42 protein-coding genes and 5 pseudogenes (2 of these 47 cut by a window edge) are annotated in these 57,671 nt (G+C 60.7%); 31 read left to right on the top strand and 16 right to left on the bottom strand.

Annotated elements, in window-relative coordinates:
• Positions 1 to 44: the start of a glycosyltransferase family 4 protein gene (locus AUC69_RS09675; protein WP_069441977.1), read on the bottom strand. It extends 1,216 nt beyond the left edge of the window; the window shows 44 of its 1,260 coding nt (coding positions 1-44); it begins with the start codon at positions 42 to 44; its stop codon lies off the left edge, out of view.
• Positions 45 to 309: 265 nt separating this feature from the next.
• On the opposite strand from AUC69_RS09675, the gene AUC69_RS09670 reads away from it, so the two are divergent.
• The 3 genes from AUC69_RS09670 (at position 310) to AUC69_RS09660 (ending at position 3,936) form a co-directional block, all read left to right on the top strand.
• Positions 310 to 1,362 (top strand): right-handed parallel beta-helix repeat-containing protein, encoded by a 1,053-nt coding sequence (locus AUC69_RS09670; RefSeq protein ID WP_083239286.1) that lies wholly within the window; start codon positions 310 to 312, stop codon positions 1,360 to 1,362.
• Between the two features lie 187 nt (positions 1,363 to 1,549).
• Positions 1,550 to 2,833 carry a nucleotide sugar dehydrogenase gene (locus AUC69_RS09665; protein WP_083239285.1) on the top strand — a complete coding sequence of 428 codons (1,284 nt, stop codon included), beginning with the start codon at positions 1,550 to 1,552 and terminating at the stop codon, positions 2,831 to 2,833.
• A gap of 5 nt (positions 2,834 to 2,838) precedes the next feature.
• Entirely contained in the window at positions 2,839 to 3,936 is a 1,098-nt protein-coding gene (locus AUC69_RS09660; protein WP_069441975.1) for an NAD(P)/FAD-dependent oxidoreductase, read from the top strand.
• A gap of 24 nt (positions 3,937 to 3,960) precedes the next feature.
• On the opposite strand, the gene AUC69_RS16275 is transcribed toward AUC69_RS09660, so the two are convergent.
• The gene (locus tag AUC69_RS16275; RefSeq protein WP_083239284.1) at positions 3,961 to 6,354 is read right to left on the bottom strand and encodes a glycosyltransferase family 2 protein; all 2,394 of its coding nucleotides are present in this window, start codon (positions 6,352 to 6,354) and stop codon (positions 3,961 to 3,963) included.
• A 73-nt stretch (positions 6,355 to 6,427) separates the two neighbouring features.
• Positions 6,428 to 7,756, bottom strand: coding sequence for a UDP-glucose dehydrogenase family protein (locus AUC69_RS09650; RefSeq protein WP_069441973.1), 1,329 nt, complete (start codon positions 7,754 to 7,756; stop codon positions 6,428 to 6,430).
• A 500-nt stretch (positions 7,757 to 8,256) separates the two neighbouring features.
• Here AUC69_RS09650 and AUC69_RS09645 point away from each other — a divergent pair, with 500 nt between their 5' ends.
• Positions 8,257 to 9,264, top strand: a complete 1,008-nt coding sequence (locus tag AUC69_RS09645) for an NAD-dependent epimerase (RefSeq protein WP_069441972.1) — start codon at positions 8,257 to 8,259, stop codon at positions 9,262 to 9,264.
• A gap of 141 nt (positions 9,265 to 9,405) precedes the next feature.
• Here the strand turns inward: AUC69_RS09645 and AUC69_RS16270 are convergent, their stop codons facing one another.
• Entirely contained in the window at positions 9,406 to 9,999 is a 594-nt protein-coding gene (locus AUC69_RS16270) for a class I SAM-dependent methyltransferase (protein ID WP_083239283.1), read from the bottom strand.
• 235 nt (positions 10,000 to 10,234) lie between these two features.
• Here AUC69_RS16270 and AUC69_RS09640 point away from each other — a divergent pair, with 235 nt between their 5' ends.
• From AUC69_RS09640 to AUC69_RS09625, 3 genes are all read left to right on the top strand, one after another.
• Positions 10,235 to 12,220 (top strand): acyltransferase family protein, encoded by a 1,986-nt coding sequence (locus AUC69_RS09640; protein ID WP_069441971.1) that lies wholly within the window; start codon positions 10,235 to 10,237, stop codon positions 12,218 to 12,220.
• A gap of 693 nt (positions 12,221 to 12,913) precedes the next feature.
• Entirely contained in the window at positions 12,914 to 14,716 is a 1,803-nt protein-coding gene (locus AUC69_RS09630) for a glycosyltransferase family 2 protein (protein ID WP_141700717.1), read from the top strand.
• A gap of 21 nt (positions 14,717 to 14,737) precedes the next feature.
• Entirely contained in the window at positions 14,738 to 16,447 is a 1,710-nt protein-coding gene (locus AUC69_RS09625; RefSeq protein WP_069441968.1) for a cytidylyltransferase domain-containing protein, read from the top strand.
• A gap of 6 nt (positions 16,448 to 16,453) precedes the next feature.
• On the opposite strand, the gene AUC69_RS09620 is transcribed toward AUC69_RS09625, so the two are convergent.
• The 5 genes and pseudogenes from AUC69_RS09620 to AUC69_RS09600 all read right to left on the bottom strand — a co-directional run bounded on the left by AUC69_RS09620 (position 16,454) and on the right by AUC69_RS09600 (position 21,628).
• Positions 16,454 to 17,467: a polysaccharide pyruvyl transferase family protein gene (locus AUC69_RS09620; RefSeq protein WP_069441967.1), complete on the bottom strand. Its 1,014-nt coding sequence runs from the start codon at positions 17,465 to 17,467 to the stop codon at positions 16,454 to 16,456.
• The gene (locus AUC69_RS19715; protein ID WP_425283523.1) at positions 17,464 to 17,727 is read right to left on the bottom strand and encodes an SAF domain-containing protein; all 264 of its coding nucleotides are present in this window, start codon (positions 17,725 to 17,727) and stop codon (positions 17,464 to 17,466) included. Before AUC69_RS19715 ends, AUC69_RS09620 begins: the two co-directional genes overlap by 4 nt.
• A gap of 21 nt (positions 17,728 to 17,748) precedes the next feature.
• Positions 17,749 to 18,413, bottom strand: a pseudogene (locus AUC69_RS17045) (N-acetylneuraminate synthase family protein); the annotation flags it as partial.
• A 24-nt stretch (positions 18,414 to 18,437) separates the two neighbouring features.
• Complete coding sequence (locus AUC69_RS09610) at positions 18,438 to 20,108, bottom strand: glycosyltransferase family protein (protein ID WP_141700714.1); 1,671 nt, start codon at positions 20,106 to 20,108, stop codon at positions 18,438 to 18,440.
• A gap of 479 nt (positions 20,109 to 20,587) precedes the next feature.
• Positions 20,588 to 21,628 carry an SDR family oxidoreductase gene (locus tag AUC69_RS09600; protein ID WP_069441964.1) on the bottom strand — a complete coding sequence of 347 codons (1,041 nt, stop codon included), beginning with the start codon at positions 21,626 to 21,628 and terminating at the stop codon, positions 20,588 to 20,590.
• A 495-nt stretch (positions 21,629 to 22,123) separates the two neighbouring features.
• Here AUC69_RS09600 and AUC69_RS09595 point away from each other — a divergent pair, with 495 nt between their 5' ends.
• The 6 genes from AUC69_RS09595 (at position 22,124) to AUC69_RS09570 (ending at position 27,930) form a co-directional block, all read left to right on the top strand.
• Positions 22,124 to 22,516 (top strand): hypothetical protein, encoded by a 393-nt coding sequence (locus AUC69_RS09595; RefSeq protein WP_141700713.1) that lies wholly within the window; start codon positions 22,124 to 22,126, stop codon positions 22,514 to 22,516.
• A complete protein-coding gene (locus AUC69_RS09590) occupies positions 22,513 to 23,727 on the top strand; it encodes a hypothetical protein (protein WP_069441962.1) in 1,215 nt (404 codons plus the stop codon). Before AUC69_RS09595 ends, AUC69_RS09590 begins: the two co-directional genes overlap by 4 nt.
• 129 nt (positions 23,728 to 23,856) lie before the next feature.
• Positions 23,857 to 24,705, top strand: coding sequence for a sulfotransferase family protein (locus tag AUC69_RS09585; protein ID WP_280136635.1), 849 nt, complete (start codon positions 23,857 to 23,859; stop codon positions 24,703 to 24,705).
• A gap of 13 nt (positions 24,706 to 24,718) precedes the next feature.
• Complete coding sequence (locus AUC69_RS09580) at positions 24,719 to 25,357, top strand: methyltransferase domain-containing protein (RefSeq protein ID WP_069441960.1); 639 nt, start codon at positions 24,719 to 24,721, stop codon at positions 25,355 to 25,357.
• A 26-nt stretch (positions 25,358 to 25,383) separates the two neighbouring features.
• Positions 25,384 to 26,385, top strand: a complete 1,002-nt coding sequence (locus AUC69_RS09575) for a hypothetical protein (RefSeq protein WP_069441959.1) — start codon at positions 25,384 to 25,386, stop codon at positions 26,383 to 26,385.
• Positions 26,386 to 26,433: 48 nt separating this feature from the next.
• On the top strand, positions 26,434 to 27,930 hold the full coding sequence (locus AUC69_RS09570) for a hypothetical protein (RefSeq protein ID WP_141700712.1): 1,497 nt from the start codon (positions 26,434 to 26,436) through the stop codon (positions 27,928 to 27,930).
• 12 nt (positions 27,931 to 27,942) lie between these two features.
• Here AUC69_RS09570 and AUC69_RS09565 read toward each other — a convergent pair whose 3' ends face one another.
• The 4 genes from AUC69_RS09565 to AUC69_RS09545 form a co-directional block, all read right to left on the bottom strand.
• Entirely contained in the window at positions 27,943 to 28,371 is a 429-nt protein-coding gene (locus tag AUC69_RS09565; protein ID WP_141700711.1) for a hypothetical protein, read from the bottom strand.
• A 58-nt stretch (positions 28,372 to 28,429) separates the two neighbouring features.
• Positions 28,430 to 28,768: a hypothetical protein gene (locus AUC69_RS09560; protein WP_069441956.1), complete on the bottom strand. Its 339-nt coding sequence runs from the start codon at positions 28,766 to 28,768 to the stop codon at positions 28,430 to 28,432.
• A gap of 10 nt (positions 28,769 to 28,778) precedes the next feature.
• Entirely contained in the window at positions 28,779 to 29,738 is a 960-nt protein-coding gene (locus AUC69_RS09555) for a glycosyltransferase family protein (protein ID WP_069441955.1), read from the bottom strand.
• Positions 29,739 to 30,275: 537 nt separating this feature from the next.
• On the bottom strand, positions 30,276 to 31,397 hold the full coding sequence (locus tag AUC69_RS09545; RefSeq protein WP_141700710.1) for a glycoside hydrolase family protein: 1,122 nt from the start codon (positions 31,395 to 31,397) through the stop codon (positions 30,276 to 30,278).
• 211 nt (positions 31,398 to 31,608) lie between these two features.
• Here AUC69_RS09545 and asnB (AUC69_RS18525) point away from each other — a divergent pair.
• From asnB (AUC69_RS18525) to AUC69_RS09515, 5 genes and pseudogenes are all read left to right on the top strand, one after another.
• A pseudogene (asnB, locus tag AUC69_RS18525) lies at positions 31,609 to 33,574 on the top strand (asparagine synthase (glutamine-hydrolyzing)).
• A 374-nt stretch (positions 33,575 to 33,948) separates the two neighbouring features.
• Positions 33,949 to 34,563: a methyltransferase domain-containing protein gene (locus AUC69_RS09530; RefSeq protein WP_083239280.1), complete on the top strand. Its 615-nt coding sequence runs from the start codon at positions 33,949 to 33,951 to the stop codon at positions 34,561 to 34,563.
• Between the two features lie 31 nt (positions 34,564 to 34,594).
• Entirely contained in the window at positions 34,595 to 37,228 is a 2,634-nt protein-coding gene (locus AUC69_RS09525; protein ID WP_141700709.1) for a glycosyltransferase family protein, read from the top strand.
• 8 nt (positions 37,229 to 37,236) lie between these two features.
• Positions 37,237 to 38,073 carry a class I SAM-dependent methyltransferase gene (locus AUC69_RS09520; protein WP_069441948.1) on the top strand — a complete coding sequence of 279 codons (837 nt, stop codon included), beginning with the start codon at positions 37,237 to 37,239 and terminating at the stop codon, positions 38,071 to 38,073.
• Positions 38,074 to 38,243: 170 nt separating this feature from the next.
• Positions 38,244 to 39,695, top strand: coding sequence for a glycosyltransferase family 4 protein (locus tag AUC69_RS09515; RefSeq protein ID WP_083239279.1), 1,452 nt, complete (start codon positions 38,244 to 38,246; stop codon positions 39,693 to 39,695).
• 40 nt (positions 39,696 to 39,735) lie between these two features.
• Here the strand turns inward: AUC69_RS09515 and AUC69_RS09510 are convergent, their stop codons facing one another.
• The gene (locus AUC69_RS09510; RefSeq protein WP_069441946.1) at positions 39,736 to 41,388 is read right to left on the bottom strand and encodes an ABC transporter ATP-binding protein; all 1,653 of its coding nucleotides are present in this window, start codon (positions 41,386 to 41,388) and stop codon (positions 39,736 to 39,738) included.
• Positions 41,389 to 41,756: 368 nt separating this feature from the next.
• Here AUC69_RS09510 and AUC69_RS09505 point away from each other — a divergent pair, with 368 nt between their 5' ends.
• The 13 genes and pseudogenes from AUC69_RS09505 to AUC69_RS18515 all read left to right on the top strand — a co-directional run bounded on the left by AUC69_RS09505 (position 41,757) and on the right by AUC69_RS18515 (position 52,197).
• On the top strand, positions 41,757 to 42,632 hold the full coding sequence (locus AUC69_RS09505; protein WP_069441945.1) for a sulfotransferase domain-containing protein: 876 nt from the start codon (positions 41,757 to 41,759) through the stop codon (positions 42,630 to 42,632).
• A gap of 101 nt (positions 42,633 to 42,733) precedes the next feature.
• A complete protein-coding gene (locus AUC69_RS09500) occupies positions 42,734 to 43,867 on the top strand; it encodes a glycosyltransferase (RefSeq protein WP_069441944.1) in 1,134 nt (377 codons plus the stop codon).
• A gap of 323 nt (positions 43,868 to 44,190) precedes the next feature.
• Positions 44,191 to 44,463 (top strand): NAD-dependent epimerase/dehydratase family protein, encoded by a 273-nt coding sequence (locus AUC69_RS19025; RefSeq protein ID WP_204377310.1) that lies wholly within the window; start codon positions 44,191 to 44,193, stop codon positions 44,461 to 44,463.
• Positions 44,457 to 45,110 (top strand): NAD-dependent epimerase/dehydratase family protein, encoded by a 654-nt coding sequence (locus AUC69_RS09495; protein ID WP_204377309.1) that lies wholly within the window; start codon positions 44,457 to 44,459, stop codon positions 45,108 to 45,110. The genes AUC69_RS19025 and AUC69_RS09495 overlap by 7 nt, the downstream gene beginning before the upstream one ends.
• A 27-nt stretch (positions 45,111 to 45,137) precedes the next feature.
• Positions 45,138 to 45,239, top strand: a pseudogene (locus AUC69_RS19020) (NAD-dependent epimerase/dehydratase family protein); the annotation flags it as partial.
• 32 nt (positions 45,240 to 45,271) lie between these two features.
• A pseudogene (locus AUC69_RS09490) lies at positions 45,272 to 46,084 on the top strand (NAD-dependent epimerase/dehydratase family protein); the annotation flags it as partial.
• A complete protein-coding gene (locus AUC69_RS09485; protein ID WP_069441943.1) occupies positions 46,081 to 47,145 on the top strand; it encodes an NAD-dependent epimerase/dehydratase family protein in 1,065 nt (354 codons plus the stop codon). The pseudogene AUC69_RS09490 and the gene AUC69_RS09485, both read left to right, overlap by 4 nt.
• Complete coding sequence (gene wecB, locus AUC69_RS09480; protein ID WP_069441942.1) at positions 47,136 to 48,203, top strand: non-hydrolyzing UDP-N-acetylglucosamine 2-epimerase; 1,068 nt, start codon at positions 47,136 to 47,138, stop codon at positions 48,201 to 48,203. The genes AUC69_RS09485 and wecB overlap by 10 nt, the downstream gene beginning before the upstream one ends.
• 88 nt (positions 48,204 to 48,291) lie before the next feature.
• Positions 48,292 to 49,284, top strand: coding sequence for a Gfo/Idh/MocA family protein (locus tag AUC69_RS09475; RefSeq protein ID WP_069441941.1), 993 nt, complete (start codon positions 48,292 to 48,294; stop codon positions 49,282 to 49,284).
• Positions 49,268 to 49,846 (top strand): acyltransferase, encoded by a 579-nt coding sequence (locus AUC69_RS09470; protein WP_069441940.1) that lies wholly within the window; start codon positions 49,268 to 49,270, stop codon positions 49,844 to 49,846. The genes AUC69_RS09475 and AUC69_RS09470 overlap by 17 nt, the downstream gene beginning before the upstream one ends.
• Positions 49,821 to 50,987 (top strand): DegT/DnrJ/EryC1/StrS family aminotransferase, encoded by a 1,167-nt coding sequence (locus AUC69_RS09465; protein WP_069441939.1) that lies wholly within the window; start codon positions 49,821 to 49,823, stop codon positions 50,985 to 50,987. Before AUC69_RS09470 ends, AUC69_RS09465 begins: the two co-directional genes overlap by 26 nt.
• Positions 50,984 to 51,988, top strand: a complete 1,005-nt coding sequence (locus AUC69_RS18520) for a CgeB family protein (protein ID WP_244500192.1) — start codon at positions 50,984 to 50,986, stop codon at positions 51,986 to 51,988. The genes AUC69_RS09465 and AUC69_RS18520 overlap by 4 nt, the downstream gene beginning before the upstream one ends.
• A complete protein-coding gene (locus tag AUC69_RS18515; RefSeq protein WP_244500191.1) occupies positions 51,985 to 52,197 on the top strand; it encodes a glycosyltransferase family protein in 213 nt (70 codons plus the stop codon). The genes AUC69_RS18520 and AUC69_RS18515 overlap by 4 nt, the downstream gene beginning before the upstream one ends.
• 19 nt (positions 52,198 to 52,216) lie before the next feature.
• Here AUC69_RS18515 and asnB (AUC69_RS19710) read toward each other — a convergent pair.
• Both asnB (AUC69_RS19710) and AUC69_RS09445 read right to left on the bottom strand, forming a co-directional pair.
• Positions 52,217 to 54,141 (bottom strand): annotated as a pseudogene (gene asnB, locus AUC69_RS19710) (asparagine synthase (glutamine-hydrolyzing)).
• Between the two features lie 85 nt (positions 54,142 to 54,226).
• A protein-coding gene (locus AUC69_RS09445; RefSeq protein ID WP_083239275.1) for an ATP-binding protein crosses the window boundary here: on the bottom strand, positions 54,227 to 57,671 show its 3' portion. 2,462 nt of this gene lie beyond the right edge of the window; the window shows 3,445 of its 5,907 coding nt (coding positions 2,463-5,907); its start codon lies off the right edge, out of view; the stop codon is at positions 54,227 to 54,229.

The raw sequence follows: 57,671 nt of genomic DNA, 5'->3' as shown, positions 1-57,671 counted from the left end.
GTATCCAGCCGCGGCACAACCTGCATTATAGTCACCTCTGCCATCACACTCGTCTTTGGCGAAAACAGCCCAGCGCGCCAGCGCTGATTTGAAGGAAGCAGCAAAGCAAGCGGCGCATGTATCTTCCGATTGAGCAGCAAACTGGGGCTAAGCTGAGGCATATCCGGGCATCCGGAAGCGCTCGCTCGCGATATGGGACCGGAGTTGCAACGGCCTCACGACGAGTGGGCGTGTTACGCGCGCTCCACTTTTTGGTCATGGTAAGACGTCATATCAGCCCGGCGCGGCGCTTAAGGAACTCTTTCAAACATGATCTTTCGCTCTTCAGTCCTCCTCTCATCGCTGATTTCAGCGCTTGCTCTATTTGTCGCGGTGCCGAGCTCGCACGCCTTTGAGGGTTGCAACGCCAAGCCGACCTCAGCCCAGGTGGTGAATGTCAAACACATGGGCGCCAAGGGCGACGGCAAGGAGAACGACACGGGGACCATTCAGAAGGCGATCAACGAGATCGCCGGCACCGGCGGCACCGTCTATGTGCCCAATGGGGTCTACATGGTACGCGCGACCGGCAAAGGTCGCCTTCGCCTGCGCAGTAAGATGACCCTCAAGCTAGCGGACGGCGCTGTTCTTAAGGTCATTCCCAACCGTGCCCGGTCGTACTCGGTGCTGAAGATTGGCAAAGCCACCGATGTGAACGTGATTGGCGGGACGTTGCTAGGCGATCGCGGCGAGCACGATGGCAAGGCGGGCGAATGGGGCATGGGCATCCGCATCGGCCCCGAGGTCAAGCGTGTGTCTATCGTGGGCGTCACCGCCGAGGAGATGTGGGGCGATGGCTTCTATGTCGAGGGCGCCACCGATGTCGCGTTCTGCTCGGTCGTCGCCACCCACAACCGCCGCCAAGGGCTTTCCATCGTCGAAGCCAATCGTTTGCTGGTGACAGACTCCGTATTCGAACAGACGCGCGGCACACGCCCGAGCGCCGGTATCGATATCGAGCCGGACCGTCCGGAGCAGAAGGTCGTCAACGTCCGCATCGAGCATTCGCGGTTCATCAACAATGCCGGCGGTGGTGTCATGATCGCCGGCAAGCGTGGTTACACCGCCGACGTCGAGATCGTCCGCAACGTGTTTGAGGAGGGTCGGCCAATTCTCATCGAGAATGCGCCGCACGTCAGATCGACGGAGATCTGCGACAACCGCCATATTGGACAGGTTGCCCCGCCCCAAGAAGGGCTCAATGCCTTCGCCGAGACCGTGGAGGTAGTTTCCTTGCAGGCCGACTGCCGGAGCGGGCGGGATATGCGCTTCGAGATGAACCGGGGGAACACGAAGAAGAAAAAGAAGAAGCCCGCCAATTGAGGGGCCGCCCCCACGGGGGTGCGGCAATAGGGCTGCCCGAAGCCTGACGCGCGAGCGCCGCCGAGAGCGGCCTAGACTCGGCTAAGCGCAAAGGCTAACAACGCGTGGCTCGCGCCCGAGGGCCGGCCCGGAAGCGGCCGCGTCACAGGTGGGAAGACCTCAGTTTGCAATCACTCGGGGACTAGGGATGAAACTGCCGGCCCTCGCCGACATTCGGATTGGTGTCATTGGCCTCGGATATGTAGGCCTGCCCCTCGCAGTCTATCTATCGCGCTATTTTCCCGTGGTTGGCTTCGATATCGACGCCGGCCGCGTGGATGAGCTATCCCGCGGCATAGATCGCACCCATGAGGTGACCGACGAGGAATTCGCCGCCGTGAAGGAGCTTAGCTACACAGCGGATATCGAAGACCTGCGCGACTGTAATTTCTATGTCGTCACCGTGCCGACCCCGGTAGATAATGCCAAGCGTCCCGACCTTTCCGCCCTGGTGAGCGCGAGCCGCGGCGTCGGACAAGTGCTCTCCTCTGGCGACATCGTCGTCTACGAGTCGACCGTGTTTCCCGGCGCCACCGAAGAAATCTGCGTGCCGGAGTTGGAGAAGGCCTCGGGCCTCAAGTTCAATCAGGATTTCTACGCCGGCTACTCGCCTGAGCGCATCAATCCTGGCGACATGGCCCATCGCGTTCCCGACATCATCAAAGTCACGTCGGGCTCCACGCCCGAGGTCGGCGATCTCGTCAACGCCGTCTATGCCAAGGTCATTACCGCGGGCACCCATCGCGCCAGCTCGATTCGTGTCGCCGAGGCCGCCAAGGTCATCGAGAATATTCAGCGTGACGTGAATATCGCGCTCATCAACGAGCTCGCCATGCTGTTCAAGCAGATGGGTCTGGAGACGCTCGAAGTGCTCGAGGCGGCCGGCACCAAGTGGAATTTCCAGCCCTTCCGTCCCGGCCTGGTCGGCGGTCACTGCATCGGTGTCGACCCCTACTACCTGACCTATAAGGCCGAGCAGATCGGCTTTCACCCGCAGATGATCCTCGCCGGACGCCGCATCAATGACGGCATGGCAGCCTTCGTCGCCAACGACATCATCAAGGCTATGCTCAAGCGTAAGCAGTCGATCGACGGCGCCCGCGTTCTGGTGATGGGCTTCACCTTCAAGGAAAACGTCCCCGACACGCGTAACACCAAGGTCGTCGATCTCGTCAAAACTTTGCGCGACTTCGTCGGCGAGCTGGTGATCTACGATCCCATGGCCGACATCGAGCTCGCCAAGCACGAATATGGCATCGACATCACCAATGAGTTGCCAGCAGGCCCGTTCAATGCGGTGATCCTGGCGGTCAAGCACGATCCTATCGCCCAGTTGGGCGAAACCGGCATCAAGGCGCTGCTCACGCCTGACGGCCTCATCTACGATCTCAAAGGCATCCTGCCGCGCGATGTGAGCCACGCGCGCATCTAGGTCCGATGTTCAAGAGCGAAGCCGTAGTCGTCGGCGCGGGGGTGATCGGGCTTTCGATCGCGCGGGCGCTGGCCGGGCGCGGCCTAGAGGTTCTCGTTCTTGAAGCCGAATCCCGCATCGGCCAAGGCGTGTCCTCGCGCAACAGCGAGGTCATACACGCCGGTCTCTATTACCCACCCGGAAGTCTGAAAGCGCGGTTCTGCGTCGAGGGACGCCGCTCGCTCTACCGGTACTGTTCCGAACATGGCGTACCCCATCGGCGCTGCGGGAAGCTTGTCGTCGCCACCACGCCAGACGAGGACGCCGCTGTGCAGGCACTCTATGAGCGGGCGCAAGCCAATGGTGTCGAGGACATCGCGTTGATCGGACGGGAGCACCTGAAGGCCATCGAGCCGGACGCAAGGCACAGCGCGCTCGTCTCAGGCACCACCGGTATCGTCGACGGTCACGCCCTGATGCTCGCTTATCAGGGGGACGCCGAAGCGGCCGGTGCCGCGGTACAGCTCCGCGCGCCGTTCACCGAGGCCCATGTGAGCGGCGCATCGATTACCCTTGTGACGGGAGGGCATGAGCCCGCCGAGATCGAGACCGGGCTTCTCGTCAATGCCGCGGGGTTGCAAGCGTGGGACGTGTCATCGCGCCTGCGAGGACTGGATCCAGCGACCATCCCCCCCCGTCATCTCACCAAGGGAAGCTATTTCTCGATGAGCGGGCGGGCGCCCTTCTCACATCTCATCTACCCCGTGCCGATGCCGGGCGGGCTCGGCATCCACCTCACCTTCGATCTCGGCGGCGCCGTGCGGTTCGGGCCAGATGCGGAATGGGTCGACGAAATCGATTATGAGGTCGACCCCGAGCGGGGCAACGCCTTCTACGCCGCGATCCGGCGTTACTGGCCCGACCTTCCCAACGGCGCTTTGGCCCCTGACTATGCGGGCATCCGGCCGCGCATCGCGGGGCCCGGAGAGCCCGCGGGCGACTTCATCATCCAGGGACCGGCCATAACGGGTCACAAAGGCTACGTAGCGCTTTACGGCATTGAATCGCCCGGACTGACCGCATCGCTCGCCATTGGCGACTACGTGGCGAATCTGGTGAGCTAACGGCGGCGTCCCGCGGCTCGGCAATTAGATCGGGGAGCGCTGTATCTGCTTCTTGCTTCTACCAATCAAGCCACGGCGCTCCAGCTGCTCGCTCGATTCATAGGATACGGATGCCTCTCCAGTGAGTCGCTGGCCCGCAGCGATGCCCGTAAATCTGTTGTAGTAGCGGTTGTAGCGCTGACGCGTAAAAGGCCTGGTACTCTCGATTCGTGACCTTGCAAGGCCTTCATCCCAACCGAGCATTTCGCGTAGGATTGAGAAGTGAAGGAGCGCACAGGTTGGTTCACCGACGATCGCGCCGGTCACCTCATGGCAGTTCAGTTTTTGGATACTGTTCCCCCAAACAATCGGTGTCTTTGTCAGCCAACCCCGCGCCGTCCCGAACAATCGACCTCGTGCCCCACCGTGCACCCAGAAGTAGGGAGCTGAACAGTGACCCACGAATAGAAAATCATCGTCGAAAAAAGGTGACGCGGACGCAGGCGCTTGACCGGCGCTGTAATTCAACGCCTGCTCGAAGGATTCCGGAAACATATCGAGCATGAACCCAGGGAGAACCTCATAGCCTCGCTCCTTGGCTTCTCCCAGTATGCCTGGGAGCCCCTCTTGCTCAATTCTCGGCAAGACGAGCTGCTCATCAACATCCACATGGATGCACCAATTGCCTGCGCCGTGCCGCTTTGCAAGCTCATTGAACCAGCGTGCCCCGCCTGCACCCGAAATAATAAAGTGATCGTCGGTCCAATATACCGTCGCGTCTGGCTGCGCGCATGCAAACTGAGTTGATCCATCAGTTGATGCATTGTCTACTATGAAGAACCAATCCACACCGATCGAGCGATAGTATTCGAAAAACCACGGCAAGAGGTGCCTCTCGTTTTTGACGTTTGCGAATAACAGTATCTTGCCGTTGAGGCTCTTCCGCGGGTTCGCATCAATTTGCTCAAACCGGAGCAATTGAGCGTGGACTGCGGGAATATATTGCTGGTGTAACAATCCTTCTGAGCAGCGCTGAGCTTCGACGTTGTCGCCAGCCCGATACGCCAGCCAACCGCTGATCGAATCCGTTACCGTGGAGCGGCCAAATCGCCGATGCAATCGATCGAGCAGCTCGTTCGTCGTGGAGGCATCGAACCTACGCACATGCGCAAGGACCTCTGCAATGTGTGCGCGGCGGGAATCTGGAAATCGGCAGCAAATCTCTCCAGCGAATTTTGCTAGTGTATCAACATCACCCGGCTCGCTCAGACTGAGATCTAGTTGTGTTGCCAAGGCCAGGTTGACTCCAAGAGACTTTGGAAATGCAGCCGCATAACGGCGAGCCAGGCTCAGCGCTTCTTGGGGGAAATGACACGTGCGGAGTAGCTTAATGTGCGTCATAGCCTCCTGAGGGCTGTCCGCTCGGCCCAGACGCGCCGAACTAAGCTCACCCTGATCGACCATCGATCCGGCGCGAAAGATGCGGTAACCGGGATCCCGAGCAACTTTCTGAGGAGATTTTCTCCGTGCAACGCACCAAGCCTGCGCAGCTTTGGTCTCGTCGCCTTCTATCGTGGCGATGGCGGCTAACGTCGAAAATGCGTCGGCTGAGGTCGGTTCTACTTTTATTGCATCTTCAACCGTCTTCCGTGCCGCACGAAAATCGCCAGCGCGACCAAGGGCTGCTGCGCGTGCAAGCTGCTCCGATACCGAAAGAGAGGATGAAGACTTTGCCGCCGCATCGTTCCAGTGCTCACTTGCCGTTCGCCAATCCTCACGCGCCGCGGCGATACGAGCCAAACCCTTGCTTGCTTCGACAGAACTCGGAAACTTCGCCGCTAGGGCTAAGTACAATGCGTCCGCCTCGTCCAGCCTTTCCAACACGAGGTGAGCCGATGCAGCAGCAACACACCAGTCTGATTGAAGCGGCGTTGACGACAGTTCTAAACAGGTCCGCCATCGCTCGCATGCTGCTGTCCAGTCTTGCCTACGCATTGAAATCCGAGCTAGGCCGGCAAGTCCGATGCCGTGATTTGGGTAGTGTTTGAGTAAGGCCGTGTAGCCTGCTTCGGCTCCATCAAGGTTGTTCAACTGGAGTTGCGCCTTGGCCGCAGCGGTGAACCAACCTAATTGCAGCGGCGTAGAGGATTGCGTGATGCAGGTCTGCCAGCGACCGGCTGCCTCGACAAAGTCCTGCCTGTGCGCAGAAATATAGGCGAGCCCTGCAAGACACTCACCGTTATTCGGGTGTTGCTCCAGTATGGCAGTGTAGGAGGCCTCAGCTCCGTCCAGATCTCCGGCGCCCAGTTGGTCTGATGCTGCGCCGAGGGATGCTCTCAAGGAGCACAAGGAGCCCAAAAGCCTGCGTCCGAGCCGTGCAACACGCCACGATCGCAGCGGACTCAGGCGATGACGTAGAATAGAGGTCTTGCCGCTCATGGCTCAACATCTAGCAGGTATTCGGAGCTTCTCGATCGTTGGGGCGACTTCCCGTGAGGACGTTGACTCAGTATCAAATGTCAATCGTCCTGGCCTTGCCCGCACGGCCAACACCTCGATAGGTAAAGCCAGCGGCTTCGGCCAATGACGGTGCATAGACGTTACGCAAATCCACGAGAGCGTCGCCGCGCATGACTTTGCGGAGCTGCTTGAGGTCGACCGCCCGGAACTCGTTCCACTCGGTGAGCACGACGAGCACATCGGCGTCCTCGGCGGTCTCAAGGGCACTGGAAAACCACGCCACGCCGGGCAGCAATTCCTCGCCTTTGCTGCGGCCTTGCGGATCGCAGGCACGAATGGTGGCGCCTCTGGCTTGGAGCATCGGCAGGATCACCAAGCTCGGCGCCTCGCGCATATCGTCTGTGTTCGGCTTGAACGTCACCCCGAGCACGGCGATGGTCTTTGTGCGCACGGAGCCGCCAGCCGCCTCCTCGATCCGCGTCGCCATGGCAATTTTGCGCTCGGTGTTGACCTTCTCAACTTGCTCGATGAGCGACAGCGGGGCCTTCGCCTCACGCGCCGTCCGGATCAAAGCCGTGACATCCTTTGGGAAGCACGAGCCACCGTATCCGGGGCCAGCATGAAGGAACTTCGATCCGATGCGCCCGTCCGGCGCGACCGCGTTCGCCACCTCGCCCACATCCGCGCCCACCGACTCGCACAAATCGGCGACCTCGTTGATGAACGTGACCTTCATGGCGAGAAAGGCGTTTGCGGCATACTTGGCCAGCTCGGCGGACTCGCGGCTGACGAAGACGATTGGTGCTTTGCGCAGCGCGAGCGGCTCATAGAGACGCTCCATGACCTGGCGACCGCGCCCGCTATCGCAGCCGACAAGCACGCGGTCGGGATGCGTGAAGTCGCGGATGGCTGATCCTTCGCGCAGAAACTCAGGGTTCGAGCACACGGCGAAGTCAACATCGGGGCGGAGCACTTTCAGCCGCCGTTCGATCTCGCGGCTGGTGCCAACCGGTACAGTGGACTTCGTGGTGATGACGACGCCCGTATCCACATGGGGCGCCAGCTCTTCCACCGCTTCGAAGACATAGGTGAGATCGGCATAGCCGTCGCCCCGGCGGATCGGCGTGCCGACGGCAAGAAACACGACGTCGGCGGCCTTCACGGCGTCAGGCAGCGAGCTTGAGAACAGCATGCGCCCGGCCGCGACATTCCGCGCGACGAGATCGTCGAGCCCGGGCTCGTAGATCGGGATGACCCCGCGCTTCAGGTCGGCGACACGCTCCTCGTCCTTATCGACGCAGGTGACCTTCCAACCGAAGTCTGAGAAGCAGGCGGCGGAAACGAGGCCCACATAGCCCGCCCCGATCATGCAAATCTTCACCGCTATCCCCTTCTGCCGCCTCGTCCTTTGGGAGATCGAGGAACCACCCACTCCCAATCTGGAACCCTGCTTTCGGCCAATAGCATGACATTTTCATGTAAGCCAAGTCCGCCTCCCTGCGCCGGCCGACGCGTCGAGCCGAAAGCGGGCGAGGCGTCCAGGGGCCCCCTTTACGCCGGCCTCGGAAAACCTCTAGGGCGATAAGATCGCCCGTCTTATGCGGCAAGACCGAAAGGCAGCGTGCCGCCTAGACACCCATCTGGACAAAGGCTAACAACGCTCCGCGGGAGCTGGCCCCCGCCTTGTCCACGTGCTCCCGATTGATCCCCGAGGGCGCAAATCTTCAAGCGGGGAAGAGAGATGAACCAACCGGAACCGGCCTTCGAGGCCGCCGCAGACCAGCCGACGAGCGGGGCATTGCGTCGCGCCGGCTCGGCGGGAGCGCGCGCCGCTAACCTTGCCATGAGCGGGGTGTGGATGGCCGAGGCGGATCTGGCGGAATGAAGATCCTGGTCACCGGCGCCGCCGGCTTCATCGGCTTCCACACGGCGCAGGCTCTCCTCGACCGCGGCGACGAGGTCGTCGGCCTCGACAACATGAACGCTTACTACGACGTCACGCTCAAGGAGGCGAGGCTGACGCGTCTCGCGCCGCGCGACCACTTCTCCTTCGTGAAGGGCGACATCGCCGATCAAGAGACGGTAGCTAAGCTCTTCGCAGAGCATCAACCCCAGCGCGTTATCCACCTTGCCGCCCAAGCCGGCGTGCGACACTCGCTGACCCACCCGGGAGAGTACGCCCAATCGAACCTAGTCGGGTTTCTCAACATTCTTGAAGCGTGTCGCCACCAGAAGGTGGAGCACCTAGTCTACGCCTCGTCGAGCTCCGTCTACGGCGGCAATACTCACACGCCCTACAGCGTTCACAATAACGTCGATCACCCGTTGAGCTTTTACGGCGCGACCAAGAAGTCGAACGAGCTCATGGCCCATTCCTACGCACATCTCTACCAGCTACCTGTGACCGGCTTGCGCTTCTTCACGGTCTATGGCCCGTGGGGTCGACCTGACATGGCGCTGTTCAAGTTCGTGCACAACATCCTGGCCGATGAACCGATTGATATTTACAACGAGGGTCGTCACGCGCGGGACTTCACCTATATTGACGACATTGTCGAAGGTGTGCTTCGGACCGGAGACAGGATCGCCGCACCAAACCTTGACTGGTCCGGCGAACACCCAGATCCAGGGACGTCCTCGGCTCCTTATCGCCTCTACAACATCGGCAACAACAGCCCTGTGCCGCTTATGGACTTCATCGGCTACGTCGAAACCGCACTCGGGCGCAAGGCCAAGAAGAAATTCCTTCCGTTGCAGCCAGGCGACGTGCCGGCAACCTACGCGGACATCACCAGCTTGAAGGCGAACATAGACTTCGAGCCTGGCACACCCATCGACGAAGGCATCCGCCGCTTCGTCGCGTGGTACCGTGACTTTTACAAGGTTTGATCAGCAGCACAGATTGCGAATTAATTATTCGGAATAGCAAGGGGACGGCCTTGCCATGTCGCTGCAAGTTAGCCTCGACCAGGCTGGCAAGTAGACAAGCTCGATCAACTCAACTCGGCGAGCTAGTAACTACCCTTTCCTCTACACGTGCTCGAAGGCGCGACAGACATACGATCGCAGCAGTCCCGGAACGGGACGCTCCGACATTATTTGGAGCATGCCAAGATCCGTGAAAACTACTTGGTAGTCCCTGATAAAATGCCTATCGCTGGGCAGCCTCGGTTCGTCTTCTTGTTCTATAACCAAAACGCGCTTACCTATTCTTGCAATATGCTGGAATACATCGTCACTATCAGTGTGAATATGGACTAGAACTGCCATCGTAAACACCAAATCAAATTTTAGATCTGGTAAATTTGGCAATATATCCTCTGCACTCCCCAGAATTATATTTGGATTCATGGCAGGATACGCGTTACGAGACAGCGCGATGGCCTCTGCATTGATTTCAATTGCTGTAAGGTCGTGGTAGCCAGCCTCCCACAGGAAGTTGAGATTCCTTCCAATATTGCATCCAACCTCTAGTATTGAACCGCCTTCTGGCAAAAGGCCACGCACATATCTCACGAGCGATAAGCTGCGCTCATCGCTAGCACGAGCATAGTTCTCTGGCCGGTTCTTATCTGGGGGATGGGCCCAATATTGGTGGGCCTCCGAGCGCGTCAGCTTTTGCATGAGGGGAGGGCTATACCTTAAGCGTCAACGACGCATTGAGCGGAATGGACGGAACTTAGCACTGCCAAACAGGTTCCAGCAATTGGAACTCTTGAGCAAGCCACCACCCAAAGGAGAGGACTGAGACACACCGATAATCAATCCCACTCTAATCTTTTGCCCTCAATCGGCGAAGAGTATTCTCGGTAAGCGCTTTTTTTAGACGACGAGCCGCGTCTTCTGGCTCTGGGGGTGGATGGCAATTTTGGACGGTGGTGACTCGCCTAGACGCCAAGTTAAAGAATTTCGGCCAGACATCCAGGCTCTTCGCGGCTTGGCGGTTCTGCTTGTCGTCCTCTATCACGCAGAGCTACCGCTCGCTTCCGCGGGCTATCTCGGCGTGGACATCTTCTTTGTTATCTCCGGCTTTCTAATCACAAGGCTGATCTCACAAGGGATTGAAGCCGGCAGGTTCAGCTTTCGCCAGTTTTACTATCGGCGCGCTAAGCGGCTCTTGCCTGCGTCCTACGTGGTCATCGCACTCACCGTGCTGGCCGCCCCCTACTTTGTGACGGAGCTGGAGCTCGAGCAGCTCAAGGCCCAAGCGCTGGGAGCCGTCACCTTCACGACCAATTTGGTGCTCTGGCAACAATCCGGCTATTTCGACGGTGACGCCGACAACAAGGTGCTCCTGCACTTCTGGTCGCTAGCGATCGAGGAACAATATTATCTCGTCTTGCCGACACTGCTGTTCTTCGTCCCGCGCCAAGCCTGGGTCGCGACGACCGCTGGCGTCCTGCTCACCAGCATGACTCTATGCTTTTATCTGGCTCCCCAGGACCCGTCTGCCGCGTTCTACCTCCTGCCCACCAGAGCCTGGGAGCTGTCGCTTGGCTCGCTTGGCGCTCTGCTGCCCGTTTATGTGACCTACAGTAGGCCCCTATCTTTGGCCCGCTTGCCGGCCCTGCTTATCTTGCTCACCATCCCGCTCTACCCGAGTGGGTCCTTCCATCCGGGCCTCGATGCGCTGCTCGTCTGCACCGCGACACTTGTTGTGATCCTGGGCGGCCAGCGTGGAGCTTCCCTCCTGGGCCAAGACCCGATCACGGCCACCATCGTTTGGCTCGGGGACATTTCCTATTCGCTCTATCTCGTGCACTGGCCGGTGATCGTGTTCACGCGGGCCGCATGGATAGGCGAAGCGCCTAGCTATGCGATGACCATTGCCATTGTCCTGTCGCTTGCACTGAGCTGGCTGCTCTACACATTTGTCGAGTCTCCCTTTCACAAGGGCTTCGCGCACGACCCGCAACGTGTGGTGGCCGGGCTGATCGCCGCCTCCCTGATGATAGTCGCGACGCCAATTGCAATCGGCCGCGCGACGGCCACCGGCACGGACTATCAGCATCTCCGACGTGCCAATTACGGCATTGATCGCTCATGCTCCCATAAAGCCTACAAATTCGAGGGTGTAACCAAAGATTGCCGTACGACGTTGGCGCCGAAAGTGCTGATATGGGGCGATTCCTACGCCATGGCCTGGGCGTCGGCGCTGATCCGACCACTTGGCAAGGTCGGCCTAGAGCAGGCCACAATGAGTGCCTGCGACCCTCTCATCGGCATGGCCCGATTTCCAAAGCAAGCGGACGAGCGCTACAACCGCGCCTATGCTGAAGGATGCCTCGATTTCCACCTGCGGGTCCTCGACTATATCCGCCACAACGAGGACCTGGAGGTCGTCATTGCCGCCGCCCGCTTCCAGACCATCCTCAGCAGCGGCAATCTGATGCTGGTGAAGGAGAAGGACGGCTATGCGGCGCGCGAGGTGACACCGGAGTTGGTCGCCCACGGTCTTGCACGGTTAGTTATGTCCGTGCGGGCGGCCGGAAAGAAAGTCGTCGTCCTTGCGCCTCCGCCCGCCAACGGCATGAATATCGGCACCTGCCTGGAGAGGCGCGCCAAGAATAGGATCACCTTCGACGCCCCGAAGGATTGCTCCATCTCGCTTGAGAGCCTGAAAGCCTACCGTGCAGAGACCTGGGCGCTGCTAGAGCGCGTTTCAGAACTTGCGGATGTCGAAGTGGTGGACACGCAAGATTTCCTCTGCGACGAAGTCTCCTGCAAGACCGAGATCGACGGGAAGCCGCTTTATCGTGATGCTGGTCACCTGAGCTATGTTGGGGCAGCCTTGATAGGGGACCGGTCCAGGTTGGCGAGCGATATACTTCAGAAGGCACGATGAGCCCCACTCGTCGAACGTCTAGGCTACGAACGCCGTCAAACTGCGTTACAAAGGTCTCGGGCTAGTGAGAGGTCGTGGCCTCTCTCAGGCGCTAGCGCTACGCCGTCAATTACCTGCGGAAGACATTGAACATCTAAAACGCCGCAATGCTCAGAAGGAAAGGCGTGGGCAACAAATCATCTATAGGAAGAAGAGCCTGGAGATCGCTTGCGTTACGACGTCGGTTGAGCAGCGTTACCACCAGTCAACCTTGGCGCACTACGACGCCATTGAGAGTCATCGGTCGAATATTCGTTCGGAAACGGCTCGCCGATAGAGTTAAGATCTAAGGTCGCAATCGTTCGCAAAGACGATGGGGCGGAGGTCATATTGAGCAAAGATGCGGAAGTGAACGTTGGGCAGCTAAATGAAAGATAAAAATAATGACGGCACCGCCAGATTCCGGTCTGCTCCCGGCCTGGCAACTGCGATCGCAGACCTTGAGACTCAGATCCGTGAGAATTCCACGAAGCAGAGCGAGGAGATTGCGGACCTTAGGAATGCGATTAACAGGCTGCACGTCGCTTCGCCACTGAATCTCACCTGTTAGCAGAGTTGTCGGAGTCCAAGCAGGCGGCGGACGTTCTTCGCGAGGAATTGGCGCTTGTGAACCAGAGTAGATCGTGGAGATATACCGCGCCGCTCCGCAGAACGATGAACGTGGTCCGGAGATTACGTCCAGCCATAGGACGTTACCTTCGTTGGACCAATAAGCCACTTCAACCCGACGGCGAATCGCTGCAGCAAGTCATCGACCTGGAAGCCAAGCTCTGGGGCGGCTTTTCCAAATACGCCCTTAAAGACCTGGAAGCAATGAAGCGAACTCCCGAAAGGGCGGCATCTTCCCGAGCCGCCTGGGCGCTGGGGTGCTGGCAGGCAGCCGCTGGGGATTTCAGGAGTGCTTATGAAAACACTCACTTCGCGAGGCAGTCTCACCTAAGGATGCGACTGAAGGACATCGTCCTGGAGGCATACTGCCTCGTGCGCATTGGCTCGGTTGAGGCAGCAAGGGAGCTCATTCAGGAAGCTTTTGACAATGGATTCGACGATCCAACCCTCTATCTTGCCATGGCAAACACCTACCCCGCTTCTGACTCAAGCAACTCAACTGAAATAGACGAGCTTCGCCTGTCTTGGATCAATCGACTCTATGACAAAGCAGGACTTCTGCCCATCACCAAGGCCAACCATACAAAGCCACTCAGAATCGATAACTTGAGGACCAGTCTAGTCTCCAGCACACCGGAACAGGAGTCTAAGGTTAGCGTCATCATCCCCGCCTACAACGCCGCAAACACGCTTTCCTATACGCTGGAGGGCCTATTTGCGCAGACATGGCGAAACCTAGAGATCATCGTCGTGGACGACCACAGCACCGATGACACGCTCGCGGTGGCCGAAGGGCTCGCCGACCGTGACAACCGCGTCAAGGTCGCCCACCAGGATCGTAACTTGGGTGCCTATTCCGCCCGCAACCTTGGCTTATCGCTCGCCTCCGGGGAGTTCGTCACCGTGCATGATGCCGGCGATTGGTCCCACGCGCAAAAAATTGAACTGCAGGTCAATGGTCTGCTGAGTGACAGCGCTGCCCCCGCCAATTATTCCTGCATGGCGCGTGCGAGCGAAACCCTGTCCTTTTTAGGCAAATTCCGGCGGAAGGATCGCCTCATTGATCGGAATCCGTCTTCCTTCATGTTTCGAAGGAAGATCGTGGACGCCGTCGGGGGATGGGACACCGTTCGCGTCTCTGCTGATACGGAGTTTGCCATGCGCATCATGAAAGCCACATCGGCCAAGCCTTTTGACCGCATCCTGGAATCATGCCCTGTCGCCTTCGCCGTAGACAGCGAGGTGTCCTTGACGAGTAACGAGGCCACGCACGGCAAGACCATACACTACGGCGTCCGACGTGAGTATCAGGAGGCAGCCAAATATTGGCACTCTGTTACAGCACCCCACGATCTGCGTGCCGAACCGTCTGCATCGAAACGGCCTTTTCCGGCGCCGGAATCGATCCTCCCCCATCCTCGAGAACGACCTGAGTACGATTGCCTGGTCATCGCAGATTTCAATAGAAGCGACAGCGCGTACGGAGCGGCGATCGAACATTTAAGCGCTGCGCGTATGCGCGGCGATTCGGTCGCTGTATTCGAATGGCGCGACTATCATAGTGATGCCGCAGCGCCGTTGACGCACGAGGTGCGCCGCATGGCTCAATTGGGGCAGGTGCGCGTGATCGCGCCAGGAGAAAGCGTGCGAGTCAAAGTATTGATCATCAGCACACCACGGCCACTGCGATACATTATCGACCGGTATCCCAATATCGACTTCGACGAGCTTGTCGTAATATTCGACACTAACTCAACGCGACCAACTGAGGCTAGCGAGCCCGAATACGATATCTATCTTGCGCGTGCCAACATCGTCGAGGTGTTTGGAAGCCGGGGGAGTGGATGAGCCTCTCGGAAAGCCACTCACATGTTCAAGGCGCTCGCGAGTCTGGGCCTCCAATCTAAACGAGGCAACAGTGGCGAGGGCATTGGGGAAGCAATGATGATCACGTGGGTCATGATCCCCGCGCGCGGCGGCTCCAGGGGCGTTCCCCGAAAGAACGTCCGCCTGCTCGCCGGATTTCCGCTAATTGTACACACCATCAGGACCGCGCTAAGCGTCTGCGATCCGAAGTGCGTCGCGGTCATCACCGACGACGACGAGATCGCGGCCATCTCTTGTGCTGAGGGTGTTCGCGTTTTGCGCGAGCCCCCCACCACGGGACGCGCCACGCTCGATGAGGTGGCACTGAAAGTAGCGCACGAACTCGAAGCCGCGGGTGCTGATAGCGAGGACATTTTTCTCACGCTCCAGCCGACCTGCCCCTTCTTGAGCAGCGCGCGTCTAGTCGAAGCCTTGGCGGCATTCGAGGGCGGTGCTGGCTCGGTTATTACGGTGGTGGACGACCGGCACTTGAGCTGGCGACCTGGAGCGGACGGCGAACCGATACCCGCCTATGAGAAGCGCGTAAACCGCCAGATGCTCGAGAGGCGGTTCCGGGAGACCGGCGCCATCATCGGCTGCCGTCTCAAGGATCTCATGGAGCAGGGGACGCGAATCGTCGAACCGATTCGGCTCATTGAGCTCCCGAAAGAAGAGTCACTCGACATTGACGACTTCGCCGACTGGGCCGTCGCTGAGCACATCGCTTCGCGCCGCAAAGTGGTCATCCGAGCCGACGCCAGCGAAACGCTCGGCATGGGCCATGTTTACCGCGCGCTGGCCCTTGCCCAGGAACTAGCCCGCCACGAGATTGTGGTCGCCACGGACATTTCCCATCCCCTCGGGCCTAAATTCCTATCGCAGTTCCCATTCGAGGTCAGGCCAGTGGATGGCGACGATGGCTTCGTGGAGCTCGTACAAAGCCTTACACCGGATCTTGTCATTCTCGATCAGCTCGACACGACGGACGTCTATGTCGAGGCTATCAAGAGCGCTACCGGGAGCGTCGTAACGTTCGAGGACATGGGGATCGGGGCTGAAATCGCGGACCTTGTCGTCTCCGACCTATACGAGAACCTTTCTGTTCCTGGCCACCGCCAACTAACCGGTATGGCAAATGCAATTCTTGCGCCCAGTTTCGAGACGGCTCGGCAGCCTGCTCAATTCAAGAATGACGTCGAGAATGTGCTTGTCGTGTTTGGCGGGACAGACCCCAGCGCCCTAACCGAGAAGGCTCTCGAGGCGCTGGCAAAGTTGGGATTCTCAGGCACGGTCACCGTCGTACTCGGGCCTGGGGTGAGCCGCCCCATCTCGCTTGGCGCCTACGCCCTGAAGGGCGAGATCTGCTCGAATGTGAGCTACATGCCTGGCATCATGCAAAGGGCGGATCTTGCCATCTCCAGTGCGGGCCGCACAATCACCGAACTCGCCAGTCTTGGCATTCCCGTCCTCTGTCTATGCCAAAACGACAAGGAGCTCACCCACACGCATGCGTCGGCTCGGTTCGGCGTCGTCAATCTTGGCCTCGGTGCCCTGGTCGATACTGAGACCATTGCCGCGCACATGAAGCGACTAATGGAGACACCGAACCTTCGTCAGATCCTGCGAGCGCGCGCCTTACACGAGAGCTCTGCCCGCTCCAACGCGGCGGTCATGCGACGGATCAAGGCAAAGATCGGCTGGAAGGACGACTAGATTCCCTCACAGCGTTGCGAGAAAACGCTGCATCGTCGGATAGGTCTCCCGCATAGTTTCTACACTGTGCGCGACTTCAGCTCCGCGCGATTTGAAGTGCGCCTCCACCGCATTCTGAATCGGCGACAGCGTGCCACGATCGATGGTCAAGCATGTGGCGCCCAAAGCCGCAGCCTGCCCAACGCCACGGCTATCCTCACTGATGAGGATCGATGAGACCCTGCGCGACAGGCAGAAGAGGTGCGCGTGGACGCGATAGCCTATGTGAAGATCAGAGTCCCCGTAGAGAGCCTCAAGCTTCGGCAGGCTCTCGGCCAGGCTTTCCACGCGCCACCCGTTCAGTATGGCCCGGCCAGCGAACATGAGATAGTCGCGCGCGATCTCGCGGCCTCGGGGGGTCCATGACGGGAGCAGACCATGATGGAAGCTCAGCGTCCGCCGCGCCTTTGGAAACCGCTTTGTCAGCCAGGCCATCAACTCGTACGTACCGGGCTGCATCTTGGCAGGCATGCTCAGAACAATGGAGCGTACGTCATCCCGGAAAGCGTAGGGTTTCTCAAGGCTTTCGAGGTCGTACCAAGCCGGGCAGCCGGTCATCAGCACGTTGGCGACGCCGAACCGCGCCAGGCACTCAACGGTCAGCGGATCTCTCGCGCTAGAGAATTCGATCTTCTGGTGGATGTCAGAGACGAACGCAGCCGCCTCATCCGTGAACTGGAAGGTCTCTGGATCCTTGGTCGCCGGCCACTTCCACCCGAGCCCGTAAGGCACGATGGGCGGCGTCACCCGCTCCCGCTCCAAGGGATAGATCGTGGGATAGATGCCGCGCTGATATGCAGGCCCCCCGCATAACAGCACTGCGCGGGCCTTGTTGAACAGGTCGTAGTGTTCTGGGCCGATCGACTTGCGGTCCACCGTCACGATATCGGCGAACCCATGAACCCGAAGCAACTCGCGCGCCCGATGGCCGATGAGGTGGTCGCCCGCATTTCGATAGGCACCGCAGATCGTGACTATCATTTCAGGTCAGTCCATTCGAGGGGAGCGCCGCGTGAGATCTCGCGGCTAGTCGCGCGTCCCACCACTACGTCCCACTGGGCAATCTCGATGCCTCGATTTGAGCGCAGCGGAATCAGATTCTCTTCGTCGAGCGTCTCGCCTGCTGCAATGTCCCGCGCGGCGACAATGCGCCGCCGCGCATTCTGGATGGCGAGCCGCTCCCCAGACAGATCTCGCTCGGTCGAGCCGTAAAAATCGCACAACAGTGCGAGCCTGCGCATGAAGGATGCTAAATCTTTCTCATCCATTGCGTGGTAATGATCATTTCCGACGGCGGTCTTGTCGTCCGTGAAGTGCTTCTCGATGATGACTGCGCCCAGCAGCACAGCCATGTCGAGTGCTGGCATGCCGTCCGCGCTCGGCATCACGTGATCGGAGTAGCCGATCGGGTGTGCAACGAACGTTCCTTTCAGCACGCCGATCTGAGCGAGTTGCGCATCGGCCGGCCGCGCGGGTAATTCAAGACGCAATGCAGAAGTGCAATCTCGGGAGCGCCCGCGCGCGTCAGTTCGGCGACGGCAACCGCAACCTCTTCGAACTGGGACGCTCCAACCGACATGACCACTGGTAATCTGCAACAGCCGACTTTGCGCAGCAATGGTACATTGGTCAAATCAGCGGATGCGATCTTAATCAGCGGCGCCAGCGACGCGACCATGTCGACGGAGCCGAGATCGAATGGCGTGGACAGAAAATCGACACCACAGTCGCGGCAATGAGCAGCGAGCGCACTATAGTCGCCCTCATCGAACGTGTCCCACCTCTGGAAGAGCGAGAACTGAGAAGACGCGGCTTCCTGCGTCTGGTCCCAGTAAGCCGGACTCGTACCTTCTGCTGCAAGCAAATGGGCCTTGTAAGTCTGGAACTTGGCTGCGTGCGCCCCAGCCTTCGCAATAGCTTCGATCATACGCTTGGCCCGGTCGAGACTGCTTCATGGTTCACTCCGATTTCGGCGATCACATAAGGCGCCAAGAAGCTGAATTCTCTGGTGCCGAGTTTGAATGGTGTGATTTGTGTCACGGGCTTGATTTCCGCTACGAGAGTCAGACAAGCCGTGCTGCGGGCTTCGCGTAATAATATTCCGAATCCGCCGCGAGCGCGCCCGATCGAGCGCCGACACCAACTCATCCACATCGCGGACTAAGAGCGCGTCTCCCTTGCCGATGACGGGCCTCATATACTCCGCACCAGGGAGGTCAACCACTATGGTCCTCGTACCGAGCGACATGCCCTCGAATAGAGTGGTCGAGAATGCCCCGACCTGTATAGCGGCGGTCGCCAGAAGCGCGAAGATATTAGGGTCGCGGTGTGACAGCGAAAAATTAGACGGAACGTCGTCGCAACCTCTGAGGCTATCCTCGTACTGCTCAAGGATTTCGCTGGGGTGGAGGCGGAACACGATCTGCAAGTCTGGTCGCCGGCGCGCCGCCTCCAAGGCCATACCGAACAGCTGCTGCCCGACCACACCCTGCGAGGTGAACACTACTATTTTTTCATCGCGCGGGCCGACCGCCTTAGCCGCCAGTTCGTAGACGTAAGGCGCGCCGATCACTCGGGAGCTTGTCTTCGCCGGGAGCGGCGTCGATTCCGGCCAGAATTTTCCAAAACACCAAAGTTCGTCCGGGCTATATGGCACTTGAGGACGCCCCGGCCAGCTATAGCCAAGGTGGAACGGCGAGATGATGCCGTGCTGCAGTTCGATCACATGCGCACCTTGAGCACGCGCGCCTTCCAGCGCCGCAGTGGTCGAGAGTCCGTAAGCGTTGGTGAGAAAGAGTTTTTTCACTGGATTCATCCCGAAGAACTCGGTGAATCCTTTGCGCAGCTTTAAGAAGGAGGCGGTCCGACTCTGGCATAGCTTGGCGAGATCCCCGATATCGACTCCAAGTCGATCAAAGAATTGCTCGCGGATTTCTTCACAAACCATGCGGTCTCGGAACGTGAGGATAAACACCTGGTCTCTGTACCGAGCCCGGTATTCGCTCAGTAGATTGTCAAAATCTACTGCCCCTTTAGCGATAGTTCCGTCCCACGCTCGATCCAAGAGCAGCGCGCCACTTCCGAGCTCGGCCCGCAAGGCTTTAGTGTAGAGTTCAGTCCCGCCAGTCCGGCGGGTCGCCATCAATACGCCGCAGCGGTGGCTTTTGGCGAACTTACCGTAGGCGCCAGCGACCGCGCGGACGAGGCCGCTCGATGGGAATGACTTGCGGTGCTTGGTTTTGGACCGGTCGCGCTTGAGGCCCTTACCCGACGACATGACCGGGTGGGGTGGTTGGTAGAGACCGACCTTCTGTGCCACAGCGTAAAAGAGAGCCATGCGAATGAGGGGCCACGGAAACGCATCGCCGACGTTCCAGTCGAGCAAGGTGAGGCGCTTTTCGATCGACCAGAAGCTCTCGCAGATGCACTCGACAGTCACGGAGACATACGGGCGGCTCTCGTCCTGACTTGACGCGCGGAAGCCCTGCGCGCGGCGCATGGCAACTGCAAGGTCCGCCACGTCATTGAGCAGCGCCTCGTTGCCGGCATAGTTCGCCAAACCGCGCGCGAGCACGTTTTGTGCGGCATCGAAATGCTGAGCATTTCGATTGGCCAGCGCCAAGCGGGAATAGAAAACGGCAGAAGCCTTGTCACCTTGAGCTGCGAGGGCTCTTTCCCACCGCGCTACAGCCTCAGCCCAGCTCTCCCCAGCCAGGGCGACTTCCGCAGCCTCTCGCAAGAGCGACGCATCTGCAGGATACTGCGCAAGCCCTTTCCGAACGGCAGTCTCGGCATTTTCGAGCGCGCGTCCTTGGCGATGGGCCTGAGCAACTTAGCGAAGATCGTTGACGGCGCTTTGGTCTCGCCCTCGATTTCCAGGAGCTGATTGAGCAATTTCGCGGCCTTGGCCCAGTCCTTCCTGACTAAGGCTTCATCCGCAAGGTCTCGCAGAGATCCAGTCGCTTTGCGGGAGTTCGTGAACGCCTTCACAAGAACCTTCCTTCGACCAGAGATCTATTACGGGCCTTATGCACGATAGCGAAGCCTCACGAAATGGGCAGGTGTCTGACTCGACCCCTAATAGTCCAGCGCCGAGCCATTTCAATCGCCTCCGCGCATATGGGCACAATACCAGCCGATGCTGTCCTCGAGCCCCATCGCGAGATCGAATTTTGCCTCATACCCCAATAGGATCCTGGCCCGCGAGATATCCGCCAGCGAGTCACGAATATCGCCCTCCCGGAAGGCGCAATAGGCCGGCGGTCCAGGGTCGTCGAGCGGCATTTGCGCCCGGAGGCTCGCGACAATCATCTCGTAGAGTTCGTTCAGGGTCGTCCTGCTACCCGCTCCTACGTTATAAACCGCGTTCAAGGCGTCGGAGTCAGGCGTGGTCGAGGCCAGGATATTCATCTGGACGACATTCTCGACATAGCACCAGTCCCGCGTAGTCTCACCGTCGCCATAGATCTCGATTGGCTTTCCCCTGAGCAATGCCGCGATCCATCGCGGGATCACCGCCGCATAAGGTCCGTTGGGGTCCTGCCTCTTGCCGAACACGTTAAAATACCGGAGGCCGACTACATCCATTCCTTGAATGCGCGCAAATAGATCAGCGTACTGTTCGTTGATCACCTTCGTCAGGGCATACGGACTCAACGGCCTGCCGATAGACTCTTCAAGCTTTGGCAAATTCTCGTCGTCGCCATAAACCGCGCTCGATGAGGCGTACACGAAACGTCTGACGTCAGTCTGCTTGGCGGCTAGCAGCATATTAAGGAACCCATCCACATTGCAAATGTGGGAGGTGAGCGGATCAGCCAGCGAGTATGGCACGGAGCCAATTGCCGCGTGGTGAAGGACCACTTCAATGTCCTTGCACGCCTCAAGGCAAGCATCCGCGTCGCGGATATCGGCGTTGACAAAAGTCAGTCTGTCTTGCGCCGACGCATCGCCACAGTCGGCAAGCGCCATCTCGACATTATGCCGATGTCCCGTAGCGAAGTTGTCCAAGCCGACAACGGACTGACCGAGTCGCAGTAAGGCTTCCACAAGGTTGGAGCCAATGAAGCCCGCCGCTCCGGTAACGAGAAACCGTTTGGGACTGCGTGCTAAGCCGTCGCAAGCTGCGTCATATAGAGTGATTATGGAACCCTCCGATACACCGCCGGAGTGCGGCGCGATTTCTCAGGGCTCAGATGTATCCTTGGGCAACAAGAATAGTTTGACCCTCATACTAGGCGCTGGTGAAACTGTGACGCAACGTACTCATGCGAATTCTCCCATTCAAGAGAATCCTGCGGTGACAAAATTGGCGTACCCGGCTTGCTAGAGACGCTCGTTCGAGGCGAACCTACGGCGGAAGTAATTCGTCAGACTAGCAAGGGATCGGCCAGCGAAGTTGGCGCCCTACTTTTGGGCCCGCGGCTCGCCCTGGGTCATTTACCGCTTAAGGGAATTTCTTCAGCACTGTAAGGTCCTGAGGTACTTGGCGCGATTGCCAATGGTGAAGGGCCGTTTTTGGGAAGAGTTCGGCATTTGGAGTCTTCAAGTACCAAGGAATACGGCAGCCGCGAGGGGTTCGGGCCCCTCCTCGGCAAGGCCAAGTCCGCGGTTTGGGGGGGTCTCAAGCGATCCCTCTTGTGGCCGCTGATCGAGGCATGCACCAAATACGGTGAGGATTCCGCCCATGCCGCCATCAACCAAAAGATCGAGGCAGCCCTCACCAATCCGCCAGCGGATTGGACACCAGAACAGCAGGTGTTCCTGGCGCATGCCCTGAAACACGTCGATCTTCTGCCCGAGCACGCGCTGTATGTTTTCATGGGGCGCCTGCTAACCAACCGCCAGTTGGGGATGCTCAATGCGCTAATCGAAGATGCCGATCTCGGCTTTGATGAGGTGCGCGAATATTATCGCTTCGCGGTGGCGGTCTATCTCGCGACCAGAGCGTCCCGCTCGATGAGGTCGCCGAACTCTATGCCCGGACTGAGAGCGAGTATCTGCGCTCTCGGATCCTCAACCAGCTTTTGACGCTTGCGGTCAGGACGGGCGCCAGCGACCGGATCCACAGCATTTTATCAGAGATCGACGACAACGCCCTCGACCGGTTGCGCAAGAACACGGTCTTTGGCATGTCGCGGCTTCTCTTGGAGAGGGACAAGCTGCAAGCCGCCGCGCGACTCTTGGATCGCTATGCCGGGCTGCTGCATCCGAAGCTCCGGCCCTATTTCCTGGAGCAGTTGCTGGCGCTCGATGCTCTCGGTCTGTTGAGCCCCGCATTGAGCGCGTTCTGTTCGGACTTCCGTCCAGCGCCTGGCGCCGCCATGCTTCGATATTTGCGTGACGCCTATGAGGCCGTCGATGAGGCCGACGGTCTGAATTTCGAGGAATTTGTGTTGAAGCCACTCTCCGATCTGCCGGAGGGAAAGCACAACCTCATGGATATGCGCTTTGCACCGGATCAAAGGCAAAGTCTTGTCGAGACGATCAAGACACATCTGGCCGACCAGCGGCCGCTATCCCTGCTGCGCCTCGGTGACGGGGAGGCCTATGCCTATGCCGCCCCGTCGATGGAGGGCATCGATCCGGACCTGTTCCTTGCGGACAACGTGACTCGCGAGCGCCATTGGTGGGGTGCGGCACCGTCACCCGATATCCGGAACGACATCCTGCGCCGCGTCCGCAACGCCGTCGACAGCTGCGACATCTTGGGCCTGCCATCCATCTATCGCATTGCCCGCGACCTGCCGGGACCCGGACAGCGCTTCGGCGGCGGCCGCTCTCAACGCGGACTAGCGGTCGTCCTCGGCGCCTGCAGCTCGGAGATTTCATTGGACGGCAAGATCGTGACCGAGGAGCGCTGCCATCAAGTCGCGCTGAGTCCGGCTGCGATGGCCGAACTCGCCTCAGCGGCGAAGGCGGTCCTGGTGATTTCCTGCTGGCCGGCGGATCAGCTACGCCTACCCTTTGCCCCATTGGAGTACATCACGGTGCCCCCGGCCCAGAAACTCAAGCGCTTGGAGGAGGCCGGCACGCAGCCGCTTTTTGAGGCCTACCCGCACATATTGCGGCAGATCCGCGCCGCCGCCGCACCCGGCACGCTGGTCCTAGTGGGCGCGGGGATCATCGGCAAATTTCTGGCTGGAGAGGCGCGAGAGAGCGGCGCCGTAGCAATCGACGTGGGCTCCATGTTGGATTATATGGCTGGGAGCAAAACTCGCAGCGTCGCCGATTTGATTTGAAGCACAGTGCGTTGACCCGCCGGACCGGCCAACGAACTGGCGAACATCGCGTCGCCGTGGGGAGCGGGGAGCGTCGAATAAGTGGAACTCAGCGATGACTAATGAGGCATATGACGACGCCCGATTTTCGTGCGTGGCATGAGCCGTTCGGGGGGCACGCTGATGTGCACCCTGCTCGATGCGCACGGCGACATCGCGATGTCGTATGAACTCTATCCGGCCCTGGTCGAAACGGCACCCGACGTCGATCTGAGGACGCTGGCCGCCGAGATCGCTAGCGCACGTAACCACAAAACGGTCGCCGAGTGCGCGCCCACGGCGCACTTCTCCACTTTCGTCGCCCGCAGCCTGCGCGGCGGCTTGTCCTACCAGGACTTCGCCCATCTCCTGGAGCAACTGGTTGACGAAGGTCACATGCTGACGGAGTTAAAGGGCCGCATGCGGCTCATCGAACTGTGTGGCCTCGAGAAGATGAAGCGCGTCGGCAAGCGCCGCTGGGGCATGAAGTGTGACAACGCGTTCGAGGACTACTTAGGGGTTTGGCCGCGAGCTTGCTTCCTCAACATGCTTCGCGATGGCCGCGACATCCTCGCCAGCCAGCTCAACACCGGTAGCTTCAAGCAGTCGCCGAAAGAGGTAGCGCGAGGCTGGCAGACGACGATCCGCCGTTTCGAGCAGCTCGTCGAGCGCCCTGACGTCAAGGCCCAAATGGTGCGCTACGAATCGCTGACCAAGAACCCCGAGCCGGAGCTGCGCAGCATTTGCGACTTCCTCGGGCTACCCTTCGACCCCAACATGCTGCATCATCAAAAGCTCGATCTCACCATCTTTAAGGCCAACCACCTGTCGAAGAAGCGGGTGAGCAGCGCCATCGACACGACGATGATCGGGCGCTGGCGAAATGACCTCAAGCCTGAGCAGCTTGCCGATTTTGTCTCCGTGGCGGGCGATGACCTCACCCGCCACGGCTACGCGTGAGGAGCGTGCAAGAATGCTGACTGACGCGACAGAGATCGCCATTGCTGCCAACGCCAAGCAGAAGAACATTCGCGATCCGAGGCGCAATCGGCAGCCGTTCTTCCACATTCTTGATGACTTCCTTGGCGGCAAGCCGCTCACTGGCCGCTATATCGACCTCGGGGCCGGCCAATTCGATTTCGCCGAGATCGTCCGTGAACGCGGCGGCACTTGCGTCGGCGTGGACTTCGATCCGGCGGTGGCGGAACTCGGCCGCTACAAGGGCTTCGAGGTCGCCGAACTGAACATTCAAAAGCTGGCGAGCCATCCCTTCGACACCTCCTTCGACGGCGTCTTCAACAAGTTCTCGCTGAATGCCTTCTGGTTCTGGGACGATGACGAGGCGCACAGGGCCTTTGTCGATGCGATCGTCAATCTGATCCATCCCGAAGGCTGGGCCTGGCTGGGGCCGTGGAACGGCGTGCCCAAGGCGGCCGATCTCGACCAGGCAGCGATTGACCGCACGCTCGCTTTCCAGCGCGAGCTTTTCGAGGCGCATGGTTTCATCACCTTGCCGCTGACGCTCGCGCAGACCCAGCGCTATGGCATTCACGGCGACGTCGCTAACAACGTCGTGTTCTGCAAAAATCTCAACTGGACGCCGGCCAGATAATCCAAAAGGAGCAGTTGCCTCCGCTCATGGAAAAGATTGAACTGACTCTCGATGAGACCGCTGAAATTCCCGGGGACGCCTTCTTGAGCCCGCGCGCTGGCGCCTATTTTCCCCGCCGCTACGTGACCGACTTCTTTCGCTTTATCGAAGCGCACAAGGCGGATCTCGAAGTGATCACCTATGCCGATTTTCCATGGGGCCGTGATTGGGATTTTGACGGAGGCTATCCCGAAGAGCGCAAGGCGTGGGCTAAGGAGCTGGCGAGCGGCAAGCGTAATCCGAACAAGGCCTACATCATACTTCAGTACGATATAGACTCCTTCCCGGAGCGTGCCATGGGGCTCTTGCGGGAGCCCACGCAGGCCCTGTGTCCCACCAACGTCATGATCTTCAACAAGCGGATCGACCGCCGCCGCCTCAAAACGACCGGCGAAGTCGCCTTTACCGATTACGATCTGGACGATGCGTTGCTCCGGTCACTCAGCGACCAGGGCTTTGTGATCGGCTATCACATTAATGCCTTCGAACAAGCGCTGTTCGACACCGACCGGGCGCTTGAGATTTTCGACCGGGACGTGCGCGAGTTGTCAGCGCGATTCCCTATCAGCTTCGTTTCCGCACACGGCGGCGTTCCAGGACCCGACGGCCGTAACAACAACAACATGCCGTTCCACCAGGATTGGCAGACCAAGCTCCGCTGGGTACACAATGGCCATTCGCCCAAGTTCAATGGGCAGTTCAGCGACGGGGGCCACAACGCGCCGACGCGCGACCCTGTGAAACGTGACCTTCGCGACTTCGTTCGAACGTTCAAGCCGGGCAACCGCTACCGCATCTTGTTGCATCCGCAGTACTACTCGGATGCCCCGCTGCCGTCCGCTCGATATGGCGGTACGACCTGGTACGATGAGATCATGAGCGAGAGCGCGGCGAATTCCGCTACTTCCCTGTGGAGTGATGTCACACTGGGCCGGGCGGAACTTGCACGCCCGCGGCGCAGCTTTTTTGGTATTCGCTGGCCCCAATAGCGTGTCTTGGGGTGCCGCAAGAGCGCGGCTGGTGGCGGGGGGTGGTTCGTGAAAAACATTCTCTGCCTTCACGCGCTTTTGCCCAACTCTCGTGGGACCACCTTCAAGAACATCTATTCGCTGCCCCGCCACGGACCAGGCAACCGCTACGTCTTTCATCACTTGAACGCGCCCGTGACCGAGGCGCTTCGCCGGATTCAGTTCGACGGGATCATTCTGCACTACTGCTTCTTAGGGCACCGGCTGCCGCGCACCGTCAATACCTTCAAAGCGCTATACAACTTCGTCGAGACCTCGACCGCGATCAAAATCGCAATTTGCCAAGACGACTACACCTGCAACGAGGTTCTCGACACTTGGCTCGATGAACTCGGCGTCAACATCGTATACAGCCCGATCACCCGCGATCTCGATGTTCTCTATCCCAGAATGTCGCAAAAGCCGGGGGTTGAGTTCCGCGAAGGTCTCACCGGTTATGTCGACGACGACATGCTGGCCGAGAGCTTTGGCCTTCCCCTTGCCGAGCGACCCATCGATGTCGGCAGCCGGGTCAGGGCCTTGGGACCACAACTCGGGCAGCACGGCCAAAGAAAAGCCGTCGTGGCCGAGCGGTTTTGCCGGGCCGCAAGCGCCGAGGGCTTTGTCACCGACTTCTCGACCGATCCAGGCCAGGTGCTCCTGGGCAATGACTGGCTACGCTTCTTAGGCTCGTGCCGCGCGACCATCGGCAGCCGTGGCGGGGCGTCGGTGGCGGACGCCGACGGTTCGATCAAGGAAAGGTGTCTAGCCTATTTGGAGGTGCATCCCGATGCTGCCTACGACGCCGTGAAGGCAAACTGCTTTCCTGACACGCCGGATGACTATCGCTTCGACGCTATCAGCCCGCGCCTGTTCGAGGCCGCGGCAACGCGCACGGCCCAAGTCTTGGCCCGCGACGACTATCTGGGGCTCGTGGCTCACGAAGACTACATCCCGCTCGAAGATGATTTCTCGAACTTGCCCGAGGTCTTCACCGCCTTGCGCTGCACCGACACACTCGCTCGCCTCACCGACAATGCCTATCGGAAGCTGATCGCATCGAAACGTTTTAGCTATGAGAGTTTTGCCACCGAGATCTTGGGGTCGATTCCCCAGCCCGGACATGTCGATCAAGAGGCGCCGGCGCTGATCGCGGAGCACTTTCAGGCTCTGCGTGGCTTCACAGACTTGGACGAAACCCTGGGGACGCTGACGACCCAGACCGTCAAGCGCGCCATACAGCGGCATTTGCGGAACGAACCGGCCATGCCGCTCGAAGCCCAGCCGTCACCGGAAATTTCGGCGACTGCGTCCCTTGTTGCAGCAGAGAAGTTCCTGGCCTACCCAGACCGCGCGATCCAGTTTCACATGTTGGCCAACTGGGCGCGGGCGCGAGAACCGGCTCTCCTAAAGTTGGATCTCGACGAGATACTCATAGGCCATGACGCGTCGTTGCTTTACACCAGCAGAAGCCTGGAGCAATGGGGATTCTGCGAGTGCATTCTCGATGAACCCTCGTCACGATAGGCGCCTTAGCTGTCACCTCCGCCACAGGCGGTGTGCACGCGGTTCCCGCAACGCACCAATCTTTTTCAGGGTCGCGGCCAATGACGGTTTGAACTGAGCGCCGTCCAGGCCGAATTTCTTTAGGCAATCCCGAATCTCGGCACAGATCCTTTCGAGCCTATCGGTCTGCCTTTTCCGTTTTGCGCGTAGGCCGAGCTGCGAAAGGACCACCAAGGCGATCTCTGGAAGCGTCATCGGCTTGGGCGCCCCTGCGGCGTGGCCGGCGTTGATATCCACCTCGTCGAGATAGGCTCCAAGCTGGGCGAGCAACGCCTCATGCGTCAAATCCGCCAGAGACTCGAGGCTGCGACTGAAATGGACTAATAAAACAGCCGCCGCGAGATCCTCCGCAAGGGGTACCCCGGCGTTGGCCGGTAGTGAGATCGCCGGCTGGTCATCCACTCCTAGGCACACCGTGACACTTTTGCTCCCGTCGCCTTGGAGTCGACGAAGCACGCCCTCAGCAAGAGACGCTATCGAGCGTGGCAAGCGCGTTGGCCAGGGCCGCTGAAAGAATGACAGCGAAGGATCGGTCCGACGGATCGCCATCGTCGAGCGCCTCCAGAAAAAGGGCTGCGGCTCCCGTAGCATTGCGATGAAGAGCGCAATGCATTGCTAGCTCGCAAAGATAACGGCTGAGCCTTGGGCCATCTTCGGCAAAATACGCGACAGCCCACGCGCGCGCTTGATCGTGACGCTGATCGTGGGCAAGCTGGGCCCCCATGCCGCCGGGATCGTCGGACAGGGCGATGGCGCCGAGCGACTTGGCATAGGGCACTGATGGCGGCGTCTTGCTCATTCGCAGGTTATCAGTGCAAATCCCGGTAGAGGTCGGCGAGCCTTCTGCCCACGACTACGTAACTATGAAATGCCTCTATCCAGCCTCGCGTCCGCCGCGAGAGGTCCGCTCTGTCCGCATGACTGAGCCGCAAGAGTTCTTGCATCGTTCCCCTGATGCCCTCGACTCCCATGGGCGTGTTCACGATGGCGCAGGTGTCGCGGATATCACATCCCGCCGCTGCCGCGCGCGAAAAGGCATCGTCTGAAAGATGAGCGATCGTCGGAATGCCATGAACTGCCGCTTCCAAGGCCGAGTTGGCATACCACCCAATAACGTCGCTGACGCCTAAGGCCGCTTCGCGTCCAGCCTGGTCGAAGAAGAGTGAGCAGGTTTGTTTTCGCGCCAGACACTCCGCATGAGATACGCCCGTGATGACATCGAGAGAAAGATCGAGACCTTCGACAGCCGCAATCAGTTCAGTAGTCGCCTTTCTTTTCGGTATGGATGGCGAATGGCCTAGCTTGGTCCCGTCCGTCCAGGAATACCGGAAGCGTTCGGTGTCGATCCCGTGAGGGATGTAATGCCCGGAGAACCACGCGTAGCAAAGGTCCGGCGTCATGGCTACACGTGCGGCGAATCCGCTTACAAATACTCGGTAGGCAGCGTCATCCTTGAACTTTCGCGCATTGCCCCCGTAGTGAGTGAACACGATAGGCTTCGTAGAAGCGGCGACAATCTCCGCCATCTGGCTGCGTTGCCCTTCGAAGATCGTGCTCTCATCCTTGATGTGGATCACGTCGGCTTGGTCGACCAGAGTACTGATATCACCCCTCACCACACGCTCGTCGGGGAACAACAGGTCCCAGCCGTACCCAAATTGGTGCGCTTCATACACGACCACGCGAACGGCGTAGTCACTTTGGCTGTGAACGGCATCTGCCCAATTCATAAAAGAACCGGCAAAGTCCTGCGGGGCCAAGTACAACACGCGCCGACCGTTAGAGCGCGCCCATTTCTCTCTCCAAGCCTCGATCCCAGGGGAATAGCTGCCGAACTCAAATCTCTGGCTTTCGCCAACTCCCGCTGGAGTAGACTGACCTGTTCACGCTCCTTCATGAGCATTGTACGAAAGCGCTGGCGTGCAATGGCGGCGGCAGCGTTTTTCTTGTCCCTTAGCGCCGCGATCTTCGCCTTCCTATTCGCGGCAGTCTTGCGACGCAATTCTGCGATCTGCCGCTTGTGCTTACGCTCGGTCTTGGCCAGCTCACACGCGAGGTACCGCTTGGCTAAGGCCCTGAGCTCGCGGCGTGGGCTTAGGATCCGTCGAATACCATTGAGACCTTTGCTGATAACACTCAAGCAACCCCTCCTTCCGCCAACCTACTCTCGACGAGATCCCTCATGGTGCCAACGCGCCCCTCCTCAAATCTCGCGACGGGAGCCTGGCCCCCACCAAAGCCGTCACCCCTTGGGCTTCCGCTATTCGCCTGCATCGACGATATCGTATTCTGGATGAGCACGGCGATCAGTTTGAGCACGAAGCCGTGTCGACTAGTGGCGTGGGGTTCTCCAGCGATTCGCGGGTTTCTGGATGGCTCGGCTCGAACGTGAAGCCAGTTCTGTCGTAGTCCCACACTCCCTGCAAGGTGGGGCTGGAGAGGGCGGTCGTATATTCCGCCGCTAAGGCTGCTGGTTTGTAGAGCGTTGCGATGCCCGTCCATGAACCATCCGGCATCTGTCTGATGTACGACATTTCGACCTTGTTCCGCGCCATGCTGTAGAGCCTCGAGTCGGCATGCGCGTTAAGCAGTGGGCGATCGAACCAGATCCGTGTTCCCTCTTGTCTCGTGGCGACGATGGGTTCGGCCGGCGATCCAGCAATAAGCAAGGGAATTCCTATTGGCACCTTGGCACCCGCGTGAACATGTCCGGCCTTTTCTCCGGCAATGCCTCTAACGGTCGCCGAGAACCCGTCCCACGATTTGATGATGACCCTGTCGGAGAACCCTGACGTCGGGCCGGGGGCCGTCGCAACCAGGGCCACACCCTTCGCCAAATCGGCGTCGTAGCCTTGATACAGCAACACCATGGCGCCTGAGCGTTCGCGGCAGGCATAGGAGACCGACAAACCACCGGCCTCCTCTGGGAGCGATGCCGATAGAATCACGCCATGGCGCGTCCATGTTCTGCCATCGGGGCTCGTAGCCACGGCAATGTCGTTGCCGGGCCCGCGCTGCCCGCGCACGAGATAATACATGACGTAGGGATCGGGACCCGCGGGGTCGCGCATGACATAGGCCGGGCCGATCCCGTAGGGCTCATCGCCGTTCGCGGCGAAGACGGGACCCTGGTCGATGAACTCCACACCATGACTTGCCGTGTAAAGCCGGACGGTCTTCCAACCTTCGTTGTAGACTGAGGCATAGAGGCGAGTGGTCGGACCGTCCTTGATTGCCGAGGGCCAAGCAATGTGGGTCTCGGCGTCCGTGGCCCGCACGACGGGCGCCGCGGCCAAGGGCAACCCGTCTTCGCCAAAGGCCCAGATGCCATAGGGCGTATCGGTCCCTTTGCCGTTGAGATACCACATCCCAGCAGATGCCGCGGAACTCGCAAGACAAGCGAGGAGGGCAAGGAGCGCGGTCACCATGCGTGTCATCACAGGGTGGCTCATAGGTCGGGTTCCAGTAAGGCCGAGCCTGTCAGCCAAGCTCGCTCTGTGGTATCACAGGCCAAAATTGACGGAAAGCCTGGGGAATTATCGGCGCGGGGAATCCTTTTAGCCGGGGTCGCGCTTGACAGTTGGGGAGCCCGTATGCGACCGCCGCGGTTGGGTTGGGCTCTTGGAGGGAGTACTCCGTGTGTGTGGGGTAGCCGGTATCATCAGCCTCTCGGGTGCGCCAATCGAGCGTCTCGAGGCCAAGCTGCGAGTGATGAACGATCTGATCGCTCATCGTGGACCTGATGGCGAAGGCGTCTGGTGCGCCACCCACGGCAGCGCGGGCCTTGCCCATCGCCGCCTCAGCATTCTCGATCTGTCGCAGACGGGCGCACAGCCCATGCTCGCGCCCAACGGCACGGCGCTCGTCCATAACGGCGAGGTCTACAATTTCATTGAGCTCAGAGACACTCTCAAGGACGGCTGGACCTTCCGCGGCACCAGCGATACTGAGACCATTCTTGCCGCTTACGCGCGCTACGGCGATGACTTCCTCGATCACTTGCGCGGCATGTTCGCCTTCGCGTTGTGGGACGACCGCAACAGGCGTCTCGTCGCCGCGCGCGACCGTTTCGGCGTCAAGCCCTTCTACTACGCAGAGATCGGCGACCAGCTCTACTTTGCCTCCGAAGCGAAGGCCATCCTGCCGTTTCTCCCGAGCATCGAGACGGACCCCGACGCGCTCAGCCAGTATCTGACGTTTCAATACGGCGTCGATGACCTCACCTTGTTCAAGGGCATCAAGCAATTGCTGCCCGGTCACCGGCTCGTGGTGAGTAACGGCGGGGTAGATATCCAGCGCTACTGGGACGTGAACTATGAAGTCGATTGGGACCACTCGCCGGAATATTTCCATCGGCGCCTGCGTGAGCTGCTGGACGAGTCCGTTGCCATGCACCTGCGCAGCGATGTGCCGGTTGGCGGCTACATGTCCGGCGGCATCGACTCGAGCCTCATCTCGATTCTCGCCGCGCGGCTAAGCCACCAGAACCGGCAGTTCTTCCACGGCAAGTTCACCGAGTTCCCCGGCTACGACGAAAGCCCCTATGCCGAGCTTGCCGCAACCTCGGCGGAAGGCGAGCTCCACCAGATCGACATCACGGCGCAGCACTTCCAGGACAACATCGCCAAGGTCATCTACCACCTCGACTATCCATGCGCGGCGCCCGGCTCCTTCCCCCAATTCATGGTGTCCCAGCTTGCCAGAGCATGTGAAGGTTGTCCTCGGCGGTCAAGGCGGCGACGAGATCTTCGGCGGCTACGCGCGCTACCTCGTCGCCTATTTCGAGCAATGCATCAAAGCCGCTGTCGAGGGCACGTATCAAAACGGCAACTACATCGTCACCATCGAGTCCATTATACCTAATCTCGGCGCGTTGCGCGAATACCGCCCGATGATCCAGCAGTTCTGGAAGGAGGGGCTGTTCGGAAATCTCGACGAGCGCTATTTCCGGCTCATCGACCGGTCGGGCGATATCAGCGATGAAGTCGAATGGGGAGCGCTCGACCGCGCCGGTGTCTACAAGCGCTTCGAGGCCATCTTCAACAACGGCGCCAATGTCCGCAAGGAAGCCTATTTTGACAAGATGACTCATTTCGACTTCAAGTGCCTGTTGCCCGCCCTTCTCCAGGTCGAGGATCGCATGAGCATGGCGCATGGCCTTGAGAGCCGCGTGCCGCTTCTCGATCACCCGCTGGTCGAGTTTGCCGCAAGCATTCCGGCCGACCTCAAATTCGAAGGCGGCACCATGAAGCAATTGATCAAGACCGTGTTTGCCGATGTCTTGCCAAAAGCGTTGGTCGAGCGACGCGACAAGATGGGTTTCCCAGTGCCCTTGCGCGAGTGGTATTCCGGCGAGCTCAAGGATTTCATCGGCGACATCTTCACGAGTCAGTCCGCCCGCACGCGCCCCTTCCTGCGGAGCGACAACGTGCTGCAGAATTTCACCAAGGAAGCGCCGTTCTCCCGCAAGACCTGGGGCCTCCTGAACCTCGAACTTTGGCATCAGATGTTTCACGACCGCGCCGCTGAGTGGCGCACGAAAGCCGAGCAGCAGCCGGCGCCGACGGACGAGTATGAGCCGCGGTCCGACCCGGCTCGACTGTAGGGGCTATCCGCTTCGCGCAAGCAGGGTGCGGACCGGCTCGACCAGGGTCTCGGGAGGCCGATGATGATGCAGAAGGCGACCGCCTGGACGTCCCGGTATGTCTGCCCGGACTGTCGAGCATCGCTCGGGGGCGAGGCTTGCGGCGAGTGCGGCTGGCGCCTGACATTTGCGGACCACATTCCAGTCCTCTTCAGCACGCGTGACACCGCTTCACCGCTGCAACAGGGCTACATCGCCAACTATCAGCGGATCGCGCGGGATGACATTAAGGCATCCATGATGGACCCGGCTTTTTGCAATGAGCTTGCAGTCAAGACGGCTGATCTGCTGGGGCCCCTCGATAATCTGAGCGTTTGCGATGTCGGCGCCGGCAAATGCTATCTCGTGCGGCAGCTCGTCGACAGAGGGCAGCCAAGATCACGGCGGTCGATGTGGTCCCCGACTACTTGGCCAAGTTTTGTCCGGGGGACAACGTGGTACCGGTTGTCGCCAATGCGGAGAATCTGCCCTTCGAGGCGGAATTCGACCTCATCACATCCACCGACGTCGTCGAACACGTCCTCAACATCAGCGCCTTGTTGTACAGTCTCAACAAGGCTCTCAAGCCTGGCGGCCGGCTCGCAATCCGAGTTCCCTATCGTGAGGACTTGTTAAAATACGCGCCGCAGACCGGCTATCCCTATGACCTCGTCCACTTGCGCACATTCGACCGCTCCAGCCTGCGAGACCTTCTCGCGGAGGCAGGCTTTCGGGTGAGCCAGTCCTATTTCGACGGCTTCAATTTCCAATACCCGGCGCGGCATGTGATGTCGGTCTTCAACGCCTTTGGCATCCTCTCCGGAAAGCAGAAACGCAAGCTCTGGAAGCGCCTGTACTCAATGCTGCCTCCGGAGTCGATTCCGTGGCGATTTCGGCGTGCAGTATATAGGCCCATCGAGATTATCATGGTGGCGCGCAAGGTGGCCACGGTCCCCTTGCCTAGCCCCTAACGCTCTAGCGGTGAGATAGCGGAGTGTCAGCGTGCCTGAGTTAAGCAAGCATTTTGACGCGGTCATAATGTTGACCCAGAGCGATTGGCATCGGGAACCACGGAGCAATCGCTATCACTATGCAACGCGCTTCGCCCAAGATCTGCCTGTCTACTTTGTTCAGCCCACTCCCCCCGTAGAGACACCCGAGCTCGGCGAAACCGAGATCGAAAACATTGGGGTCGTTCACGCTGGCACGGACTACGGCGTGGACCAATCGATCCGCCTAGAGCGATTGCTTGCAAAACGGCACGTCCGCCGCCCGTTACTTTTCGCTTACAATCCGCTGTTCGTGGATTTCATTGCACGCAATGCCGGCTTTTACGCCGTCTACCACGCGACTGAAGATTACTTCGGATCTGAGTTCGACGACGCCGTTCGACACCGTGAAATGTTGATGCGGGTTCTCGGCCTGACGGACCTCTTGGTTGCGTGCACGGATGGCGTGTTTGCCAGCTATAGGATCAACGGCGCCTATCGTGGCCGCAGTATCGTGTTGAAGAATGGATGTGACTTTGAGTTCTGGCGCCGGAGCGATGCGATCGCGTTTCAACCACAAGCGAGTGGCCGGCCGGCCGCGCTATATCAAGGCGCCCTCAACGATCGACTGGACTTTGACCTTCTCTCGGAACTCGCCGACCGCGTGAATGACTGGGACTTGGTGTTCTGTGGTCGCGACAGCGACGAGCCGGGTTGGACCCGGCTGCGCGAGAAGCCCAATGTTCGCTATCTAGGCGAGCTTCGGCCAGAGCAGATTGCCGAAACATCAAGACAATCGAGCGTTGGACTGATCCCGTTTCGTGACTACTCCCTGGCGCGGGTCTCGCTGCCTCTTAAGGCCTTCGAATATGTTGCGTGCGGCCTTCCGGTCGTCTCCACGCCGATCGACGAACTCGCTAGGGATCCCGAGCTGTTTTCGATCGCTTCCGATGCAGCGGAGTTCGAAAGCGCCATCCGACAGCTTGCCGACACCCGAGATGACTCGGACGCCATAGGCCGGCGGCAAGCGGCGGCCGCCCAACAGTCCTACGACAAGCGCTTTTCGGAGCTCCGCGAAGAAATCGACCTGGCAATGATCTCTGCTGGGCGAAACAGCGACAAGTATAATATACTAGTACTTTACGACGACAGATCTACACATGTTAAGGCTATCAAAGATCATTTGCATGCGTTTAGCGTATATTCAAGTAATGGTGTAACTTACTTACCGTGCACCGGTGCTTTTATGACAGACAAAGATAAGATAGATTCGAACCCATGGGACTTCGACTGCTTCGACGTTATTGTCATTCATCACAGCGTTAGAGTTTGTTACCCGGACCATCTGAACAGAATTTTTTATGATAGCATCGCTAGATTTACCGGCCTCAAGGTCCTGTTCGTCCAGGACGACTACAACAACACTGGTCACACATGGCAATTCATCGAACAAATTGGGTTTGATGTCGTTTTCACGAGCGTTCCAGATGAGTTTATTCCGACGATCTATCCGTGCGAACGCTTTCCCCGCACCGAGTTCCTCCACACCTTGACAGGCTATGTCCCCGAGCTTGAAGCAGAGGAACGAGACTGCCTTCCAATTTCCGAGAGGCCCCTTCGGATCGTGTATCGCGGTCGGAGCCTACCCCTTCACTACGGTGATCTGGCGCGAGAGAAGCTCGATATCGGACTCGAGGTGAAACGGCGTGCAGACGCGCGTTCCGTGCCGGTCGACATCGAAGTCGACAATGCCTCACGCATCTATGGCGCTGACTGGTACAGGTTCTTGGCATCGGCAAGGGCCATGCTGGGAACGGAGAGCGGCTCAAACGTCTTTGACTTCGACGGCAGCCTAGCGGAACTATCCAAGGCGAACGCGGATATGCCCTATGAGCAGTTTCGGGACCGGTATCTTGCCGGCCGAGAAGGGCCCGTGATGATGAATCAAGTATCGCCGAAATTGTTCGAAGCCATCCATCTTCGTACGGCTCTCGTCCTATTCGAGGGGGCGTATTCCGGCATTCTCGAACGCGATGTCCACTATATCTCGTTGAAGAAGGACTACTCAAACATCGACGACGTCTTTGACCGCCTTGAGGATGTTGCGTTTCTGGAAAAGATGGCGGACCGGGCATATCGCGACATCATATCATCTCGCCGCTACTCCTATGAGCGCTTCATCGCCAACTTCGATGCGCTGTTGAATCGTCGTTTGCTGCGGTCACGGCGGTGCCAAATCATTGAGGCCCCGATCATGTATGAGCGCAAGGACCGTGAGCTTTTTGCCATTCCAATGAACGAAGGGCCCGTGGCCGCTTTGTTGTCACGAGGGATTTTGGCAGGTCCAACAACCCGGGATGAACTCCTTGCCGCGCGGGTCGTAAGGCGTAGCTATCGAAACGAGTTCGATACGCTCAAAAAAGCACAGAAGAGCCTTTCTAGTTACGAGAGAAAGATTGAACGCCTCAGTAGGACGCTAGAGAGACGCACTAGGACGCTTGAGAAACGCGACGCCAAAATCGAACGGCTGTCGCGCATGACAACCGGCCAGCAGATGCCGATACATCAAAGAGTGATGTTGGCGATTGCATTTCGGGGTAGAGCCTACGTGACAGCGCTGTGCCGGCGCCTTTGGCAGCAAGGCTGATCCCCACAATGTCGCATGTGTCATCCCATCCCGGGCCGAACGGTCAGGCGGAAATAGACAAGGCCAACATGGCTTTCTGGGACGAGCTGTGCGGCAGCGCGCTCGCGCGGCGTCTTGGCGTCACAGACAGCTCGCCGGAGAGCCTGAAGCGCTTCGACGATTGGTACATGTCCTACTACCCCTACCTTGAGCGCCATATTCCCTTAGAGACCATGCCGGGCAAAAGTGTGCTGGAGATCGGGCTTGGCTACGGCACGGTAGCCCAACGCCTCATGGAGCACGGCGCCGACTACAGCGGTCTCGACATCGCCGCCAATCCCGTCGTCATGGCGCAGCACCGGTTGCGGCTCCTCGGCAAGCAAGGCACGGTCAAGCAAGGCAGCGTGCTGGAGTGTCCCTTCGGCGACGCCGGCTTCGACTGGGTCATCACGATCGGCTGCCTCCACCATACCGGCGACATGGCTCGCGCCATCGCGGAAGTGCACCGCGTACTGAAACCCGGCGGCCAGGCGACGGTGATGGTCTACAACGCGGCATCTTACCGGCAGCTCTCAAAGGACCCCTGGGCCACGATCAGGCTAGCGCTAGCGCCCAGGAAACGCCTTGCCGCGAGCGAGGCCATGCGCCGGGCCTACGACGCCAACCAGGCGGGCGACGCCGCCCCCGAGACCGAGTTCGTCACCGCAGGTCAACTTCGGCATCTCTGCCACGACTTTCGCCAATGTCGGATCCGCAGGGAAAATATTGGCAGCGATGGTTGGTTTAAGAAGACGCCACGGCCGGTGGCGCTGCGCTATTTCGGGCCATTTTTGGGAACCGATCTCTATGCTCGGTTGATAAAATAAACCAGCCTCTGGTCAATGCGTCACAAAATCGGTCGACGCATTGAGCCGCATCGACCGTTACCCTAGGGTCGCGGCCGACAGTCGGCTTAGCTGCAAGTAATTTTCTGGGAGGCCCCATCGTTCAGTCCTGCCACTCACCCACCACCGGGGCCGACCGCGCCCGGGTCGTAATGCTCGTATCCAATTCTTGCACAAACGATACGCGGGTTATTCGTGCAGCTGAAACCGCGGCGCAGCAGGGCTTCAACACCGTTGTGCTAGCCCTGTCCGACAATAGCGAGACATCCGAGGAAAGCCGCAACGGCGTACTCTACCGGCGTATCGGCAGGCCATGGATCCGTGCGAAGCTCCTAGCGCCGGCGTCGAAGATCGGCCGCCGATCTACGTTCTTCTCACGGCTATATCGCCAATTGGAGCACATAGCCAAGGTGCACGCATTGAGAGCGAAGCACAGCAAGAATCCTGTGCTCCAAGCATCGAAAAACTTGGTCACGATAGTTCTACTGGGTGGCGAGTTCCTCGCCCAATTCCTTTTCATCCGGCCGGCACCCCTGGCTCAGATTCGCCTAACGCTCAGCGCCGGCCGGTTACTCCTCGAACACACGCTCTCCCGCTTTTTGGGTCTCCGGCCTCTGGTCGAAACGCGACGCATGCGAAGGGTGTTTAAAAGCGATCTGATTAAATTTCAGCCCGACATCATCCATGCACATGACCTCGTTATGCTTCCGGCGGGAGCGGTCGCCGCCAAAGCGCTCGGCGCCAAGCTCATTTATGACGCGCATGAGCTCGAAGTGCATCGGAACACAAAAACCGGCCCGGTCGACAAATGGCTGCGCTACTACCTCGAGCGGAAGCATATCAAGCAGTGTGACGCGGTGGTCACTGTCTGCGATAGCATCGCCGATTATCTGGCTCGTGAGTACGCAATCGCACGCCCCACGGTCGTCATGAACGCACCCGATGTCGAAGGGGGACTTCCAAGCGACACCGATCTGCGCTCGAGCTTGGGCCTGTCCAACGATACGCCGCTCGCCGTCTATGTCGGCCGCATCACTGTCGGCCGCGGTATTGAGCAGATCGTCGACGCTCTGCAATATCTGCCCGCATACCATCTCGCCCTTGTAGGTCCGGTGAACAAACCAACGGTGGACCACGCCAAACAGACGGCTCAAGCGCTTGGCATGTCCGACCGTCTTCACATCGTGCCACCCGTCTCGCCGGCGATGGTCGTCTCCTTCATCAGCTCGGGTGACATCAGCCTCGTGCCGATTCAAAACGTTTGCTTGAGCTATTACTACTGTCTGCCGAACAAGCTTCTCGAAAGCGCCATCGCCCGGTTGCCCGTCGTCGTGTCAAACCTGCCCGAGCTGAAACGATTCGTGGAGATCAGCGAAAGTGGCGTCGTCATGGACGAGACGGACCCCCGCGGCATCGCGCGCGCCATTCATGACGCCTACGAGAACAGGGACCGGCTGCGGCCTGACGCCAACCGGCTACGCCATGCGGAAGAAATCTATGGCTGGCAGAGACAGAAAGAAGCGCTGATGGCGCTCTACTCGTCGTTCAATCTGCCTACGCACGCACCCGCGCCCCGCGCAGTCGAGCCGCGGCGCGGGGCCTAGCAGCGATGGCCTAGCTGCCATCGTTAGCCCGGCGCTGCGCTCAAGCCATTTCCTCGTCTTCGCTGAAATCGATCTTAATGTCCTTCTTCGCCGCCCTCTGGAACGCCTCATCGGCCGCCCGCTCCCAGATTTCGGCGAATGGCCCGACCGCAAGAATATCCACACCGTCGCTCACCACGAGCAGCGTTTCCGGCGAGGGAGGCTTTGGGCGCTTTGGCTCGGCGACAACGACAAAGACGATTCTTTGGCGGCAGAAGTTTTCAGCCTCGTCACTCGCCACGAGATGCTCCCAAGCGTTGCGGGTCAGCGCCACAATACCGAGCTGTTCAAGCTCGAGTGCGGTATGGCGGATGGGCAGATGCAGTATCTGCTTCTTGTCGCCAATCTGCATCGTGGTGTCCGGCGCCTGTGGCGTGCCGCCATCGACCAACGCCTCGAGCTCCGGCGTATCGAGGAAAACAATATGGCGCAACACCGGGCTTGTCGGCTTCTTGAGAATATCCAGCGCATTTGAAAGCGGTAGCAGTTCGAACGCACGAGCCGCCATCGGCATGACCACAAATACCGGTCGGCCCGGGCGTAGTGGGTGGTGCTCGCCGGCTTCTCCGGCAGTCAGACTGAAGACGGCGTCCGCCGGCATGCCTTGTATGAGAGAAACCCCCTTGCGCCGCGGGTGCAAATAGGCGCGCAACGTGGCGAGGCTCGTGTAATTTCGGCTCAGCCGCGAAATGAGCAAGGCGAGCCCAAGCGCCGCTTTCATCATGAACAGGAGAACCACAAAGAACACGATCTTGTCGCGCAGGAAGGAGGACAGGCTGGCGCCGTTGATGAGATAAATGACAGCGATCGATGCGAAGACGTGCAGACTAAGGATAAGGCTGACGAGATTGAGCCCCTGGAGTTGGGCATTGACCATGCCGTATCCGGAGTCGAACCGCCTTGCTGCCTCGGCAGTCATTTGGCTGGTATCAATTCGCCGCCCGGAGCTCGAAACGACACCCTGCAGCACCTGCTTAAACATGGCCTGCTCTAGCTGCCGATTTCGCGCGCCCTGCTGTCGCACGCCAACCAGACCGAGCAGCGCCCATGCGTAAAGCGGCAGGCACAATATGGCCATGAGGATCAGCACCAGGACGCTGATCGGATCCAGCCAGGTAAGGACGATCAGCGCTCCCGTGGCGATGACGAAGTTCGACAGGCCGATGGCGACGATCCTGCCGACCAGAAAGGCCGAGCGAATGATGGAGTTGAGAAAGCTGCCGAGGCGCTCCAGCCTTAACGGCATTGGGATGGCCGTCTCGGTGTCCCAGCGCGCCATGACCGGCAATTGGTTTACGGCCCGCCACAGCAACGATGTTTGCCAAGCTGTCGTCGCCTTCAACGACAGGCGCGCGGTGAAGTAGTTGAAAGTCAACGTCACCCCGGCCAAGATAAGGGAGTAGAGGAAGGCGCTGTCGACGCCAACTTCTGTTTTCCATCGGCTAAACTTGATGACGCTGGTGTGGTGCCCGGCCATCATCGCGTAGATCGCCGCCGCCATGATCGCGAATGGCAGCGGTGAGAGCAGGCCGGCCACGACGACCCCCCCAAGCACGGGGATCGCCTTCGCCCCCAAGAAGGCGACGTAGTCCTTCACCAGCAATACGTAAGTGGACCAGTAGTTGACGCCCCTCTTGATCGTAGATTCCGTCATTGCGCGACTCCGCGTGACGCGGCGCCCACCGGCAAGAGCGCGATCCTTGCGATGATGGTCGATGCCGGCCTCAAGGCTGGGAATGCAATCAAGTGAGCCACCATGGCAGCAACCAGGAGCGCGGACCGCCTAGGCCGCTTGAGCGAAAGTTTCACGCGCGAATCGAGGCAACCTGACGGCGAGATACCTTAAGCACGTGACCGAGGATGGCGGTGATTTTTCCCTCCCCGCCAAGGCTCTGGCTAAAGCACGGACCTCCAGAGCAGTCAATGAAGGGGCCGCGGGATAGGTCGGGGCGCCCGCGCTGCCCGGTCGATTTCCTCGCACACCCGACTCCACCAACGCGCCGGCGGGGGTATAAGCACCCCATGTTGTATGTCTTCGCCGGCGGCCACCGCATGGGCTCGCATTTTCAGACCTTCGTGGTTACCCACGGGCTATCCCAGCTGGGCACCAAGTTTGCCTGGGTGGATCGCGCCGCCATGAACACCTTCCATCTCGGCGCGATTCGGCGCGGCCTTGCCCGCTGCGATGCCTCGCCGGCCAAGAGCTTTGTCGCCAAGACCCATGCCTCCTTCCCCATCCAGATCGATACCCTGTTGTCCGCCTGGAATGTGCGCGTGTTCCTGATCTGGCGCCCCTTACGTGATTGCCTGGTCTCCGACTATCACTTCGCGCGATCGAACGCCGGTCACGCCTACAAGGATTTCGACGACTACTTCGCCAAGCGAGGCCGCCGCGTCATGCTCCGCAACCGGCTGCATGAAGTCGCGTGGAGCACACGAAACGATGATCGTGTGCGCGGCTGGCGGTATCTCGACCTGCGCGACGACTTCTCGCGCGTGGCCGGCGAGATGCTCGCGTTTGCCGAAATCGACGGTGTGGACATCGATCGGCTGGCGGAAGAGCTTCAGATCGACAAGCTCAGGGCCAAGTACCGCGACCCTGAAGGCAAATTCTTCCGGAAGGGCGGCGCCGGTGAGCTTGAAGACCTCGCGCCCGGCGAAGCAACCATGGCGCAGATTTCGGAGATCGAGGGCATGTCCGACGTGGCCACGCTTGGCGCGGAATATCTGCGTTGCGACCGGTGGCAAAGCCTCGTTTTCGGCAGCGAGGTCGAGGAGGCCGGCTTACGCAAGAGTTTGCAGACCTGGCTCTATCGTTCACGCCGAATTCGCAGGCTGCGCCGCCGCACGCTCTCGAACGCTCGCAAGTCGTTGCATCGACTGATGTCCCGAGGGTAACCAATTTGCCGAACACTAGCGAACTCAAGGGGAAGACGGTTTGCGTGGTGACGCCAGTCCCTCTGATGCGCGATAGCCGCACCCTAAAACAAGTTTGCTCCTTGCGCCGCTGGGGCGCCCGCGTCATCGCCATCGCTGCCGGCAAGGTGACATCAGGCGAATTCGACGATCCGACAGTGGCACCGCTACCGGATGGGCCCGGGAGAGGCGCCACCGTCTCGCGCGTCTGGGACTGGGTGAAGACCACCCGCCAGCCGGCCATCATCGTCGCACCCTTTTTCATCGCGTGGCTTTGCCTCTTTCTCCTGCAAACGATCCGCCTGTCGTGGAGGTTGCCGCAAGCCAATCTATTCATCCTGCACGGCGTCACGGTCTATCCCGCTTACGCGATCTCCGGACGTCGGGCGCCCTTCGTCTACGACATCCACGATTTCTATTGCGGCGTGGAACCCGACTCGGAGATCGGCACCTTCGAGCGTGCCTTCTTGCGGCCATTCCTTCGCTTAATCGAAGCTAGATGCATTGCCGCGGGGGCGGAAACGGTGACCGTAAGTGACGGGCTGGCCGGTCTCATCGAGAAAAGCTACGGGCGCCGGCCCGTCGTCTTCCGCAATGGCCACGATGCGAGACTCGATCACGAGCCGGAGAAGGACATTCGAGCGCGGCTCGGAGTGAATGATGGAGACTTCCTCATCGTCGTCATTGGCAATCACAAGCCGGGCCAGCGCTTCGACGCGCTCTTCACAGCGCTATCGAACACGGCGCCGGACATTCACGTCGCTCTGATCGGTCGCGGCTACGAGGTTTTAGCAGATCAGATCGCCGACGCCGGACTATCGAACCGCGTCCACGTCATGGGCGCGCTCGCGCCCTGGGCCATCGTGCCGTCGGTGCGCTCGGCCGATCTCGCCGCGCTGCCCTACTACGACCGCTCTGACAATTACAGTTTCAGTCTGCCGAACGGCTTCTTCCAGAGTGTTGGCGCGGGCCTTCCTTTGCTCACCCCCGATCTCCCTGAGATGGACATGCTGGTCGACCGCTACGAGATGGGCACTATGGTGGACTGGACGTCGGCCGAGGACATTGCCGCCGAGATCACGAGGATCCGCGACAATCCGGACCGCACGGCGCGGCTCCGCCGGAATGCGATTACGGCGTCCGAGAATCTGTCATGGCCGCACGAGGAAGAGCGCTGGCGTGAAATCCTATCGAACATCCTATCCGCGGAAAGCTGAGCGTATCGCCCCCAGCCTTCCGCCCGTTCTTCCAAACCCGGCCGGCCGTACTTCAAGAATTGGTCTTGGCGCGCCTCAGGTCGATGAGGCTGGATTCCACACGATTGGCGGAAATCGGCCAGAATCCGGGGCGTGTACAGCGTCACCAAGGACCCCGGCTGATCGGGGCCAACCGGCCGCGCCGGGACCCTTCTGCGGGGGGCATTGGCCCTTGATCTCCCGCGAAGAAAGCCTGTAGACAACCTTCTTCAGCGAGCGAATGCGTACTCAGTAGAGTGGGGAAGCCCACCTCTGCGTCAGGATTTTGAGGGGTGGGAACGCGCATGAAGGTCTTCATTTCGGGCGGTGCAGGGCAAATCGGCTCCCACGTGGCGGAGCTCCATCTTGCCCGCGGCGACCAGGTGCTGGCGATCGACAATTTCGACACCGGCCGCCGCATCCACCTGCCTGAGGACGCCAAGGGGCTCACCTTCGTCGAGGGAACGATCTCCGACCAGGCTCTCATCGACCAGCTCGTCGGCGACTTCAAGCCGGACGTCATCGTCCACACCGCCGCCTCCTACAAGGACCCGGAGACTGGTATTCCGACATGCTGACCAACGGCGTCGGCGGCGTGAACCTCATCAAGGCGGCCAAGGCCAACGACGTGGGGCGCTTCGTCTATTTCCAGACGGCACTGACCTATGGGCTCAAGCCCCTCCAGAACCCGATCCCGCTCGATCATCCCAAGAACCCGGCGAATTCGAGCTACGCCATCTCCAAGACCACCACCGAAGACTATTTGGAGATCTCCGGCCTCGACTACGTCACCTTCCGGCTCGCCAACGTCATCGGGCCGCGCAATGTCTCCGGTCCGCTGCCCATCTTCTACGAGCGCCTGAAGGCGGCGAAGCCCTGCTTCGTCACCGAGGCGCGCCGCGACTTCGTGTTCGTGAAGGATTTGGCACGCACCGTCGTCAAGGCGGCGGACGGCACCGGCCATGGGCCCTACCATTTCTCGTCCGGCACCGACGTCGCCATCATCGAGCTCTACGATGCCATCGTCGAAGCGCTGAAGCTCAACGATTATCCCGAGCCTGAGCGCCGCCCGCTCGCCCCGACGACGCCGCTTCGATCCTGCTCGACCCGTCCAAGACCGTGGCTGATTTCGGTGAAATCGAGTTCACGCCGCTCAAAGAGACGGTCGCCGCCGCGGTCGCCTATTACGACACCTACGGCGTGCACGGCGGCTACACGCATCTGAAGCACAGCGAGAGCAAGTAGCGTTTTCATGCGCATCCTCATGACCGGCGGCGCCGGCTGCCTCGGCTCAAATCTCCTCGAGCGTTACCTGCCGCAGGGCCACGACATCCTGGTCATCGACAACTTCGCCACGGGGCGCCGTGAGGTCGTGCCGCAAGGCTCGACCGCCTGTCCCTCGTGGAAGGCTCGGTGGCCGATGCCGCCCTTGTCGAGCGGTGCTTCGCCGACTTCGCGCCGACCCACGTCATCCACAGCGCCGCCGCCTACAAGGACCCGAGCGACTGGGGCGAGGACGCGCGCACCAACGTCGCCGGCACCATCAATGTCGTGCGTGCCGCGGAAGCCGCGAACGTCAAGCGCCTGGTGAACTTCCAGACCGCGCTCTGCTACGGCCGACCCGACGCCGTACCGATCCCGGTCGATGCGCCGCTCAGGCCCTTCACCAGCTACGGCGTCTCTAAGACGGCCGGCGAGCAATATCTGATGATGTCGGAGCTTCCCGTCATCTCGCTTCGGCTTGCCAATGTCACCGGTCCACGCCTCGCCATCGGGCCGATCCCGACCTTCTACACGCGCCTGAAAGCCGGAAAGTCCTGCTTCTGTAGTGACACGGTCCGCGACTTCCTCGACATGGAGGACTTCTTCTCCGTCATGGACCTCGCCCTGGCCGACGAGGCACCCACGGGCGTCTTCAACGTTTCGACCGGCGAAGGCAAGACGATCAAGAATGTCTACGATGCCGTCGCCGCCTATCTTGGCATGGAGCCGCCCGAGGCGCCCATCGTGCCGCCGGGCGACGACGACGTGCCCGCGGTGGTTCTCGACCCGAGCGCGACGGAAGCCACGCTCGGCTGGCGCGCGAAGATCGGCTTCGAGGACACGATCCGGCGTATGCTCGCCTGGTACGACGCCCACGGCGTCAGCGCCATCTACAGCCACCTCGCGGCACCAACCACGGCGGCGTCTGCCTCATGAGCGAGTTCAAGAACGCGAAGATCCTGGTGGTCGGCGGCGCCGGCTTCGTCGGCTCCAATCTGGTCAATCGCCTGCTCGGCGAAGATCCCGCCGCCGTCTATGTGGTCGACAATCTTATATCGGCGGAAGCAGACAACGTCCCGAAAGACGACCGGGTCACGTTCAAGCTGGGCTCCATCGCCGACGACCGCGTGCTGGCGGGCCTACCGGGCGACCTCGACTACGTCTTTCATCTTGCCTGCTATCACGGCAACCAGTCGTCCATCGCCGATCCCGTCGCCGATCACGACAACAACACCATCACCACGCTGAAGCTGTTCGACCGGCTGAAGGACGAGAAGAGCTTGCGCGCCGTGGTCTACGCCGCCGCCGGCTGCGCCGTCGCCGAGAAGACCTTCGACGGCGCGCGCGCCACGGCCGAGGACGCGCCGATCTCGCTCTATCACGACAGCCCCTACTCGATATCGAAGCTGATTGGCGAGTTCTACGGCAACTACTATTTCCTTCGCTACGGCCTGCCGATCGTCAAGACGCGCTTCCAGAACATCTACGGCCCGCGCGAAATCCTGGGCGCCGGCCGCTGGCGCGGCACGCCGCACACGGTCTGGCGCAACGTCACGCCCACCTTCATCTGGAAGGCGCTTAACCACGAACCGCTGCCGCTGGAGAATGGCGGGATCGCTACCCGCGACTTCGTGTTCGTCGAGGATCTGGCCGAAGGGTTGAGCCTCGCCGCTCAAGCCGGCAAGCCGGGCGAGGTCTACAATCTCGCAAGCGGCGTCGAGACGGAGATCGCCGAGCTGGCCAGAACCATCAACGAGATCACCGGTAATCCGACGCCGCCGGACATCAAGCCGGCGCGCGACTGGGATCGCTCCGGCATGCGCTACGGCTCAACGGAGAAGTCGAAACGCGAGCTCGGCTTCGAGGCCAAGACCAGCGTTCGCGATGGTCTGCAAACGACCATCGACTGGACACGCGCCAACAAGGACCTCATCGCCCGCTGCATCGCGCGTCACGACCGCTTCATCAACGACCCTCAGCTTGGATCATGGCGCTGAGATTAATGACCGTGGTGGGCGCGCGCCCACAATTCATCAAGGCGGCCGCCGTGAGCCGCGCCATTGCCGCGCGCGACGACATTGCCGAGATCATGGTCCACACCGGCCAGCATTTCGATGACAACATGTCGAAAGTATTTTTCGATGAGTTGGACATCCCGGCACCCGCCTTCAGCCTGGACATTCACGGCGGCAGTCACGGCGACATGACCGGACGGATGCTCGGCGCGCTGGAAGCCGTGATGCGCGAGGAGCGCCCCGATTGGGTTCTGGTCTACGGCGACACCAACACCACCTTGGCCGGCGCACTCGACGCCGCCAAGCTCAACATCCCGGTAGCCCATGTGGAGGCAGGCCTGCGGTCGTTCAACCGGCGCATGCCGGAGGAGATCAACCGTGTGGTCGCCGACCATCTCAGCACGCTCCTATTCTGTCCGACAGTTCAGTCGATCAAGAATCTCGAGCGGGAGGGCATTACGTCCGGCGTCCATCATGTCGGCGACGTGATGTATGACGCGACGATGTTCGCCGCCGCCCGCGCCCGGGAACGTTCCACTGTTCTCGACAACCTGCGGCTGGAGCCCGGCGGTTACGCACTGGCCACCATCCACCGGGCCGAGAATACCGACGACCCGGACCAGTTGCGGGCGGTCATGGGTTGGCTCTCGGACAAAGCCAAGGAGAGGACCGTCGTCTTTCCCGTGCATCCGCGCACCCGTGACGCGCTCGCCCGGGCGGGCATCGTGCCACAGGGCGTGGCCATGATCGATCCGGTCGGCTATCTGGATATGGCGCGGCTGCTCGACGGGGCCGCGGCCGTCTACACCGATTCCGGCGGTCTGCAGAAGGAGGCCTATTTCCATCGCAAACCGTGCGTCACCTTGCGGTCGGAGACCGAGTGGACCGAGCTTGTCGAATGCGGCTGGAACCGGCTCTGGAAGGGCCCCGACTATGGGCCCCGGAGGGACGTGACCGAGTACGGCGATGGCGACGCCGCCGGGCGCATTTTGGACGATATCGCCCGTCATGACGTGGGCACTGCTAGACCTCACTTATAGCCTTGGCTATGTTGCGGCCAGCCGGCGGACGGACACCAGTTATACACAAGTAGAATCAACCCATTAGTTTGAAGTCGGGGGCACTTTGATGCGCGTAAACGGGAATGGCCCGAAGACCTTCGCCCTGATCGGGGCCGCGGGCTATATCGCCCCCCGGCACATGCGGGCCATCGCGGATGTGGGCGGCGATCTGATCGCCGCATTCGATCCGGCGGATTCCGTCGGCCAGATCGACAGCTATTTTCCCGAAACGCGCTTCTTCGTCGAGTTCGAGCGCTTCGACCGCTATATCGACAAGCGGCGGCGGCGCGGCGAGGCCACCGACTTTGTCAGCATCTGCTCGCCCAACTATCTGCACGACGCCCATGTGCGCTTCGCGCTGCGCTCCGACGCCGACGCAATCTGCGAGAAGCCGCTCGCCCTCAATCCCTGGAACATCGACGGCCTCGCCGAGATCGAGCAGAGCACCGGGCGGAAGGTGAACACGATCCTCCAGCTCCGGCTTCATCCGTCGATCATCGCGCTGAAGGAGAAGATCGCCGCCGCTGGCGACCGCATGCACGACGTGGACTTGACTTACATCACCTCACGCGGGCGCTGGTACTACGTGTCCTGGAAGGGCGACGAGCATAAGTCGGGCGGCATCGCCACGAATATCGGCGTGCATTTCTACGACATGCTGACCTTCGTCTTCGGCCCCCTCAAGAACAACTACGTGCATCACCGGGCCGTCGATTGCGCCGCCGGCTACCTCGAATACGAGAAGGCGCGCGTGCGGTGGTTCCTGTCGATCAACCGCAACGACCTCCCACAAAATATTCCGCCGGGCCAAACGACCTTCCGCTCCATCACCATCGATGGCGAGGAGCTCGAGTTCTCGGGCGGCTTCACCGATTTGCATACCCAGAGCTATCAGCAGATCGTTGCCGGCAACGGTTTCACCCTCGATGACGTGCGCCCATCGGTCGAGGCCGTCTCCTACATTCGCACGGCGAATGTCGACGCAAGCCAGGGCGAGCAGCACCCGTTCCTTGGCGGAGCGCTCGACGAAGCGAGATACCTCAATGGCTTCCCCGTCTGACGACGTATTCGTCCACGAAAGCGCCTATGTGGACGAGCCATGCACTATCGGGGCGGGCACCAAGATTTGGCACTTCTGCCATGTGATGCCGCACTCGGTGATCGGCAAGAACTGCATCTTGGGGCAGAACGTGGTGGTGGGCCCCGCGGGCCGCATCGGCGACCACTGCAAGATCCAGAACAATGTCAGCCTCTATAAGGGCGTCGAGCTCGGCGACGGCGTGTTCTGCGGCCCGAGTTGCGTCTTCACCAATGTCAACAATCCGCGCGCCGAGATCGAACGCAAGAGCGAGTTCCGCGTCACCCGCGTCGGCCGCGGCGCCACCATCGGCGCCAATGCCACCATCGTCTGCGGCAACGAGCTCGGCGCATATTGCCTGATCGCCGCCGGCGCCGTGGTGACCAAGCCCGTGCCCGCTTACGCACTCATGGCCGGCGTGCCGGCACGGCGCATCGGCTGGGTCAGCAAGGCCGGCTCCATCCTTGGGCCGGACCTCACCTGCCCCATCGAAAATGTCCGCTATAGAGAGACCGAAGATGGACGCCTCGAACCCTCAGAGTGAGGCGCTAGCCCCCCTCGCGTTCAACGACCTGGCGGCTCAGCAAGACCGCATCAAGGACCGCATCGACGCGGCCATCGCCGACGTTCTGGCGCGCGGTCAGTATATCCTCGGGCCGCAAGTGGCCGAGCTCGAGGGCGCGCTCGCCAAATTCTGCGGCGCCACGCATTGCGTCGCCTGCGCCAACGGCACCGATGCCTTGAGCCTCGTGTTGATGGCGGAGGATATCGGCGCGGGCGATGCCGTCTTCGTGCCGAGCTTCACCTTTGTCGCCACGGCGGAAGCGGTTTCGGGCCGCGGCGCCACGCCCGTCTTCGTCGATATCGACGCGGCGACCTACAATATGGATGACGCGAGCCTCGGTCGCGCCATCGACGCTGCCAAGACGGCAGGCTTGCGGCCGCGCATGGTGATCGCTGTCGATCTCTACGGGCAACCTGCGGACTATGAGACTCTCGGCGCCGTCGCTCTCGAGAACGGTCTGACGCTCGTGGCCGACGCGGCACAGTCCTTCGGCGCCACCATGGGCGGCAAAGGCGTCGGCGCCCTCGCCGACTACACCACCACCAGCTTCTTTCCGGCCAAGCCTCTGGGCTGCTACGGCGATGGCGGCGCCATTTTCACCGAGGACGGCACCAAGGCGGACATTCTCCGTTCGTTGCGCTTCCACGGCAAAGGTCGCCATAAATACGAGAATGTGCGCGTTGGCTTGAACAGCCGCCTCGATACGTTGCAGGCGGCGATCCTGCTGGTGAAGCTCGACATCTTCGCGGACGAGATCGCGGCGCGCCAAGAGATTGCCACGCGCTATGGCGAGATCCTGCGCGGCGTCGAGACGCCGGTCGTGGCCCCCAGCGCGACCTCGGTGTGGGCGCAATACACCGTGCGGCTCCCCGAGAGCATCGACCGTGAGACGGTCCAGACAGCCTGCGGCAAGGCCGGTGTCCCCACCGTCGTCTATTATCCGATCCCCTTGCACCAGCAGCCGGCTTACGCGCAGCACCCTTGCGACCCTGCGGGGCTCGGTCGTTCCGAGGAAGCGGCGGCGCGTGTGCTCAGCCTACCGATGCATCCCTATCTCACGCCTGAGATTCAGACTCGCGTCGCCCAGACCCTTGCAGCGGCGCTCCAGGAGCCGGCGTGAGCGCAACGCGAGACGCCATCAAGACATTGGTGCTCGCGCTCCGCTATCCTCATCGCGCGTCCTATTACGACGACTGGGCCGACGCCTTCTCCGCGGCACCGTTCTTCCAGACGACGTCCCTCAACGTTCTCGACCTCTCCCCGTCGCGTCTCGCCCGCGAACTTGATGAGCACGACCTCGTCGTCTTGCTTCACAACTGCACCGCCGACACCACCGAAGACCTGGAGCGCCTTACACCCGCACTTAGCGCCCGCGCCCGGGCGCGCCTCGTGGCTTTCGTCGGCAACGAGTACAACTCTCCCTACGCGCCAATGGCCCGCAAGATCGCCGCGCTCGAGACTTGCCATGCCGACATTGTCGCCACCCAACTCTTGCCTGAGGCCGGTGAGTATCTTTACGGCGGCACCTGCGCGAACGTCATCTCGCTGCCCCATGCGCTGAACCCGAAGGTCTTTCGCCCCGGCCCGGAGCAGGGCCGCCGTGCCGTCGACATCGGTGTGCGCAGCTATCGCTACTCGCCGCTTCTCGGCGACAAGGAGCGCAACGACATTATCGATTACTTCAGGCTGCACGGGCCCGAGCACGGGCTTAGCGTCGACGTCAACACCACGAGCCGCTTCGGCGCGAGGACTGGGCCGCGTTTCTCGCCAACTCCCGCGGCACGATCTCGAGCGAGGCGGGCAGTTGGTATCTCGACCGCGACGATGCCCTTGTCACGCGCATCCACGACGTTATCGGGCTTGAGCGGTCCGGTCTCGTCATCCGCCAGGGTGAGGGCTTGCGCCGCCTGGTGCGCCGCCTGCCGCTATCGGTCAAATCGGCGCTCGGTTTTGCCTTGCGCCGCGGCCCCATCAAATTCGCCGGGTTCGAGGACGAAAGCCTCGACTTCGACGATCTCCATGGACGCTTCTTCAAGGACGCGCCGCGCTGCCCCGCCTACTCCAAGGCGCTGTCGTCCCGTCACTTCGACGCCATCGGCACCAAGACCTGCCAGATCATGACCGCCGGGCGGTACAACGACCTCCTCACGCCGAACTTGCATTACATCGCCGTGGACGCCGATCTGGCCAATGTCGAGGCGGCCATCGCGCGGTTCAAGGACGAGGGCGAGCGCGAACGCATCACGACGGCGGCCTATGAGCACGCCATGGCCGCGCATACCCACGCCCACCGCATGGAAGCACTGCACGCCAAGCTGCAATCGTTGTGAGAGGCGGGTCGGGTCGCGGCTATGCCCGCCGCCACGCCTCGAACATCAGCACGTTCCAGAGGAAATGCTGCCAGTTGCGCTTGCCCGATTGGTGCTCCGCCCATTTCTCCTGGATCGGCGCCGGATCGAGCAGACCGGCCTGGGTCATCGCGGCAGGGTCGAGCAGGTCGCCGGCCCACTCCTTCAGCGGACCTCGCAGCCACGCGTCGATCGGCACGCCGAAGCCCATCTTCGGCCGCTCCACAAGCGTCTTCGGCACATATTTGTAAAGCACCTGGCGCAGCAGCCATTTGCCTTGACCGCCGCGCATCTTGAGCCGGGTCGGCAGATGCCAGGCGAATTCGGCCACGCGGTGATCGAGCAGCGGCACGCGCGCTTCGAGCGACACCGCCATGGATGCACGGTCGACCTTTGTGAGGATGTCGTCGGGAAGATAGGTGACGGAATCGGCATACTGCATCCAGGACAGCTCTTCCTTGAAGCGCGCCCGGATGTCCTCGCTGAACGCCGGCTGATCGAGGGGCTTTGCCCCTTTGACCAGTGACCACGCACCGGGCCACTGCGCCAGCAGGCTACGGTAGTAGCCGGACGACTCGTCGCTCAGCACGCCAGCAAGTTTCTGCAGCTTCTCGCCCGCGAGCCGCGGCCGCACACCGGCAGGCACCACGTCGAAGAGACGGTCCCAAGTCGATGGCGGCACCGCGCCGATGGCGCGCGAGAGGCCCGCCGCCACCGGACGCGGCAGAAGGCGCAAGGCCTGCGCCACGCGCAAGCCTTGTCCGTAGCGGTTATAGCCAGCGAACAACTCGTCGCCACCGTCGCCGGACAGCGCGACCGTGACTTGCTTTCGCGTCATCTCGGAGACGAGGAAGGTCGGGATCTGCGATGAGTCGGCGAAGGGCTCGTCGTAAATGCTCGGCAGTTTCGGCACGACGGCCTGGGCTTCGTCAGGCGTCACGTAAAGCTCGGTATGGTCGGTCCCGAGATGCGCTGCCACCGCCTTGGCATGTGCCGCCTCGTTGTAGCCCTTCTCGTGAAAGCCGATGGTGAAGCTCTTGACCGGCGTCGGGCTGTTCGCCTGCATCAGCGCTGTCACCGTCGCCGAGTCGATGCCGCCGGAAAGAAACACTCCGAGCGGCACATCGGCCACCATGCGGCGGGTCACCGCGTCGGTCAGCAGCGCCTCCAGCTCATCGCGGGCCTGCGTCTCGTCGAGGTGGAGCGGGTTCGCTTGACCCCTCTCCGCTTGGTCGAGCAGCAACCAATAGGACTCGCCACTTGTCCTACCGTCCTCGGCAATATGCAGCAGCATGCCGGGCTCGAGCTTGGCGATGTCCTGGTAGATGCTCGATGGCGCGGCACATAGCCGGTGCAGAGATAAGCGCCGAGCGCCTGGCGGTCGATCGCCGGGGCAAACTCGGGAAGCGCGGCAAGCGCTTTCAGCTCGGAGGCAAACACGACCCGCCCGCCTGCATGGCCCCAATAGAGCGGCTTGATGCCGAGCCGGTCGCGCCCAAGGGTCAGCGTTCGCGTGGCTTTGTCGAACACCGCAAAGGCGAACATGCCGATCAGGCGCTCCACCGTCCCGCGCACGCCCCAGGCGGAGAACCCCTCCACCATCACTTCCGTGTCGGAGTGACCCCGGAAGCTGTGGCCCATCTGTTCCAACTCGGCGCGCAGTTCGCCGGCGTTATAGATCTCGCCGTTATAGGACAGAACGAAGCGGCCCGACGCCGACAGCATCGGTTGGGCGCCGGCGGCGCTAAGATCTATGATCGACAGGCGCGCATGAGCCAGGGCCACGCCCGCTTCCGCGTCCACCCACACACCGCTGGCATCCGGTCCACGATGGTGCAGCGCGCCCGCCATATCGGCGGCGAGTCCGCGCAGCGTCTGGTCGCCCGACCGCCGTTTGGGATCGAGAAACCCCGCAATTCCGCACATTTATTGGGGCCCTGCCCGACGCGCCATCATGGCTGAGAGACGGCACTTTCACCCCTGGCTTGTCAAGGCGACCTGATGGCCATGCCTAAGGGGTCGAGCCGTTGCGCAAAGACAGGAAGGAGTCTTTCCAGCCCTTTTGCGACTCGTCCAGCTTGCCTTGTCCGTCAAGGGTCGCGAGGATTCCGAGCGCTTCGTCGATGGCCGCATCTTGGTCCGCGCCCTTTGACGTCTGGGCGAACTTGTAAAGACTGATCACCAGATCGGTCTGCGGCGACGTCTCGCCCTTTCGCGCCTCGGCGAGTGCACGCGTGATGCCCAAGTCCTCCTTATAGGCTGCGAAGGCTCCCGCGACGTCTCCCATATCTCGCCGCACATTGCCAACGCGCTCGAGGCTGATAGCCAGCTCTCGACGCGAATACGCGTCCTGCTCGGCTGCCGCGATCTTTCGCCTCAGCTCCAGATCCTCCTCGTAAGCCGCGAGCGCCCCCTTGAGGTCGCCCAGCTTGACCCTCATCTCGCCGACATTCTTGAGGCTGGCCACCAGGTCGTTGAGCGACTGGACGTTGTCGTCCTTGCGGAGCTTGCGGGCGAGGACCAGCCCCTCTTCGTAGTTGGCGAGCGCGCCGCTGAAGTCGTCGATTTCGGCGCGCATATTGCCCACCTTGTTCAGGCTGAGGATCACTTCTCGCTGCCGCTGGATATTCTTGCGGTCGGTGTCGGCAACCATGCGGTCGATGGTCAGCATCTCCTCATAGGCGCGCAATGCCGCGCGCGGGTTGCCAAGCTTGGACTGGGTATTGCCCACCCGCTCCAGGCTGACCGAGATATCGCGCTGCCAGTCGAGATTTTCCGGGGCCGAGATCGCGATATGCCGCGCGATGGCCAGGCTCTCCTCGGCCGCGGCGAGCGCGCCCTTCGTATCGCCGGCCTTGAGTTTCAGGTCGGCGATCTTGTTGAGGTCGACCGACACCACACGCTGCCGCTTGGTGTCGCCGATATTGGCGGCGGCCACCGCCCGGTCGAAGCCGAGCATCTCGACATAGAGAGCGAGCGCACCGTCATTGTCGCCCATGCTGCGCTTGAGGTCTCCAAGCCGCTCGAGGGTTAGCGACAGGTCCTGCCGGAAGCGCTCGCTGTTGGGATCCTCTTTCGCCAGTTCCCTGCGGATATCGAGACTCTCCTGGTAGAGCGCCAGGGCCCCCTGTTCATCCCCCGTCTTGAGCTTCACCTCGGCGATGCGCTGCAGACCAATTCCCAAATTCCGTTGCCAATCGCGATCGTCGGGCTCCGCCGCAATGAGCTTTCGGTCGGCCTCGACTTTCGCCTCATAGGCCTTGAGCGCCGCCGCCTGGTCACCCTGATCGCGCTTCAGATCGCCAATCTTCTCGAGCGTCTCCACGACACCGTACAGCCAAGTCGAGTTCTTCTCGTTGGCCTCGACGAGACGCTGGCGAATAGCCAGAGCCTCCTCGTAATCGGAGAGCGCGCCTTCGGGATCTTCGAGGCCCAGCTTGAGCGCGGCGAGTTCCTGGAGATAGACTGAGACGTCGTGTTGATAATCGAGGTTGTCAGGCTCGGCCTCCACGAGCTTTCGGGCCACCCCGAGCGCCTGCTTGTATGCGGAGAGTGCGCTGCGCCGGCTGCCATCGTGCCGCAGCGTCGCGGCAAGATCCTGCCGCTCCTTTGCACTTTCGCGATAGGACGTGATCGCCGCGGAGGTGTCACCGGCATCGTGCTTGATATCGCCGATCTCCTCCAAGAGGCTGCCAATCTCGAACAGGTGCTTGGTGTTACCCTTGTCGGCTTCGACCAGCTTGCGGCGTATGGCGAGGCTTTCATTGAAGGCGGCCAGCGCATCTTCCGCGTCGTCGAGCGCGAGCTTCGCCTCACCCACGCGCTTCAGGCTGATCGCCACATAGCGTTGCCATTTGATGGTGTTGGGCTCGGCCGCGTCGGTCGCGCGATCAATGACCAGCATCTCCTCGTAAATGGCGAGGGCCGCCGCGTTGTCGCCCGCGTCACGTTTGAGATCGCCGACCTTTTCGAGGATGAGACTGACATCCTGTTGCCGCTGGGTGGTCTTTCCAGCTGCCAGCAGATCCCGGCGAATGGCCAAGCACTCCTCGTAGGCCGCAAGCGCGCCCGTCTTGTCGTTGAGGTCGCGCTTGGCGTCTCCGAGCCGGTTCAGACTGAGGGTGAGGTTGCGTTTCGCCTGAAGATCGTCGGGCTTGCTCGCCACCAGGACGCGGTCGATCTTGAGCATCTCCTCGAAGGTGGCAAGCGCGCCTTCCTTGTCGCCGGCCGCGAGTTTGAGATCGCCGATCGATTCAAGATTGGACGCCACGTCGAATTGCCATGCCGCCAAGTCGGTCTGGGGCAGTTCCCGGCGAATGGCGAGGCTCTCTTCGTAAGCGGCAAGCGCGCCCGAACTATCGCCGGCGCCCTTCTTGGCCGCGCCCAATTTCGTCAGGTTGGCCGAAATCTCGCGCTGCCACGCAACATTGTTGGGGTCCTTCTCCGCCAGCTTGCGCGCGATGGCCAAGCTCGGCTCGAACGCGGCGACCGCGCCGTCATAGTCCTCCGCGTTGCGCTTCACGTCGCCGATTCTCTGCAGCACGTAGATCTGGTCGGTGAGCGCTTGCGTATCGCCGCCGCCGGCTTGCGCCAACCTCTGGCGAATGGCGAGACTTTCCTCATAAGCCCTTAAGGCGCCCAAGCGATCATTGGAATCGCGCTTCACGTCGCCAACGCGGTTGATGCTGACGGAAAGGTCGCGTTGCAAGGCCGCGTTGTCGGCGTCCGCGGCCACGAGACGGCGCAAGATGGCGGCGCTCTCCTCGAAATCGGCAAGTGCCGCCTTCCGGTCGCCCTTGGCAAGTTTGGCGTCGCCAAGCCCGCTCAAGCTGGCCGCCATGGTCCGCGGCAGATAGCCATTCGTCTCATCTTCGGCCGCGAGCTGGCGGCGAATTTCGAGGCTCTTGGCATAAGCCTCGATGGCGCCGTCTTCGGCCCCGGAGTCGAGCTTCACATTGCCGATGTTCATCAGAGCGGAGGCGACGTCGGCGCGCCACAAGACATTGGTCTTATCGGTCGCGACGAGGCCTTCCGAAAAGCCCAGGCTCTCCTCATAGGCGGCCAAAGCAGCGGCGAGGTCGCCGGCGCTCTGCTTGGCGTACCCGTCGGCACTCAGAGCGAGTGCGAGATCGCGGCGCCATTCGACCTTTGCGGCATCCATCGGCACCACGTCGCGGCTGATAGCGACGGCTTCGGCATAGGCTTCGAGCGCGCCTTGATAATCGGCGGCCCGGAGCTTGAGGTCGCCGATCGTGTCGAGCGTCGCCGCGACGTCGCGATGGCGTTCCGGATTGCCACTTTCCGCCTCTGCCAGCTTGCGCCGGTTGGCGAGGATCTGCTCGTAGACCGCAAGCGCGCCCGCGTCGTCCGCAGCTTTGAGCTTGAGATCGCCGATCTGCTCCAGCGTGCTGGAGATGTCCTGCTGCCCGCCTTTGCCGTCATCATAGGTATCGAGC

Origin of the sequence: Methyloceanibacter superfactus (assembly GCF_001723305.1) — a bacterium.
GTDB lineage: Bacteria > Pseudomonadota > Alphaproteobacteria > Rhizobiales > Methyloligellaceae > Methyloceanibacter > Methyloceanibacter superfactus.
Note: the sequence above shows the minus strand (reverse complement) of the source record. Positions and strands in the feature narration are given on the sequence as shown.

Bases quoted from the DNA above. Each gene is read 5' to 3' on its own strand.
- AUC69_RS09470 (WP_069441940.1), top strand. From the start codon at position 49,268: ATGGCTTCCCCGTCTGACGACGTATTCGTCCACGAAAGCGCCTATGTG.
- AUC69_RS09510 (WP_069441946.1), bottom strand. From the start codon at position 41,388: ATGACGGAATCTACGATCAAGAGGGGCGTCAACTACTGGTCCACTTAC.
- wecB (WP_069441942.1), top strand. From the start codon at position 47,136: ATGGCGCTGAGATTAATGACCGTGGTGGGCGCGCGCCCACAATTCATC.
- AUC69_RS09665 (WP_083239285.1), top strand. From the start codon at position 1,550: ATGAAACTGCCGGCCCTCGCCGACATTCGGATTGGTGTCATTGGCCTC.
- AUC69_RS09520 (WP_069441948.1), top strand. From the start codon at position 37,237: ATGTCGCATGTGTCATCCCATCCCGGGCCGAACGGTCAGGCGGAAATA.
- AUC69_RS09545 (WP_141700710.1), bottom strand. From the start codon at position 31,397: ATGGTGACCGCGCTCCTTGCCCTCCTCGCTTGTCTTGCGAGTTCCGCG.
- AUC69_RS09630 (WP_141700717.1), top strand. From the start codon at position 12,914: ATGAACGTGGTCCGGAGATTACGTCCAGCCATAGGACGTTACCTTCGT.
- AUC69_RS09560 (WP_069441956.1), bottom strand. From the start codon at position 28,768: ATGAGCAAGACGCCGCCATCAGTGCCCTATGCCAAGTCGCTCGGCGCC.
- AUC69_RS09465 (WP_069441939.1), top strand. From the start codon at position 49,821: ATGGACGCCTCGAACCCTCAGAGTGAGGCGCTAGCCCCCCTCGCGTTC.
- AUC69_RS18515 (WP_244500191.1), top strand. From the start codon at position 51,985: ATGACCGCCGGGCGGTACAACGACCTCCTCACGCCGAACTTGCATTAC.
- AUC69_RS19715 (WP_425283523.1), bottom strand. From the start codon at position 17,727: ATGCGCAGGCTCGCACTGTTGTGCGATTTTTACGGCTCGACCGAGCGA.
- AUC69_RS09620 (WP_069441967.1), bottom strand. From the start codon at position 17,467: ATGATAGTCACGATCTGCGGTGCCTATCGAAATGCGGGCGACCACCTC.
- AUC69_RS09640 (WP_069441971.1), top strand. From the start codon at position 10,235: ATGGCAATTTTGGACGGTGGTGACTCGCCTAGACGCCAAGTTAAAGAA.
- AUC69_RS09645 (WP_069441972.1), top strand. From the start codon at position 8,257: ATGAAGATCCTGGTCACCGGCGCCGCCGGCTTCATCGGCTTCCACACG.
- AUC69_RS09670 (WP_083239286.1), top strand. From the start codon at position 310: ATGATCTTTCGCTCTTCAGTCCTCCTCTCATCGCTGATTTCAGCGCTT.
- AUC69_RS09580 (WP_069441960.1), top strand. From the start codon at position 24,719: ATGCTGACTGACGCGACAGAGATCGCCATTGCTGCCAACGCCAAGCAG.
- AUC69_RS09625 (WP_069441968.1), top strand. From the start codon at position 14,738: ATGTTCAAGGCGCTCGCGAGTCTGGGCCTCCAATCTAAACGAGGCAAC.
- AUC69_RS09530 (WP_083239280.1), top strand. From the start codon at position 33,949: ATGCTATCTCGTGCGGCAGCTCGTCGACAGAGGGCAGCCAAGATCACG.
- AUC69_RS09485 (WP_069441943.1), top strand. From the start codon at position 46,081: ATGAGCGAGTTCAAGAACGCGAAGATCCTGGTGGTCGGCGGCGCCGGC.
- AUC69_RS09495 (WP_204377309.1), top strand. From the start codon at position 44,457: ATGCTGACCAACGGCGTCGGCGGCGTGAACCTCATCAAGGCGGCCAAG.
- AUC69_RS09505 (WP_069441945.1), top strand. From the start codon at position 41,757: ATGTTGTATGTCTTCGCCGGCGGCCACCGCATGGGCTCGCATTTTCAG.
- AUC69_RS09515 (WP_083239279.1), top strand. From the start codon at position 38,244: ATGCTCGTATCCAATTCTTGCACAAACGATACGCGGGTTATTCGTGCA.
- AUC69_RS09660 (WP_069441975.1), top strand. From the start codon at position 2,839: ATGTTCAAGAGCGAAGCCGTAGTCGTCGGCGCGGGGGTGATCGGGCTT.
- AUC69_RS16270 (WP_083239283.1), bottom strand. From the start codon at position 9,999: ATGCAAAAGCTGACGCGCTCGGAGGCCCACCAATATTGGGCCCATCCC.
- AUC69_RS09575 (WP_069441959.1), top strand. From the start codon at position 25,384: ATGGAAAAGATTGAACTGACTCTCGATGAGACCGCTGAAATTCCCGGG.
- AUC69_RS09475 (WP_069441941.1), top strand. From the start codon at position 48,292: ATGCGCGTAAACGGGAATGGCCCGAAGACCTTCGCCCTGATCGGGGCC.
- AUC69_RS16275 (WP_083239284.1), bottom strand. From the start codon at position 6,354: ATGAGCGGCAAGACCTCTATTCTACGTCATCGCCTGAGTCCGCTGCGA.
- AUC69_RS19025 (WP_204377310.1), top strand. From the start codon at position 44,191: ATGAAGGTCTTCATTTCGGGCGGTGCAGGGCAAATCGGCTCCCACGTG.